This window comes from Mesorhizobium jarvisii (assembly GCF_003601985.1).
GTDB lineage: Bacteria > Pseudomonadota > Alphaproteobacteria > Rhizobiales > Rhizobiaceae > Mesorhizobium > Mesorhizobium jarvisii.
Map to the genome: position 1 here is coordinate 1 of NZ_QZXA01000016.1, position 54,766 is coordinate 54,766.

The 54,766-nt window shown below is 64.5% G+C and carries 57 protein-coding genes and 1 pseudogene (1 of these 58 cut by a window edge); 26 read left to right on the forward strand and 32 right to left on the reverse strand.

The genetic code is table 11. From position 1 onward, the window contains the following. The 3 genes from D3242_RS29500 to D3242_RS29510 all read left to right on the forward strand — a co-directional run. Positions 1-259: transposase (locus tag D3242_RS29500; protein WP_147377506.1), on the forward strand; the 259-nt coding region annotated here is incomplete at its 5' end. A 158-nt stretch (positions 260-417) separates the two neighbouring features. Beyond that, on the forward strand, positions 418-1,323 hold the full coding sequence (locus D3242_RS29505; RefSeq protein WP_019859505.1) for a S1C family serine protease: 906 nt from the start codon (positions 418-420) through the stop codon (positions 1,321-1,323). 19 nt (positions 1,324-1,342) lie between these two features. After that, positions 1,343-2,332 carry a LysR family transcriptional regulator gene (locus D3242_RS29510; protein WP_064981959.1) on the forward strand — a complete coding sequence of 330 codons (990 nt, stop codon included), beginning with the start codon at positions 1,343-1,345 and terminating at the stop codon, positions 2,330-2,332. On the opposite strand, the gene D3242_RS29515 is transcribed toward D3242_RS29510, so the two are convergent. Both D3242_RS29515 and D3242_RS29520 read right to left on the reverse strand, forming a co-directional pair. After that, positions 2,329-3,057, reverse strand: a complete 729-nt coding sequence (locus tag D3242_RS29515) for an SDR family oxidoreductase (RefSeq protein ID WP_064981988.1) — start codon at positions 3,055-3,057, stop codon at positions 2,329-2,331. The two genes, D3242_RS29510 and D3242_RS29515, sit on opposite strands and share 4 nt — an antisense overlap. Before the next feature lie 128 nt (positions 3,058-3,185). Next, complete coding sequence (locus D3242_RS29520) at positions 3,186-3,641, reverse strand: MarR family winged helix-turn-helix transcriptional regulator (protein WP_019859502.1); 456 nt, start codon at positions 3,639-3,641, stop codon at positions 3,186-3,188. A 65-nt stretch (positions 3,642-3,706) separates the two neighbouring features. Between D3242_RS29520 and D3242_RS29525 the strand changes: the two genes are divergently transcribed. Next, positions 3,707-4,180, forward strand: a complete 474-nt coding sequence (locus tag D3242_RS29525; RefSeq protein ID WP_064981958.1) for a cupin domain-containing protein — start codon at positions 3,707-3,709, stop codon at positions 4,178-4,180. 27 nt (positions 4,181-4,207) lie between these two features. Here D3242_RS29525 and D3242_RS29530 read toward each other — a convergent pair whose 3' ends face one another. Beyond that, the gene (locus D3242_RS29530) at positions 4,208-4,819 is read right to left on the reverse strand and encodes a hypothetical protein (RefSeq protein ID WP_064981956.1); all 612 of its coding nucleotides are present in this window, start codon (positions 4,817-4,819) and stop codon (positions 4,208-4,210) included. Positions 4,820-5,071: 252 nt separating this feature from the next. Here D3242_RS29530 and D3242_RS29535 point away from each other — a divergent pair, with 252 nt between their 5' ends. Then, positions 5,072-5,671 (forward strand): YdeI/OmpD-associated family protein, encoded by a 600-nt coding sequence (locus tag D3242_RS29535; RefSeq protein WP_019859500.1) that lies wholly within the window; start codon positions 5,072-5,074, stop codon positions 5,669-5,671. A 3-nt stretch (positions 5,672-5,674) separates the two neighbouring features. Here the strand turns inward: D3242_RS29535 and D3242_RS29540 are convergent, their stop codons facing one another. Beyond that, a complete protein-coding gene (locus D3242_RS29540; protein WP_064981954.1) occupies positions 5,675-6,304 on the reverse strand; it encodes a glutathione S-transferase family protein in 630 nt (209 codons plus the stop codon). A gap of 403 nt (positions 6,305-6,707) precedes the next feature. Between D3242_RS29540 and D3242_RS29550 the strand changes: the two genes are divergently transcribed. Both D3242_RS29550 and D3242_RS29555 read left to right on the forward strand, forming a co-directional pair. Next, a complete protein-coding gene (locus D3242_RS29550) occupies positions 6,708-7,406 on the forward strand; it encodes an SDR family NAD(P)-dependent oxidoreductase (protein WP_064981953.1) in 699 nt (232 codons plus the stop codon). A 17-nt stretch (positions 7,407-7,423) separates the two neighbouring features. Continuing rightward, the gene (locus D3242_RS29555; RefSeq protein WP_032921199.1) at positions 7,424-8,053 is read left to right on the forward strand and encodes an NADPH-dependent F420 reductase; all 630 of its coding nucleotides are present in this window, start codon (positions 7,424-7,426) and stop codon (positions 8,051-8,053) included. A gap of 158 nt (positions 8,054-8,211) precedes the next feature. Here D3242_RS29555 and D3242_RS29560 read toward each other — a convergent pair whose 3' ends face one another. Next, positions 8,212-8,559, reverse strand: coding sequence for a hypothetical protein (locus D3242_RS29560; protein ID WP_064981951.1), 348 nt, complete (start codon positions 8,557-8,559; stop codon positions 8,212-8,214). Positions 8,560-8,590: 31 nt separating this feature from the next. Next, on the reverse strand, positions 8,591-8,902 hold the full coding sequence (locus D3242_RS29565) for a hypothetical protein (RefSeq protein WP_027047092.1): 312 nt from the start codon (positions 8,900-8,902) through the stop codon (positions 8,591-8,593). 365 nt (positions 8,903-9,267) lie between these two features. Here D3242_RS29565 and D3242_RS29570 point away from each other — a divergent pair, with 365 nt between their 5' ends. Continuing rightward, positions 9,268-10,890 (forward strand): ABC-F family ATP-binding cassette domain-containing protein, encoded by a 1,623-nt coding sequence (locus D3242_RS29570; RefSeq protein WP_064981949.1) that lies wholly within the window; start codon positions 9,268-9,270, stop codon positions 10,888-10,890. A 59-nt stretch (positions 10,891-10,949) separates the two neighbouring features. Here the strand turns inward: D3242_RS29570 and D3242_RS29575 are convergent, their stop codons facing one another. Together D3242_RS29575 and D3242_RS29580 are read right to left on the reverse strand one after the other, a co-directional pair. Beyond that, positions 10,950-12,389, reverse strand: coding sequence for a winged helix-turn-helix domain-containing tetratricopeptide repeat protein (locus tag D3242_RS29575; RefSeq protein ID WP_167470470.1), 1,440 nt, complete (start codon positions 12,387-12,389; stop codon positions 10,950-10,952). A 388-nt stretch (positions 12,390-12,777) separates the two neighbouring features. Further along, a complete protein-coding gene (locus D3242_RS29580; RefSeq protein WP_064981986.1) occupies positions 12,778-13,911 on the reverse strand; it encodes an alpha-hydroxy acid oxidase in 1,134 nt (377 codons plus the stop codon). 137 nt (positions 13,912-14,048) lie between these two features. On the opposite strand from D3242_RS29580, the gene D3242_RS29585 reads away from it, so the two are divergent. After that, on the forward strand, positions 14,049-14,687 hold the full coding sequence (locus tag D3242_RS29585) for a TetR/AcrR family transcriptional regulator (RefSeq protein WP_080643780.1): 639 nt from the start codon (positions 14,049-14,051) through the stop codon (positions 14,685-14,687). A gap of 42 nt (positions 14,688-14,729) precedes the next feature. Here the strand turns inward: D3242_RS29585 and D3242_RS29590 are convergent, their stop codons facing one another. From D3242_RS29590 to D3242_RS29600, 3 genes are all read right to left on the reverse strand, one after another. After that, positions 14,730-15,557, reverse strand: a complete 828-nt coding sequence (locus D3242_RS29590) for a class II aldolase/adducin family protein (protein WP_196774179.1) — start codon at positions 15,555-15,557, stop codon at positions 14,730-14,732. A 251-nt stretch (positions 15,558-15,808) separates the two neighbouring features. Beyond that, on the reverse strand, positions 15,809-16,246 hold the full coding sequence (locus D3242_RS29595) for a VOC family protein (protein ID WP_064981945.1): 438 nt from the start codon (positions 16,244-16,246) through the stop codon (positions 15,809-15,811). A gap of 118 nt (positions 16,247-16,364) precedes the next feature. Further along, positions 16,365-16,805, reverse strand: coding sequence for a lipid-binding SYLF domain-containing protein (locus tag D3242_RS29600; RefSeq protein WP_064981943.1), 441 nt, complete (start codon positions 16,803-16,805; stop codon positions 16,365-16,367). Between the two features lie 251 nt (positions 16,806-17,056). Between D3242_RS29600 and D3242_RS29605 the strand changes: the two genes are divergently transcribed. Then, positions 17,057-17,407 carry a hypothetical protein gene (locus tag D3242_RS29605; RefSeq protein WP_064981942.1) on the forward strand — a complete coding sequence of 117 codons (351 nt, stop codon included), beginning with the start codon at positions 17,057-17,059 and terminating at the stop codon, positions 17,405-17,407. Positions 17,408-17,517: 110 nt separating this feature from the next. Beyond that, positions 17,518-17,688, forward strand: a complete 171-nt coding sequence (locus D3242_RS33720; protein WP_019859486.1) for a hypothetical protein — start codon at positions 17,518-17,520, stop codon at positions 17,686-17,688. 94 nt (positions 17,689-17,782) lie between these two features. On the opposite strand, the gene D3242_RS29610 is transcribed toward D3242_RS33720, so the two are convergent. The 4 genes and pseudogenes from D3242_RS29610 to D3242_RS29625 all read right to left on the reverse strand — a co-directional run bounded on the left by D3242_RS29610 (position 17,783) and on the right by D3242_RS29625 (position 22,090). Next, a complete protein-coding gene (locus D3242_RS29610) occupies positions 17,783-18,424 on the reverse strand; it encodes a glutathione S-transferase family protein (protein ID WP_064981940.1) in 642 nt (213 codons plus the stop codon). A gap of 88 nt (positions 18,425-18,512) precedes the next feature. Further along, complete coding sequence (locus D3242_RS29615; protein ID WP_081295944.1) at positions 18,513-19,223, reverse strand: hypothetical protein; 711 nt, start codon at positions 19,221-19,223, stop codon at positions 18,513-18,515. A 68-nt stretch (positions 19,224-19,291) separates the two neighbouring features. Next, positions 19,292-19,491, reverse strand: a pseudogene (locus D3242_RS34180) (aromatic-ring hydroxylase C-terminal domain-containing protein); the annotation flags it as partial. Beyond that, the gene (locus D3242_RS29625) at positions 19,487-22,090 is read right to left on the reverse strand and encodes a bifunctional diguanylate cyclase/phosphodiesterase (RefSeq protein WP_171880371.1); all 2,604 of its coding nucleotides are present in this window, start codon (positions 22,088-22,090) and stop codon (positions 19,487-19,489) included. The pseudogene D3242_RS34180 and the gene D3242_RS29625, both read right to left, overlap by 5 nt. Positions 22,091-22,251: 161 nt before the next feature. Here D3242_RS29625 and D3242_RS29630 point away from each other — a divergent pair, with 161 nt between their 5' ends. Continuing rightward, positions 22,252-23,232: a GlxA family transcriptional regulator gene (locus D3242_RS29630; protein ID WP_064981938.1), complete on the forward strand. Its 981-nt coding sequence runs from the start codon at positions 22,252-22,254 to the stop codon at positions 23,230-23,232. A 181-nt stretch (positions 23,233-23,413) separates the two neighbouring features. Here the strand turns inward: D3242_RS29630 and D3242_RS33400 are convergent, their stop codons facing one another. The 7 genes from D3242_RS33400 to D3242_RS29665 form a co-directional block, all read right to left on the reverse strand. Then, positions 23,414-23,842, reverse strand: a complete 429-nt coding sequence (locus tag D3242_RS33400; protein WP_147377507.1) for a hypothetical protein — start codon at positions 23,840-23,842, stop codon at positions 23,414-23,416. Between the two features lie 45 nt (positions 23,843-23,887). Further along, complete coding sequence (locus D3242_RS29640; protein ID WP_196774178.1) at positions 23,888-25,069, reverse strand: ABC transporter ATP-binding protein; 1,182 nt, start codon at positions 25,067-25,069, stop codon at positions 23,888-23,890. Then, positions 25,062-26,204 (reverse strand): ABC transporter substrate-binding protein, encoded by a 1,143-nt coding sequence (locus tag D3242_RS29645; protein ID WP_010910608.1) that lies wholly within the window; start codon positions 26,202-26,204, stop codon positions 25,062-25,064. Before D3242_RS29645 ends, D3242_RS29640 begins: the two co-directional genes overlap by 8 nt. Then, the gene (locus D3242_RS29650; RefSeq protein ID WP_064981935.1) at positions 26,201-27,040 is read right to left on the reverse strand and encodes an ABC transporter permease; all 840 of its coding nucleotides are present in this window, start codon (positions 27,038-27,040) and stop codon (positions 26,201-26,203) included. The genes D3242_RS29645 and D3242_RS29650 overlap by 4 nt, the downstream gene beginning before the upstream one ends. Then, positions 27,037-27,915 (reverse strand): ABC transporter permease, encoded by an 879-nt coding sequence (locus tag D3242_RS29655; RefSeq protein ID WP_064981933.1) that lies wholly within the window; start codon positions 27,913-27,915, stop codon positions 27,037-27,039. Before D3242_RS29655 ends, D3242_RS29650 begins: the two co-directional genes overlap by 4 nt. Positions 27,916-28,095: 180 nt before the next feature. Continuing rightward, entirely contained in the window at positions 28,096-29,982 is a 1,887-nt protein-coding gene (htpG, locus tag D3242_RS29660; protein ID WP_064981932.1) for a molecular chaperone HtpG, read from the reverse strand. Between the two features lie 375 nt (positions 29,983-30,357). Continuing rightward, a complete protein-coding gene (locus D3242_RS29665) occupies positions 30,358-31,221 on the reverse strand; it encodes a hypothetical protein (protein ID WP_223217903.1) in 864 nt (287 codons plus the stop codon). On the opposite strand from D3242_RS29665, the gene D3242_RS33725 reads away from it, so the two are divergent. Continuing rightward, positions 31,220-31,381, forward strand: coding sequence for a hypothetical protein (locus D3242_RS33725; protein ID WP_167470471.1), 162 nt, complete (start codon positions 31,220-31,222; stop codon positions 31,379-31,381). The genes D3242_RS29665 and D3242_RS33725 overlap by 2 nt on opposite strands. A gap of 201 nt (positions 31,382-31,582) precedes the next feature. After that, complete coding sequence (locus D3242_RS29670; protein WP_223217904.1) at positions 31,583-31,864, forward strand: hypothetical protein; 282 nt, start codon at positions 31,583-31,585, stop codon at positions 31,862-31,864. Between the two features lie 41 nt (positions 31,865-31,905). On the opposite strand, the gene D3242_RS29675 is transcribed toward D3242_RS29670, so the two are convergent. Further along, positions 31,906-32,880: a nucleoside hydrolase gene (locus D3242_RS29675; protein ID WP_064981928.1), complete on the reverse strand. Its 975-nt coding sequence runs from the start codon at positions 32,878-32,880 to the stop codon at positions 31,906-31,908. A 341-nt stretch (positions 32,881-33,221) separates the two neighbouring features. Between D3242_RS29675 and D3242_RS29680 the strand changes: the two genes are divergently transcribed. Together D3242_RS29680 and D3242_RS29685 are read left to right on the forward strand one after the other, a co-directional pair. Beyond that, positions 33,222-34,451, forward strand: a complete 1,230-nt coding sequence (locus D3242_RS29680; protein ID WP_147377508.1) for a hypothetical protein — start codon at positions 33,222-33,224, stop codon at positions 34,449-34,451. A 40-nt stretch (positions 34,452-34,491) separates the two neighbouring features. Next, complete coding sequence (locus D3242_RS29685) at positions 34,492-35,301, forward strand: hypothetical protein (protein ID WP_064981981.1); 810 nt, start codon at positions 34,492-34,494, stop codon at positions 35,299-35,301. Positions 35,302-35,371: 70 nt separating this feature from the next. Here the strand turns inward: D3242_RS29685 and D3242_RS29690 are convergent, their stop codons facing one another. Continuing rightward, positions 35,372-37,018, reverse strand: coding sequence for an acyl-CoA synthetase (locus D3242_RS29690; protein ID WP_064981925.1), 1,647 nt, complete (start codon positions 37,016-37,018; stop codon positions 35,372-35,374). A 175-nt stretch (positions 37,019-37,193) separates the two neighbouring features. Here D3242_RS29690 and D3242_RS29695 point away from each other — a divergent pair, with 175 nt between their 5' ends. After that, on the forward strand, positions 37,194-38,750 hold the full coding sequence (locus D3242_RS29695; protein ID WP_064981924.1) for a serine hydrolase: 1,557 nt from the start codon (positions 37,194-37,196) through the stop codon (positions 38,748-38,750). 60 nt (positions 38,751-38,810) lie between these two features. Here D3242_RS29695 and D3242_RS29700 read toward each other — a convergent pair whose 3' ends face one another. Next, positions 38,811-39,305 (reverse strand): LysR substrate-binding domain-containing protein, encoded by a 495-nt coding sequence (locus D3242_RS29700; protein WP_081295941.1) that lies wholly within the window; start codon positions 39,303-39,305, stop codon positions 38,811-38,813. Positions 39,306-39,812: 507 nt separating this feature from the next. Here D3242_RS29700 and D3242_RS29710 point away from each other — a divergent pair. The 3 genes from D3242_RS29710 (at position 39,813) to D3242_RS29720 (ending at position 42,960) form a co-directional block, all read left to right on the forward strand. Beyond that, positions 39,813-41,390: an HD domain-containing phosphohydrolase gene (locus D3242_RS29710; RefSeq protein ID WP_064981922.1), complete on the forward strand. Its 1,578-nt coding sequence runs from the start codon at positions 39,813-39,815 to the stop codon at positions 41,388-41,390. A gap of 90 nt (positions 41,391-41,480) precedes the next feature. Beyond that, positions 41,481-41,753 (forward strand): hypothetical protein, encoded by a 273-nt coding sequence (locus tag D3242_RS29715; RefSeq protein WP_010910579.1) that lies wholly within the window; start codon positions 41,481-41,483, stop codon positions 41,751-41,753. A gap of 73 nt (positions 41,754-41,826) precedes the next feature. After that, entirely contained in the window at positions 41,827-42,960 is a 1,134-nt protein-coding gene (locus tag D3242_RS29720; protein WP_064981920.1) for a substrate-binding protein, read from the forward strand. A gap of 104 nt (positions 42,961-43,064) precedes the next feature. Here D3242_RS29720 and D3242_RS29725 read toward each other — a convergent pair whose 3' ends face one another. Together D3242_RS29725 and D3242_RS29730 are read right to left on the reverse strand one after the other, a co-directional pair. Next, a complete protein-coding gene (locus tag D3242_RS29725) occupies positions 43,065-44,000 on the reverse strand; it encodes a hypothetical protein (protein ID WP_064981918.1) in 936 nt (311 codons plus the stop codon). 94 nt (positions 44,001-44,094) lie between these two features. Continuing rightward, positions 44,095-44,988 carry a LysR family transcriptional regulator gene (locus D3242_RS29730; protein WP_064981916.1) on the reverse strand — a complete coding sequence of 298 codons (894 nt, stop codon included), beginning with the start codon at positions 44,986-44,988 and terminating at the stop codon, positions 44,095-44,097. A gap of 103 nt (positions 44,989-45,091) precedes the next feature. On the opposite strand from D3242_RS29730, the gene D3242_RS29735 reads away from it, so the two are divergent. Further along, complete coding sequence (locus D3242_RS29735) at positions 45,092-45,832, forward strand: SDR family oxidoreductase (RefSeq protein ID WP_064981915.1); 741 nt, start codon at positions 45,092-45,094, stop codon at positions 45,830-45,832. Between the two features lie 79 nt (positions 45,833-45,911). Further along, positions 45,912-46,124, forward strand: a complete 213-nt coding sequence (locus tag D3242_RS29740; RefSeq protein WP_064981914.1) for a tautomerase family protein — start codon at positions 45,912-45,914, stop codon at positions 46,122-46,124. Between the two features lie 198 nt (positions 46,125-46,322). Here D3242_RS29740 and D3242_RS29745 read toward each other — a convergent pair whose 3' ends face one another. Then, entirely contained in the window at positions 46,323-47,318 is a 996-nt protein-coding gene (locus D3242_RS29745; RefSeq protein WP_064981913.1) for an AraC family transcriptional regulator, read from the reverse strand. 55 nt (positions 47,319-47,373) lie between these two features. Between D3242_RS29745 and D3242_RS29750 the strand changes: the two genes are divergently transcribed. After that, on the forward strand, positions 47,374-48,414 hold the full coding sequence (locus D3242_RS29750) for an SDR family oxidoreductase (RefSeq protein ID WP_223217905.1): 1,041 nt from the start codon (positions 47,374-47,376) through the stop codon (positions 48,412-48,414). A 14-nt stretch (positions 48,415-48,428) separates the two neighbouring features. Here the strand turns inward: D3242_RS29750 and gcvA are convergent, their stop codons facing one another. Continuing rightward, on the reverse strand, positions 48,429-49,340 hold the full coding sequence (gene gcvA, locus D3242_RS29755) for a transcriptional regulator GcvA (RefSeq protein WP_019859451.1): 912 nt from the start codon (positions 49,338-49,340) through the stop codon (positions 48,429-48,431). A 215-nt stretch (positions 49,341-49,555) separates the two neighbouring features. Between gcvA and D3242_RS29760 the strand changes: the two genes are divergently transcribed. From D3242_RS29760 to D3242_RS29770, 3 genes are all read left to right on the forward strand, one after another. Next, a complete protein-coding gene (locus D3242_RS29760; RefSeq protein WP_019859450.1) occupies positions 49,556-49,738 on the forward strand; it encodes a YjiS-like domain-containing protein in 183 nt (60 codons plus the stop codon). Continuing rightward, positions 49,735-50,631 (forward strand): NmrA family NAD(P)-binding protein, encoded by an 897-nt coding sequence (locus D3242_RS29765; RefSeq protein WP_064981909.1) that lies wholly within the window; start codon positions 49,735-49,737, stop codon positions 50,629-50,631. Before D3242_RS29760 ends, D3242_RS29765 begins: the two co-directional genes overlap by 4 nt. 163 nt (positions 50,632-50,794) lie before the next feature. Next, positions 50,795-51,889 carry a KamA family radical SAM protein gene (locus tag D3242_RS29770; RefSeq protein ID WP_064981907.1) on the forward strand — a complete coding sequence of 365 codons (1,095 nt, stop codon included), beginning with the start codon at positions 50,795-50,797 and terminating at the stop codon, positions 51,887-51,889. A 7-nt stretch (positions 51,890-51,896) separates the two neighbouring features. Here D3242_RS29770 and D3242_RS29775 read toward each other — a convergent pair whose 3' ends face one another. The 3 genes in view from D3242_RS29775 to D3242_RS29785 are tightly spaced (at most 4 nt apart) and all read right to left on the reverse strand, a layout consistent with a single transcriptional unit that may run on beyond the window. Further along, a complete protein-coding gene (locus D3242_RS29775; protein WP_064981905.1) occupies positions 51,897-52,535 on the reverse strand; it encodes a 4'-phosphopantetheinyl transferase family protein in 639 nt (212 codons plus the stop codon). A 4-nt stretch (positions 52,536-52,539) separates the two neighbouring features. Further along, positions 52,540-52,995 carry a GNAT family N-acetyltransferase gene (locus D3242_RS29780; RefSeq protein ID WP_064981904.1) on the reverse strand — a complete coding sequence of 152 codons (456 nt, stop codon included), beginning with the start codon at positions 52,993-52,995 and terminating at the stop codon, positions 52,540-52,542. After that, positions 52,992-54,766, reverse strand: the 3' portion of a protein-coding gene (locus D3242_RS29785) for a Pls/PosA family non-ribosomal peptide synthetase (RefSeq protein ID WP_223217906.1). It continues 2,356 nt past the right edge of the window; the window shows 1,775 of its 4,131 coding nt (coding positions 2,357-4,131); the start codon falls outside the window, past its right edge — the gene reads right to left on this strand; its stop codon occupies positions 52,992-52,994. Before D3242_RS29785 ends, D3242_RS29780 begins: the two co-directional genes overlap by 4 nt.

The window sequence follows — 54,766 nt, forward strand, 5'->3', positions numbered from 1 at the left end:
CGCCAAGTTGGCCGGCCTGGCGCCGATCGCCAATGACAGTGGCAAGCGCAGCGGTCGAAGACCAGTGCGCGGCGGTCGGGCAGGGCCGCGCGGCGTCCTCTTTCTCGTTGCCAGCATCGTTGCCAAAGCTTTCAAGCAACGGTTGCAGACTGCCGGAAAGGAGAAAATGGTCATCCGCATTGCGCTCGCCCGCAAGCCGCTCGTCATTCTCAATGCAAAAGCACGCGACGCGCGTAACGAATTCGCAAATGCAACTTGACACCTCAGATAGTCGCTCATCCGTCTCGGCGCTACGCGCCGATCCACCTTCTCCCGCAACGGGAGAAGGCAAGAACTATCGATGCGCACCTTGCACCATCCCCTCCGAGGCATACCTATAAGAGAAGCCGCCAAGCATTTGCATCGCAGGACAAAATCATGGCCATCAATCCCAATCCGCGTTCCGTCGTTGCCGTGCGCGCGACCGTTCCCGAAGATGCCTTCACGGCCGGTGCGCTGGGCACGCTCAGGGAAGGCAGCGGCGTCGTCATCCGCAATGACGGGCTGGTGCTGACCATCGGCTATCTCATCACCGAGGCCGAGGAGGTCTGGCTGACCGCGCATGATGGCCGTGTCATCCCGGCGCATGCGCTGGCCTATGATCAGGAATCCGGCTTCGGCCTGGTCCAGGCACTGGCGCCAACCGGTCTGCCGGCGGTGGCGCTGGGCGATGCCGGCAAGGCCAGGATCGGCGACGCGGTGGTGCTTGCCGACGGCATCGGCCGGGCGGTCGAGGCCAAGATCGTCACCAAGCAGGAATTCGCCGGCTATTGGGAGTATCTGCTCGACGAGGCGATCTTCATCGCGCCGGCGCATCCGTCCTGGGGCGGGGCGCCGCTGTTCGGCGCCGATGGCGCGCTGCTCGGCATCGGTTCGCTGCGCCTGCAGATGAGCCGCGCCGGCGAGGTCGCCGATATCAACATGGTGGTGCCGATCGACCTGTTGCCGCCGATCCTCGATGATCTGCTGACGCGCGGCCAGGTGGCCAAGCCGCCGCGTCCGTGGCTCGGCGCCCTGTCGGCCGAAAGCGACGGCAAGGTGGTGGTGATGAGCGTGACGGAGGGCGGCCCGGCGGCCAAGGCCGGACTGCGCCAGGGCGACGTTATCTCCGAGGTGCGCGACGGCGCGGTCGACGGTCTCGCCGATTTCTATCGCAAGCTGTGGGACAGCGGCTCGGCCGGCGCCGAGATCCCGATGCGCGTGGTGCGCGACGGCCGCGAAACCTGGCTGCGCGTCAAATCCGCCGACCGCGGCAGTTTCTTGAAGAAGCCGCAGCTGCAATAGGCCTGATGTCGGCCGGGCGATGCATCCCAGACTGCTCAAGACCTTTCTCGCTGTGGCACGCAGCCGCAACATCACGCGCGCCGCCGAGGCGGTTCACCTCGCGCAATCGAGCGTCAGCGACCAGATCCAGTCTCTCGAGGCCGAACTGGGCGCTGCCCTGTTCACACGCTCGAAGTCCGGCTTGGAGCTGACGCCGGCGGGGCTGGCGCTGAAGCCTATCGCCGAAGAGCTGCTGCGGCTCGACGGCGAGGCGCGCGCGGCGGTGCTGGCGGCTGCCGGGCGCACTAGCGGGGCACTGACCATCGGTGCGCTGGAGACGATCGCCTCGGCCCGTCTGGCGCCCTGGCTGCCAGGGTTCCAGGCCGGCCATCCCGATATCACCGTGCGGATGAAGGTGGCCGACAGCGGCACGCTGCGACATTTGCTGGAGGACGGCGACATCGACGTCGCTTTCTGCTTCGAGCGTCAGGACGGTGCGAAGGGCGCGGCCGACGGACGCCTGGCCAGGCGCGCGATAGGGGCCGAACCGCTGGTTCTGGTCGCGGCTCCGGGACAAGGCACCGCGCCGCGCGACCTGGCAGACCTTGCCGCGCTGCGCTTCGTGGCGACGGAGCCCGGATGCGTCTACCGGCATATGTTCGACACCGCCTTTGCCGAGGCGGATATGGCGCCGCCCAAACCAGCGGCCGAAGTCGGCAGCATCGGCGCCATTGCCCGGCTGGTGGCGACGGGTGCCGGGCTCGGCCTCATTCCCCGTCTCGCCGTCAGCGATGCGCTGGCGCGCGGCGACCTCAGGGAATTGCGATGGCCCGGCCGAATGCAGGCGGCACCGCTGACGATGATCTGGCGACGCCGGCGCGTCCAGCCGCCGGCGCTCAGGCAATTGCTCGCCGCCGCGCTGGACACGCTGGCGCCGGAACGTCTCGAGACGGGTTCAGAACTTGAATCGGCGGATAGCTCCAAAGCACTGTTTCCAAACAACACCCTGGCGAAGACTGCCGCCAGCTAAACCAGCCGGTGCCCGCCTTCGACATGCAGCGTCGTGCCGGTGGTAAATCCGTTGCCGATGAGGAAGAAAATGGCGTCGGCGATGTCTTCGGGCTGGCCGACCCTGCCGACCGGCAGCCGCTCGGCCATCGCCGCCAGCATCTCGGCCTTGCGGTCGCCGGCGACCTGAGCCCAGATCGTGGTGTCGATCCAGCCGGGCGAAACGGCGTTGACGCGGATCGGCGCGAGTTCGACGGCAAGCGCCCGCACCAGCCCTTCGAGCGCGGCGTTGACGGCGGCGACGACCGAGCCGCGCGCGGCCGGCCGATACGCGGCGATGCCGGAGATGAAGGTCATAGAGCCGTTCGCGGCAAGCCGTGGCGCGCCGTGCTTGGCAAGCAGCAGCGGGCCGAAGAGCTTGCTGTCGACCATGCGTTGCGCCGCCTTCAGGTCAAGCTCCGGCAGCAGCCTGTAGGCGCCCTCGATGTCGGCCGCCGTGCTGACGATGTGGTCGAGCCCACCGATCTCGGCGAACAACGCCGCGACCTGGTCTTCCCGGGCGATGTCGACGACGGCTACCTCCAGGCCGGAGGGATTGCCAAACGCCTCGCGTGCCTGTCGCAGCCTTGCTTCGCTGCGCCCGGCGATGATGACTGTGGCACCAGCCTCGACGCAACGCCTGGCAAGCGCCAGGCCCATGCCGGAGCCGCCGCCGACGATCAGGATTTTCTGGTTTGAAAGGTTCATTTCGCTCTGCCTTTGCTTTGACGGGACAAGGGCAGGGAATTGGCAGGTCGGTGTGCCGAGAAGGAAACGGAAGAAACCGATAGCGCCATCGGAAATGCCGATGATGCCGCACATGAATGCGGTTCCGGTCAGCGCACCAGTGGGCTGTCCCAGACGGCGAACAGCAGCGCTTTGAGCTGGTCGAAGCGCTCCGGCCCAAGCTCGGTGCGCCACTCCTCCTCGATGTCGCGCAAAATGTCGACCATCTTCCAGAAAGCAGCGTGGCCGCGTTCGGTGGCGTGCACCACGCGCGCGCTGCCTTCGCCGTCGGAGCGGACAATATAGCCGTAGCCTTCGAGGCTGCTGAGCAGCTGGTTGATCGCCTGTTTGCTCATGCCGGCACGTTCGGCGATGGTGCCGGGGCGCGCGCCGTCCGGGCCGGGAAACTGCAGCACGGCCATGTGCGGCAGACGCAATTCGTCGAAACCGGCAGCGTTGAGCTCCTTGATCAACCGGCGCTGGATGGCCTGCGCCGGCACGCGCAGCAGGGCGCCGATCAAAAGGTCGGTGGTCTTGGTCTGCAGGACTTCGGCTGAGGTGGCCATTGACGATCCGGTAAATTGAGTTTACAGATAACTAGTAAATGTAATTTACCGGAGGGGTTTGCGCAATGTCAGCCATGGATCTTCAGGTCAACCCGGCCAACGAGACCATCGGCACCAAGGGGTTGTCGGTCCGTTTCCTGGTGTCGGGCGAAAATTCGAACGGCAGCGTCGCCACCTTCGAACTGATGGTGCCGGGCGCGCAGCGCCTGCCCGCGCCGGCGCACAGCCACGATCATTACGAGGAAACGATCTACGGCATTGACGGGGTTTTGACCTGGACCGTGAACGGCAAGCCAATCGAGGTTGGGCCGGGGGAGGCGCTGTGCATCCCACGCGGCGCCGTCCATCGCTTCGACAATAATGGCACAAGGGATGCCAAGGCGCTGTGCGTCATCACGCCGGCGGCAATTGGTCCCGACTATTTCCGCGAGGCATTCGGTTTGCTCAACGCCGCTGCCGGCGGGCCGCCTGACAAGGCTGGGATGATGGAGATCATGCGCCGCCACGGGCTGACACCGGCAATGCCGCCACCGGCCTGAAGCCGGCCGAGGGACAGGGCGCGCCCCTTATTCCTGGCAAGCGGCGAAAGCGTCGCCCGCGTTCCAGTCCCGGAATGCGACGGTCCGGCCTTCAGTCGACACGGTCTCGTGCTTGGTGCTGCCGTCCGGCTGCTGCTTCGAGCTGGTGCCCTTGCCGGTCAGCACATTGTAGTCGCAGGTGCTGGCGGCATTCTCCTGCAGGTAATCATCGGAATCGTAGGCGAAGCCGGCAACGATGAAGGCGCCGTCGCGGTAGGCGATGGTCAGCGTCTGGTTGGTGCGCTCGCTGCCGATCTCCGGCGCCGGCAGATAGAATTTGATCGAGCCGTTGGGCAGCATCGTCAGTTCCGGCTCGGTGTCGGAGTTCTCGTAGCCCGGCTGGTCGTAACCGTTCCACTCGCCACCGATCTGTTCGCGCACGATTTCGACGGGCTTGAGGTAATTGTGCTCCTTGTCCCCGAGGAAGAAATGGATGTCCATCGGGTCGGTCGGCCCGGTCTCGACCACCATGTCAAGGTCGGGAGCGCCGTCGCCGTTGAAGTCGCCGGTCAGCGCGGTGATGATCTTGCGGGTTTCGACCGGTTCGGCCAGCGCCACGCCCGGCAGCAGCAAGGCAAGGCCGAAGAGCAGAGATTTCATTGTGGCATGTCCCCCAAGCCTGGCATTTGTGGTCCTATAGCACGGTGGCGACGTGTCGCGCTCCTCCATCTGGTCGGTTGCGCTCCAGCGGCAACACGGCGATGTATGGTGCGTTCCCTATTTCGCGGCACCGTGCCTCACTGCTGACGGGAATTGACGGTGGGCGATGCCATGATGCCGGGAATCGCAGGATGACGGAGGCAAGATGACAGGGACGCCAGCGACAATGATTCTGAACCGGCAGGCCCGCTGATGGCGCCGGTCAAGGTCGATCCGGACAAGGTCCGGGAATTCCCCGACGCGGCGAGTTTTTATGCCTGGCTCGGCCAGCACCACGCCACCGAAAGCGAAGTGTGGATCAAGGTGCACAAGGTCGGGTCGGGACTGAAGTCGATCACGCCGAAGGAGGCCATCGACGTCGTGCTGTGCTTCGGCTGGATCGACGCGGTGCGCAAGGGGCTGGACGAGAACAGTTTTCTCCAGCGCTACACGCCGCGCGGCAAGAAGAGCATCTGGAGCAAGATCAACATCGACAATGTCGCGCGGCTGGTCGAGGAGGGCCGCATGACCGGGCATGGGCTGAAACAGGTCGAAGCCGCCAAGGCCGACGGGCGCTGGGCGCGCGCCTATGGCGGCAGCAAGGAGATGAAAATCCCCGACGATTTGCAGGCGGCCATCGATGCCGAACCGGCGGCGAAGGCGATGCTGGAAAAACTCAGCGCGCAGAACCGCTTCTCGCTCGCCTTCCGCACCCACAACATGAAGACCGAGGCCGGCCGCAAGAAGAAGATCGAGACCTTCGTGGCGATGCTGAAGCGTGGCGAGACGATCTATCCGCAGGGCAAAAAGTAGTTCTCAACCGCCTGAATGCGGGTCGATGCTGTAGGGATGGATCGGATAGCCTTGGCCGACGGCGTCGCGCACGCGGCCGGTCCAGGCGAGGAATGCCGGGTAGTCCGCCGGCGAGAAGCCGCAATCGCCGGCACGATGGCTGTAGGCATAGATGGCGATGTCGGCGATGGTGAGGTCGTTTCCGGTGAGGAACGGCGTCTCGCCAAGGCTGCGATCCAGGGCGGCCAGCGTGCGGGCGCCGGCCTCGCGCTTGCCGGCAACCATGGCGTGGTTGCGTTCGAGCCGTCCGGTCAAGGTCCAGAAGCGCAGTGAGCCGATGACGGGCTCGACATTGTACTGTTCGAAGAACAGCCACTGCATCACCTTGGCGCGCCGGAAGCGGTCCGACGGCAGCAGAGGCGTGCCTTCGGCGAGATAGGTGAGGATCGCATTGGACTCGGCGATGGCGCTGCCATTTTCGAGCTGGAGCACAGGAACCGCGCCGGCCGGGTTGAGGGCAAGGAAGGCATCGGTGTGGCTCTCGCCCTCAAAAATCGAGACGAGGCGGGTCTCGCAAGGGATCTTCAGCAGGCCGAGCAGGACCCGGACTTTCCAGCCATTTTGCGATGGCAGATAATCGTGAAGCGTGAGCATGGCCGATCCTCGTGATGGGTGGACGATCGCATGGCGAGACGTCTGGCGACACCCGATTCCTGCTCGGGCATGAGGTTTGGGAAGGGCAAATTGCGGAAACCTCGGCGCTTGAACACCCCCTCTGTCCTGCCGGACATCTCCCCCGCAAGGGGGGAGATCGGCAGCTTCAATCGCGCTGCTCTATCCTGCAACGTCGATGATTGGCGAAGGCGGAGCCAACATCCAATCTCCCCCCTTGCGGGGGAGATGTCCGGCAGGACAGAGGGGGGCGTGACGGAACGCGACGTCGGACAGCTCGATCACTCATGCGCTTGATCGCACAATGACTGCGATCTCCGCTGCCTAACAAACCAATTCGGCCTGTGCCATCTTTCCCCGAGACGACAAACAGAGGCATCCGAGAATGACCACACACCCCAACAAAGTCGCCATCGTCACCGGCGCCAATCGCGGCATCGGGTTGGAGACCGGCCGCCAGTTGGCGAAACTTGGCTTCACCGTGCTGCTCGGCGTGCGCGATCTGGCCAAGGGCGAGGCCGCGGCGAAAGGGCTCGACGGCCACGTCGAGGCCATCGCGCTCGATGTCGCGGCACCCGACGCGGCTGCAAGGGCAGCCGATGAGGTCGAGCGCCGGTTCGGCCGGCTCGACGTGCTGATCAACAATGCCGCCATCCACTACGATACCGGCTCGCGCGCCTTGCGGCCGGACTGGACTGTCATCCGCGAGGCGTTCGAGACCAATGTCTTCGGCGCCTGGCGGGTGGCGGCCGCCTTCGCGCCGCTGCTCAAGGCGAGCGGTCATGGAAGACTGGTCAATGTGTCGTCCGAAGGTGGATCGCTGGCCTCGATGGGGGCGGGCGCGCCGGCCTATTCGACATCGAAGGCGACGCTCAATGCGCTGACCCGTGTGCTGGCGGCGGACCTGCGCGGCTCCGGCGTGCTGGTCAATGCCATCTGCCCCGGTTGGGTCGCCACCGAAATGGGCGGGCCGGGCGGACGCCCGGTGGCGCAAGGGGCGGCCGGCATCGTCTGGGCCGCGACCTTGCCGGACGACGGCCCGACCGGCGGCTTCTTCCGCGACGGCAAAGGACTGCCGTGGTGAGCGAACAGGAGGCGAAGATGAGAATCGGAGTGCTGGGCGCCGGCATGATCGGCGGCACGGTCGGACGGCTGTGGGCGCAGGCCGGACATGAGGTGAGCTTTGGCGTGCGGCATCCCGAGCGGCTGCGCTCGATGCTTTCCGGCCTTGGCGGCAAGGCCACGGCCGGCTCGGCGCTCGATGCCGTTGCCGGCGCGGATGTCGTGCTGGCCGCCATCCCGTTTCGGGCCTGGCCCGGTGTCGCGGCCGAAATCGGTGCAGCGCTCGGCGACAAGGTGCTGCTCGACGCCACGGTGCCCGACCCGCCGCGCGACGGCGCTTTCGGCGACGCCGCACTTGCCCGCAAGGACGGCGTGGCTTTCGCCGTCGCGCTGCTGCTGCCGCGCGCGAAGCTGGTTCGCGCCTTCAGCACGGTCATGTGGACAACGCTGCAATCGCAGGCGCACCGCGCCGGCGACAGGATCGGCATTCCGCTCGCCGGCGATGACGAAGAGGCCGTTGCCCTTGCCGTGCGGCTGGCGAGCGACGCCGGTTTTGACCCGGTCGTGGTCGGACCGCTGTCGCAAGCCCGGCGCTTCGATCCCGGCACGGCCGTCTTCGATAGCGGCATGAGCGGACCGCAGGTTCGGGCCGCACTCGGGGTGGCTTGAGGCGGTTCACGATCTGAATCGTGGAATTGCCGTAAGCGCCTGTTTAGACGCACTTTCAGCGGATCTGACTTGCCTTGTTGCGCACAAGAAAAAGCCGCCCTCGCTTTTCAGCGAATGGCGGCCTTTTCCCGGGAGGAAGTCAGAAAGAAAGCTGGCGATCAAGCCGCCTTGGCGTGGCCGTGCTTCTTGTGGGTACGCTTGTGGGTGTGCTTCTTGGCGACGTGCTTGTGGCCGTGCTTCCTCACATGCCGGTGGTGCTTCTTGCCGTGCCTGACATGCTTCTTGAGGTGCTTGTGCGCGGCAGCCTGGGCCGGCTTGGCCGTGGCAGCGGGAGCCGTAGTCGACGCAGCGGCGGCGGGAGCCGTGGTCGACGTGGCGGGAGCCGGAGCCGTGGTCGGCGCAGCGGCGGTGGTGGCGGCCGCGTTGGCCGTGCTGGTGCCGACAACCGGCATGGCCAGGCCGAGCGCGATGGCGAGACCCAGGGCGGAGAGGAGGGGCTTGTTCATGATAGGCTTTCCTTCGGATTGATGGTTGCTGTCACTGGTCGAGGTTGACCGGTGTCACTCCAAGAAGTTTCAGGGCGTTGGCGTAGGTCCGGATGCCTTGCGCCTCCTTACGCTCGGCACAAAACCGGTTGGCCTTGTCCTGGAGTGCCTCTGCCGTGGCGATCTGGCTGGCGCTGGCACCGGGTTCGGCTTTGGTCCGGATGGCTCCGTCGAGTTGAGAACCGAGCCGGCTGCAATATTCGCTCCGGGTAACCGCCGCCTGCGCACCCGATTGCGCGACCGCAAGCATGGCGAGCGAAATGCCTGCGAGGGCACCCATCCATCCGGTCGAACGTCGTTGCATTGTCGGGACCATCCCTTTGCGTTGTGTGGCGACCGCTGTCCGGTTGCTACGAGGGTGGTTATGACAGGTGATGTTTTCCTCAGTTTTTCCCGCATGTTGAATCTTGTTTCTGAAGTGTGTCTGGCTCTCACCCTCCCCCTCGTGGGGAGGGTCGCTCCGCGCAGCGGAGCGGGGTGGGGGTCTTTTTAAGTCGGCGCCGCACCCCCACCCCGTCCCACCGACCTTGCTTCGCAATGCCGGTGTGCCGACCCTCCCCACAAGGGGGAGGGTGAAGCGCTGCGGCGCTTGCGCCTCTTCCTTTGCCGCCGTCCTTCGCGTAAGGCGCCGGGCAAATCCTTTCAGCGCAGGCATAGTCCGGAAACCGCATGATCAGACTTGAAAGCATCAGCAAGCAGAACGGCCGTCAGCTTGTCTTCATAGAGGCGTCGGCTTCCCTGCAGAAGGGCGAGAAAATTGGCCTTGTCGGGCCGAATGGCGCCGGCAAGACGACCCTGTTCCGCATGATCACCGGCCAGGAGCAGCCGGATGAGGGCCAGGTGCAGGTCGATCGCGGCGTCACCATCGGCTATTTCAGCCAGGATGTCGGCGACATGGAAGGCCATAGCGCCGTCGCCGAAGTGATGAATGGCGCCGGGCCGGTGAGCGATGTCGCGGCCGAGATGGCGGAACTGGAAGCGGCGATGGCCGACTCGGACCAGGCCGACCGGATGGACGAGATCATCGAGAAGTATGGCGAGGCGCAGCATCGCTTCGAGGAGCTCGACGGCTATGCGCTGGACGGCCGCGCCCGTGAGGTGCTCGACGGTCTGGGCTTTTCGCAGGAGATGATGGACGGCGATGTCGGCAAGCTGTCGGGCGGCTGGAAGATGCGCGTGGCGCTGGCGCGCATCCTTCTGATGCGGCCCGATGTCATGCTGCTCGACGAACCGTCCAACCATCTGGACCTGGAAAGCCTGATCTGGCTAGAGCAATTCCTGAAGGGCTATGACGGCGCGCTGCTGATGACATCGCACGACCGCGAGTTCATGAACCGCATCGTCAACAAGATCGTCGAGATCGATGCCGGCTCGCTCACCGCCTACTCTGGCAATTACGAATTCTACCAGCAGCAGCGGGCGATCGCCGACAAGCAGCAGCAGGCGCAGTTCGAGCGCCAGCAGGCGATGCTGGCCAAGGAGATCGCCTTCATCGAGCGCTTCAAGGCGCGCGCGTCGCATGCCGCGCAGGTGCAGAGCCGGGTGAAGAAGCTCGACAAGATCGACCGCGTCGAGCCGCCCAAGCGCCGCCAGATCGTCAATTTCGAATTCCAGCCGGCACCGCGCTGCGGCGAGGATGTCGTCACCTTGAAGAACGTCCACAAGGCCTATGGCAGCCGCAGCATCTATGAGGGGCTCGACTTCCAGGTCCGCCGCCGCGAGCGCTGGTGCATCATGGGCGTCAACGGCGCCGGCAAGTCGACGCTGCTCAAGCTGGTGGCAGGCGCTTCCGACCCCGACACCGGCACGGTGGCGCGCGGGCCGAGCGTGAAAATGGGCTATTTCGCCCAGCACGCCATGGAGCTGCTCGAAGGCGAGCGCACCGTGTTCCAGACGCTGGAAGACAATTTCCCGCAGGCCGGCCAGGCGCCGCTTCGCGCGCTCGCCGGCTGCTTCGGCTTTTCCGGCGACGAGATCGAGAAGAAATGCCGCGTGCTGTCAGGCGGCGAGAAGGCGCGGCTGGTGATGGCGCTGATGCTGTTCGACCCGCCCAATCTGCTGGTGCTGGACGAGCCGACCAACCACCTCGACATCGCCACCAAGCAGATGCTGATCGAGGCGCTATCGCAATATGAGGGCACCATGCTGTTCGTCTCGCACGACCGGCATTTTCTGGCAGCACTTTCGAACCGCGTGCTGGAACTGACGCCCGAAGGCGTCCACACCTATGGTGGCGGCTATACCGAATATGTCGAGCGCACGGGGCAGGAAGCGCCAGGATTGAGAAGTTGAGGGCGAGCCCAGATCACTGGGTGCCATGCCGCTTCGATCTGTGTTGATCGCTCAGCCGGTCAGTCTAATCCGGCGATGCGCAGCCCCTCGATATAGCGCGCGCGATCCTTTTCGTGGACGATCGGGTGGTACCTCTCGACCCAATCCACGGACACGGATGGATGCAGGCGCCGCGTCTGCGCCAGCGCATGGGCGGCGGCGGCGCGATCGCCCGCCATGCCTGCCGAGGCGGCGTATGTGCGCCAGGCCGTTCCAAAATTCTGCCTGAGATCGACCGCACGCCGTTCGAACTCGGCAGCCTCGGCATAACGCCCGGCCATGAAATGACAGAGGCCAATGACGGAAAGGCTGCCCGCCTGCGTGAAGTCGCGCGGGCTCAGCCGGTCGGCCAGCGCGACATGGTGCAGGCCGTCGTCGGGCATGCCCGCATAGGCATAGGTCGACCCAAGGATCATATGCGCATAGGCCAGGCTTGGATTGAGAGTAATCGCCTCGGACAAAGCTCTCACGGCTGGATCGAAACGGCGTGAGGCCATGTGCACGAAGCCCGTTGCGAAGTGCGTCCAGGGGTCCTCCGGGTCGCTGCGGATCGCCCGTTGCGCCATGTCGTGTGCGGTCGGCAAGGCCGCTTCCGCATCGGCCAGTCCAAGCATCGCCTTTGCCGCTAGGCCCCAGGCGATCAGGCAATTGGCGCGCGGATAATCGGGATCGATGTCGATGGCTTTCTTGAGCAGCCGCTCTGCGATCTCGAAATCCGGCAGCGAGGCCCAGGTCCAGACATAGGGCATTGCCTTCATCACGAAGCCCCATGCGTCGAGACTGCCCGGCGACCGGCTCTGGAAACGCTCCTGCTCGGCCACGTAGAGCCTGGGCTCGATGGCGCCGATGACGCTCTCGGCTATCTCGTCCTGAAGCGCGAAGAAATCGGCGATTTGGGCATCATAGCGTTCCGCCCAGATCTGGCGACCGGTGTCGGCGTCGCTGACTCTGGCGTTGATCCGCAAACGCTGTCCGGAGCGGCGCACGCTCCCGTCGAGCACATAGCGCACGCCAAGCTCGCGCCCGATCTGCTTCACGTCGACCGCCTTGCCGCCATAGGTGAAAGACGAGTTGCGGGCCGAGACAAAGAGCCAGCGCAGCCGCGCCAGGCGGGTGATGATGTCTTCCGCGAGGCCATCGCCGAAATATTGCTGCTCGGCGTCGTCGCTGAGGTTGGCAAAGGGCAGCACGGCGATCGAGGGTCCGGCCTCGGCGCTATCGGCAACGGCCGCGGCCGCGTCGAGGCAATCAACCGTACCACCGAAGCGATAGCCGATCCGGGGGATGGTCGCGATCCATTCGGCGTTGTCAGGCCCCGGCCCAAGCAGTTTGCGGAGCAAGGCGATCTGGACGGACAGGTTGCTTTCCTCGACCGCCGCGTGCGGCCATGCCGCGTCCATCAGCGTCGCCTTGGATAGGACTTCGCCCGGCCGTTCCACCAGTGCCGCCAAGAGCAGCACGCCGCGATATCCAACCGGAACGGGAACGCCCTGCCGGAGCAGTGTTCCCGCCTCCGGATTAAGCTCGAACGGACCGAATGCGAACCGTTTCCCCACCATAGCGCAAAAATAGCATCTTTTCGGAGCTTTTCGGAACTATTCGGTCGTGTGACCCGGACGAAATCCGCCCGCAGGGTCATCCTGTCACCATGTTTCGTGACAGGAGAGCCGAAAATGACCGCACTTGTTTTTGACCGTATCGGGTTTGAGACCGAGGCCAGCCAAACGGTTCCAACGAGCAGCAAGTGTCCGCGCGAGGAAGAATTCCGCGCCGCTCTCGACCGCTATATGGCGGACTACATCGCCTGTCAGAAGCGCCGCGAATGCCAAGGCGCCCGGACCGACCTGACTAGTTCAGCACCCGCTCGTCGACTTCGTCGATGCTTGTCGTGCCTGTCAGCGCCATGGTGACGGACAATTCCTTGCGAAGGATGTCGATGGCGGTCGCCACGCCGGCCTCTCCGCCGGCACCGAGGCCGTAAATATAGGCTCGACCGACCAGGCAGCCTCTGGCGCCAAGAGCGAGCGCGCGCATGACATCCTGGCCTGACCGCACGCCGCCATCGAACAGCACCTCGGTTTGTGATCCCACCGCTTCAACAATCTTCGGCAGCCTGGAGATCGTCGATGGCGCGCCATCCAGCTGCCGGCCGCCATGATTGGAAACGACGATGGCGGTTGCACCGGCCTTGCTGGCGATGCGCGCATCCTCCACGTCGAGAATACCCTTGATGATCAGCTTGCCCGGCCAGATGCTCCTGACCCACTCGATGTCATTCCAGTTCAGCGCGGGATCGAACTGATGCGACACCCAGTCCGCGACTTCCCTGACGCCTTGCTGGCCTTTTACATGGCCGGCGAGATTACCGAACGTCCAGCGTTTGGCAGCCAGCATTCGCCGGGTCCAGCCGGGCTTGGTCGCCATGTCGAGTAGATTTCGCAGTTTCAGCGCCGGCGGAACCGAAAGCCCATTTTTGACGTCGACGTGCCGCTGTCCCAGCACCTGCAGGTCGACGGTGAGCACCAGCGCGCTGCAACGGGCAGCGAGCGCCCGCTCGACGAGCGAGCGCACGAAGCCACGGTCTTTCATCACATAGAGCTGGAACCAGAACGGCTTCTCGACCGCCTCGGCAACGTCCTCGATCGAGCAGATCGCCATCGTTGCAAGCGTATAGGGGACGCCGGCCGCCTGCGCGGCGCGACACGCATGGATCTCGCCGTTGGCCCATTGCATCCCGCCAAGGCCGATCGGCGCCAGCGCTATTGGCAATGAAACCTTCTCGCCAAGGATCGTTGTTGCGGTATCCCGTTGCGAAACGTCGACCAGCACGCGCTGGCGAAAAGTGAGGCGCTCCAGGTCGGCTCTGTTGGCGCGCAAGGTTTGTTCCGAGTAGGCGCCTGCCTCGACGTAGTCGAAAAAGGCCCGGGGAACGCGGCGGCGGGCAGCCTGCCGCAGATCCTCGATGCAGGTCATGGTCTTCAGCGGCAAGGCGGCCGGTCGCGCCTTGGACCGGTCGCGAAGCGCTGCAGCTTCACTGATTTGTCCTAGATCAGGGACTGCCGTGATCAGCCTGTCCATCGTCGCCTCCCATTGAATATTAGGTATATCTGATGCATTGAATGCCGGGTGCACGCGGATGTAAACTCACTAGCGAGTATACATTCATCGGCTTCAGCCCCGTGCCCAGATCGTCCGACCAAACCCGACCAGACATATTGCAGGCGGCTTACAAGCTCTTTCGCCGCCGGGGATTCTTTCGCGTCGGCATGGACGAGATCGCGCGCACCGCTGGCGTCACCAAGCGCACGCTCTACTATCATTTCGACAGCAAGGACGCGTTGCTGACCGCGGTGCTTGCATCACAGCACGAGCGGGCGTTCGGCGCGTTCCAGACCTATGGCATCGACCTGTCGGGCGGTCCGGAGCAACTGATCGACAAGCTGTTCGGCGGACTGGCGAGGTGGTCGGCCAAACCGCGCTGGGCGGGATCGGGATTTACCCGGCTGGCAATCGAACTTGCCGATCTCTCGGGGCATCCCGCACGCTCGATGGCACACCAGCACAAGGCCTTGATGGAACAGCAACTGGCAACCCTTCTCGCCAAAGCGAACGTGGCAGCGCCGCGCGAGCGGGCGCGTGAGCTGGTCCTGCTGGTAGAGGGTGCGATGGTCATGCTGCTGATCCATGGCGACCGAGACTATTGCACCGCCGCGGTCGAGGCAGCCAAACGGCTGGTCGTGGATAGACCGGCTGTTTGAAGCGGATGTTCGGTCTTCGTCGGCCAAGTGCCGCCTTCTGCTCTAGCCAAGCAGTTCAGGCTGCTGCCTGAGGATGCGGTCGTGCAGCGGTTGGCATTGAAACCAGCCGGCATGGGGCGTGCCGTTCACCGCCCGGGCGGCTTTGGCGTTTTCCGGGTCGACCTGCAGGGGTATCCCCACACTTTCGGCGAGGAATTGTGCCTGGCAACACCGTTCCATCGAGATGAACCACCAGACGGCCTCGTCGACGGTCTGGCCAACCGCCAGCAAGCCATGGTTGCGCAGGATTGCCGCCTTGTGTCCGCCGAGGCACTCGGCAATCCGCGCCGCCTCGCTCGCCTCGGTGACCAGCACCCGCGTGTCGTCGAAGAAGACGTGATCCTCATAGAAGGCGCAGGCGTCCTGCGTAATGGGATCGAGCAACCGGCCGACCGCCGACCAGGCCTTGCCATAGATGGAATGGGCGTGCGCTGCCGCCACCACATCCGGCCGTGCCGCGTGGATCTGGTGATGAATGGCGAATGCGGCGACATTGACCGGCATCGTGCCCTCGACCACGGCGCCGGCGCCGTCGACCCGAATAAGATCCGAGACGGTAATGTGCGCAAAATGCATGCCGAACGGATTGACCCAGAATGTATCGGTAAATTCCGGGTCGCGGGCCGTGATATGCCCGGCAACGCCTTCACTGAAGCCCAATGCTGCGAATATACGGAAGCCGGCGGCAAGCCTTTCCTTTCGGTGCTGCCGCTCCTGTTCGAGGTTCTCGAAGCTGGGTGGCCCGCGCAGCTTGAAAAGCGGCCCATAGGCTGCCCGCTTGCTTGCGGCCAGATCGCTTTCGGTGTCTGGAATTGATGTGACGATGTCCATGACGCTCTCCCTGGGGCTGCACCGTCGGCATGACGGCTGGCCTCAGATTGGCGAAGCTTGGGATCGGCGTATCAAGGTCTCCGTAAATTGTTCCGAATTCTTCCGAATAGGCGCAAACTATTCGTTGTCGTGCAATGATCGGCCCAACCTGTTGGTGCTGGGCGAGCGGACCAACCACTTCGACATCGCCAGGACGTTTTGTGACCGCCCGCCGGCATTGGTCGCTCTTGGCCATTGTCGTCTTGGTGCGCTCAGCCGAGTTCCTGGGCGAGGCCGATGAGAAGGTCTCCGGGTCCGCGAATGTAGCAGAGCCGGTACACGTCCTTGTACTGAACGACCTCGCCTGCGAGCCGCGCACCGTGCTTGCGAAGCCTTTCAAGCGTATCGTCGATGTCGTCCACGGTGAACATGACGCGCAGGTAGCCCAGAGCGTTGACCGGGGCGTTGCGGTGATCCGCGACGACGGGCGGCGTGAGGAAACGGGACAGTTCGAGCCGGCTGTGGCCGTCCGGCGTGCGCATCATGGCAATCTCGACGTGCTGATCGCCCAGTCCGGTGACGCGTCCGGCCCATTCGCCTTCGATCGTGGCCCGCCCTTCGAGCTCGAGGCCGAGCTCGCGAAAGAAATCGATCGTCTCTTCGAGGTCATCGACGACGATTCCGACATTGTCCATCCGTTTGAGCGCCATGTGTCCAACCTCGTGTCTGGATCAAAAGCGTGTCCGTCTCAGGGAAAAGGCGGCTGTCGGGCCGACGCCGCCTTCTGGATTTTCCGTCCGACCTCTTAGCGTCGAAGGAATGGGTCCCTTACCTCAACGAGATAGCCAAGCCGCTGAGATCGGCGTTGACCTGCAGCCCGACCTGCTTGCCGGAGAGTTCGAGCTGGGCACCCCTGTCATTGGTCATGACGATCACCTGGGCGCCTTTGCCGAGCGTGCCGCCGCCGCCCGCCGCACCGTAGACCCCCGTCACATCGCGGACGCGCCTGATGTGCCGCACGGTGCCGCGGAAATAGGTCTTTGAAACGCCAAAGGCCAGGCCGCCCGAGACGCCGCCGATCGAGATGGGATAGGTTTTGCCGTGGAAGGTGAACGTGCCTTCGCCGCCGGAGCCGCCGACGAAGAAGGCCGCCTTGTAGACGGCAAAGCGGATCGTGCCGCTATCGGCATGCGCGGAGCTGGCAAAGCCGATGCCCGCGGTGGCGATGGCGGCAACCGCGATTCTACGAAATCCGGACGAAATTTTCATGATGAAAGCTCCTCAAAGTCGCCGCTTGCCCAACCGGCCGGGCGCGCCAGCGCTGTGTTAAAGTTACAACGGAACAGTCTCGCCCGTCATTTGGTTCCAGGCACGCGGCCTGAATCTGGCCGCGGGAAGATCGACATGAAGCGAGGCCTATGGCAAGCGCTGCGGCGAGACATCGCGTACACGTGATTGGCGCGGACGCGACGCCTGCGAGTTCTGCGGAAAGCGAGAAAGGCTTCGGGATGAGAATTGCGATGCGAATTGCAGTGTCCGTCGCAATGGCCGCGACGGTGGCCGGATGTGCGACCTCTCCGGTCGACTATGGCGCGTCGCTTTCGCCGCAGGATCCGAAATGGGCCTCGCCGGATTGCCAGCAGGCGCGGGCGGCGGCGGCGGCCTACGAGGTTCGCGAAAAACAGCACCCGGGCTGGGAATTCGCGGCCCTTGGCCCGTACGGCTTAGGCATCATCGCGGCCACAAAGGAGGCCGAGCAGAAGCAACGGAAGCTTCACGCCCGCGACGTGCACCTGCAATGCTCGAGCCTGCCCTTGCCGAAGGAATTGCAGGGCGATCTAGGCCCGGGCGCAAAGGCGAAATATCCGTAGCCGTCGTGAGTCCTCGAAGCGCTGGACTCGAGCTTTATGTCACCAGCCTTTGGAACGTAAATTCATTCGCCAAGTTCTTAGCGTCAGGACAAGCGAAGGGACATCGACACATGCTGACCGCCGTTCGAGCCATGATTGGCCAAGCCCGCTTCACCACCGCGAAGAGCGAACCCGAAGCGCAGAGCACCCGGCACACGCCGATCTCGAAGGAACTCGAGACCCTGGCCGCGATCCGCTTGACTGACATGGCGGGCCTGGGAGCCTGGTCTCCGGACCGCTGATTGGTTTCGACACGGGTCGGACCGCATCGCGACGGTTTGCTGTGGTCGAACGCTCGGTGATATTCCGACTTCCAGCCTGCTGCCGGCTGAGGCTTTATGATGCGGCGTTGATCGCAAGTTGCGCAGCGAAGGCCCTGGCATAAGCGGGCCGGGCTTCCCCGCGCGCCACATAGGCATCCAGGTTTTGATATTCGTCCAGAATGCCTGACATGCGTAGCCGAAGCAGCACCGACACCATCAGCAGATCGCCAGCGCTGAACGCACCATCGAGCCACTCGGCGGCGCCCAGATAGACCGAGAGCTGGTCCAGCCGCGCGCGAACACGGTCCTTGACCAGCGGCAGGCGCTCCTCGCTCCAGGACCTGTCGGCTTCGAATATTCTTGCTGTCACCAATTCGAGGATGGGCGGCTCGACGGTGTTGAGGGCGGCAAACATCCAGGTGATCGCACGGGCGCGGGCATCGCGATCCCTGGGCAGCAGGCCCGCATGCCGTTCGGCAAGATGAAAGACGATCGAGCCGGTCTCGAACAGACGCAGAGATCCTTCCTCATAGGTGGGGATCTGGCCGAACGGATGGATGGCCAGATGGCCCGGCGCCTTCATCCCGGCGAAGGAAACGAGACGAACCTCATAGGGCTGCCCCACTTCTTCGAGCGCCCAGCGCACGCGCGTATCGCGCGCCAGTCCCTTGCCGCCATCGGGCGATCGTTCAAAGGCGGTGATGGTGGGGATCATGAGAGGCTCCGAAGGGTTAGTGTCCAGGTCTTGCGCTTGCACACAGAGGACGAACGACCGGGGCTGTTCCCGACAAGCTGCCTCGTTTTTAGCGCAGCAGGCCTTCCGCCTCGAATGTGTCCCAGCCCTCGAGCTTTGGCGGTGGAGCGTCGTCCTTTCCCAAACTCCTGGCGCTGCGAGCCTTGGGCTCCCGGTTTCCCGCGCGCGTCAGTGCGGCCTTGCCGGCGCCGCGCCGCCTGTTCTCGGTGACTTCCCGCGCATCTTCCTCCCGCCAGGCGCTCGCCAAGTCGCGATCGAGAATGTCCTCGATGTGGCGTGGATCGAAGACGTGGAAGGTGACGGCCTTGGACCGCCCGCGCATCTTGACGGTGCGGGTGCCGATGCTCTTCAGGCGGCCGTCCTTCAGCCACTTGTGACGCTCGCGGGCCGAGATGGCGAGAATGTCTTCTGCCTCGCGCGGAAGCACGGGCAGGGCTTCGATCCCCTCCAGTGTCCTGGAGATGGTTGCCGAGGCCGCCGGGAACGCATCCGCGTCGGTTTTCAACATGCGCAAGACGATGCGGCCCGTCTCGGCCTTGGCAAACTTCCTCACCACCCACGGCAGGCGGGCTCGAACTTCACGTTCGATTCCCTTGAGGCGCATGGAGGAGCCAAGCGTTGCCGATGGCGGCAGCGGCCATTCGGCGACCACTGACTCTTTAGGGGTGTCGCGCTCGGATGTGCGATCAGGAGCGGTGGCAATTGCGGCAACGATGCCGCTCACGATCTTTCGCAGGGAACCACGCTTCTTGTCTGTCATGTTTCATGTTCGCTCATCAGCTGCCTTCGTGGAACGGTAGTTCGTACAGCAGACAACCGAAATCAGGCTCAAACAGTTCCTTCAGGATACGCAGCCACCTGTCCGGGTTCGCCGAACCATCGCGACGCGGCCTGAGCGGCGCCCTCCAGATCAGGCTCACCATCAGCGGCCCAGGCGACAAAGCCACCGGGCGCGCGAGCACGGCGCTCAGGCCCAGGCGCTCCGTGGCATCCCCGGCGACATAGGCGATCCGCCTGCTCCATCTAGCCCGCGGCCAGCCATTTGCGCGACTGGGCGAAGGCCTTGAAGGCCTTGGCCTCCATCGGGCGGCCAAAAAGGTAGCCCTGCAGGATGTCGCAGCCTAGTTCCTTGAGGATGCGCGCATGCTCCATCGTCTCGACGCCCTCGGCGACCACTTCGATGCCGAGCGATTTGCCGATCTCAATGATCGACGCCACAAGGTGCCGTTGCGCCACTGAGCCGGTGATGGGTGTGATCAGTTGGCGGTCGATCTTGAGGCGGCGCGGACGCAATTTGAGCAGCGAGACGATCGAGGCGTGGCCAGTGCCGAAATCGTCGATCTCGATGTCTATGCCGAGCTCCTTGATGTGGTCGATATTCCACGTGACCAGGTCGTCGTTTTCATCGAGGAAAATCGACTCCACCAGTTCGAACGACACCGTTCCCGCCTTGATGGCGAGCTTGCGCAGACCCTCGATCAGGTCCCTGTCCTCCAGCCGCCTGGCCGAGACGTTGACCGACACGCGCGGGATGTTGAGATGGCTGCGCGACCAACGCTCGAAATTCTCCAGCGCGTGTTTGAGGACGATGCGGTCGATCAGCGCCACGACATTGAGTTCTTCGGCCACCTTGAGATAGGCGTCCGGGGCCAGGATGCCGCGTCGCGGGTGCTTCCATCGCGACAACGCCTCGACGCCGACGATCTCGAGCGTGCTGGCGTCGAACTGCGGCTGATAGTAGGCGACGAATTCGTTCCGCTCCAACCCGCCCAGGATCTCGTCGGCGATCTGCTTGGTCCGCACGATCTCGCTCTGCAGCTCCTCGTTGAAGAACTCGTAACGGTTGCGGCCACGGCTTTTGGCCCGATAGAGCGCGAGATCGGCGTTGACCAGCAACTGTTTCACGTCGACGCCGTCGTTGGCGGCAATGCCGATGCTTACCCCGAAACGGCACGGATGACCGCGATAATCGACAGGCTGGCGCATCTCCTCGATGATGCGGTGGGCAAGTGCCGACAGTCCGTCATCGTCAAGCCCATGGCTCACCACGACGAACTCGTCGCCGCCGATGCGCGCAACGAAATCGTCACCGCCCGCATTGGCCTGGATGACCTTGGAGGCATGCACCAGCATGGCATCGCCCGCAGCGTGGCCGAGCGTATCGTTGATCTGCTTGAAGCGGTCGAGGTCGAGATGCAGCAGTGCCGTGCGCCGGTCCGGTTCGCCGATCTCGGCCAGAAGTTCATCGAGATAGCGGCGGTTGGGAAGGCCGGTCAGCGAATCGTGCAGCGCCGCATACTCGATATGTGCCTTGGCGAGATTGAGCTCGGCGTTCTTCGATTCCGTCAACTGGCGTTCGCGAATGAGGTTTTCGTTGAGCAGCACGTCGCTGGTCACGTCCCATTCGGCGCCGATCAGCTTGGGCGTTCCGCCGATGTCCTGGAAGTAGGTCGCGCGCGTGCGCACATGGCGGACGGTGCCGTCGGGGCGCAGCAGCCGGTATTGTGAGGAATAGGGGCCTTGTTTGGCCGCGGCGAGATCGAAGTCCTGTCTCGCCCGCGCGAGATCTTCAGGATGGATCGCCTGCGCCCAGTCATCATAGCCGCGCGGCCTGCCGTCGGCTGACTTGCCGTAGATCTCGTTGACGCGGTCATCCCACACCATTTCGTTGGTGGTGAGATCGTGTTCCCAAACGCCGATACCAGAGGCTTCCAGCGCCAGCTCCAGGCGCCCGGACAGGCGCCTCAACTCGGCGTAGTTTTTCTGCCTTTCGCCGAACAGCCGACCGGCCACCATGATCGGCAGCACCACCAGCGCTCCGGCGAGCAACATGAGCGACCGCAAGGCCCACTCGTTTTTCGGAGCCGCCGGCCAGCCGGCCTTGGGTATGGCGGAAATCTGCCAGGAGCCCGACGGCAGCTGCACATCGGCCGATACGGGATTTCCGGCTATGACATTGCCGCCGCCGAAAAAACGTTCGCCGCCACCGCCCAGCGCATCCTTACCGGTGAGCGCGACATCGATGTCGAGATCCGGATCGGTCAACCCACTCGCCGCGTAGAGTCGGTCGACATCGACGACCGCCGAGACGATGCCCCAGAAACGGTCGCCGCCGCCCGCCGTCGGCACGAACACCGGAATGCGGCCGATGAAGCCGCGCCCGCCCTGGGCGAGGTCGACCGGACCGGCAAACACCAGGACCCGCTGGTCGCGCGCCCGCAGCGCCGCCATGCGCTGCGCTTCGTTCTTGCGGTAATCGAGCCCAATGGCCTTCTCGTTGCCTTCCATCGGGTACATCAGCGAGATGACCAGGTCGGGCGCGCCGGCAATGTTGCGCAATTGCGATTTCTGCTGGAACAGATTTCCGGCAAGCGAGGCAAATCTCTGCTGGCCCATATAAGGTTCGGTATTGATGGCCGAGACCAACCCCTGAACAAGCTGAAGATTGCCGTTAATGTTGCCTTCGAGCTTGGCGCGGATGATGTTGACCTTGGCCAGCACATCGGCGCGCGCCAGTTGGTCGGAGACCCTCCTGTTCTGCTGGTCGGCAACGATTGAGCAGACCAGAAGCACGACAAAAGCTATCGCCGCCGGCAAGTTGGCGGAAGAAAAGACGGCCCGTCTCACGCGGCCGAGGCTGAATCCAGTGATGGCCAATTCGACCCGGATACCTTTCCTGAACTGTAGCTCATCGAACGACTGTAGTAGAAAACGCTTAAATTTGCCCTTCCAGGCTGGTGGTAAGTTGCGGCATCGGCTAAGGCGGGCGAACGAGTTGCGGAAGTATAATGGCAAGGCGGTTTGCGTTTCTCCTGGTGCGCGACTTCACGCTGTCGCCGCTGTCGCTGTTCATCGACACGCTGCGGCTGGCGGGCGATGAGGGCGACCGCAGCCGCAGGATCGAGTTCGACTGGGAGATCGTCGGCGAACGCGGCCTGCCGATCCGGGCAAGCTGCGGCGTCGAATTGCTGCCGACAAAGGGGATCGGCAATCCGGAGGATTTCGACAATATCGTCGTGGTCGGCGGTCTGCTCGACACCAACCGCAGCCTGAGTTCCGACAAGGAAGCGTTCCTGTTGCGGGCGGCCGAGAAGGGGGTGCCGCTGACGGCGCTCTGCACCGGAAGCTTCGTGCTGGCGCGCTACGGCCTACTCGACGGCTACGCCGCCGCCGTCAGCTGGTTCCACATCAAGGATTTCCGCAACCAGTTCCCCGATGTCAACGCCCATGCCGACAGCCTGTTTTCCGTCGACCGTGGCCGCTCGACTTGCGCCGGCGGCACGGGGGCGGCCGACCTCGCCGGCTATTTCGTGTCGCAGTTCATCGGCCAGAAGGCGGCGGAAAAGGCCGCCAAGATCCTGGTGCTCGACCGCATCAGGAGCAGCCGGGACGTGCAGCCCGTCGGCGACCTGTTTCCGGCGGCGTCGAGCCGGGCGGTCAAGCGCGCTTTGCTGTTGATGGAGAGCAACCTGCAGGAGACGCTGTCCATCGGCGAGATCGCAACCCGGCTGAATTGCTCACGGCGCCAGCTCGAACGACTTTTCGGCACCGAACTCGGCATCGGTCCGATGGCGGCCTATCTGGCACTCAGGGTGCATCATGCGAAGTCGCTGCTGGAAGGCAGCGACCTGCAGATCGGCGACATCGCCTATCGCTGCGGCTTCACCAATGCCGGCCATTTCAGCCGCGTCTTCCGCCAGCAGACAGGCATTTCGCCGACCCATCTCAGGCATCCCAACCGCCTGGCGAGCGTCGCGGCGGGGCAATGAGGCCGGCCGCGTAGCGCCACCTCAGCTGCGCCTGAACCACTCTCGCTTTCGCGCATGCCAAGGCAAGCCGCTTCAAAGGCGAGCTGGGGTGCACCAAGACAAAGGCCAGGCCTTTCGAGACCGAGACGACTTGGCTTACAAAGCCCAGGATCGGAAGCGGAACCGCAGGTTTAGTCTAGGCTTACACAAACACGATCGGGTTACGCTCCTGCCGCGCCGCGCCGATCAGTGCGCGCAATGCACCGACAAATCCCCTGAGGTGTTCGTCGGGACTGATTTCAAGGAGATCCAGTTCCTCCTCGATCTCGCCGAATCCCGTTTCCTCAATTACGTCTCCGGCATGGCTGCCAGAGTAGAGAACAAGCCGCTCAAGCGCCGATGCCTTGCCGAGATGTCGAGCAATCCTGCCCCGAAGGACGCCGATATGAGAGATGTTGCCGAGGAGTCGCTCACACGCTTTGGCGGCATCCCAGGAGACGCGCGCGCTATCTGGATAAACGACCTCGCATTCTCCCGAGATCGGCTCACGCTCAAAGCGATATCCGGGAAACTCCTGTTCCAGGGCCAACATAGCTTTGTAAACGACCGCTGAAAGGCTCATCTCAATCAATTTGCAAGTCAGAAGTGTTCAAGGCCTTCCTGCCAACTATCCGCATCACGAAATGCGCTGACCGTCCTCGTCGAGCAGAACGCAGCCTTCGGGATCGAAGCCGAGGTCGATCGCCTCGCCTTCGCTAAGGACGCGGCCGGTGATCGGCGCGTTGGCGCGGATGCTGGTCTTGCCGCCGATGTCGATCTCGTAGATGGCGCTGCCGCCCAGATACGAGGCCGAGACGACACGGCCGGACAGCCTGTTGGCGCTTGCCGCCGCGCCGACCGACAGTTTCTGCGGCCGCAGCACGACAGTGACCTTGCTGCCCTGCGCAAGCGGCCTTGGACAGGCCACCTCGACCGTCTGGCCGGTGGCAAGCACCACCGCCATTGCCTGGCCGGACCGGCTCACGGTCCCGGCCAGCATGTTGGCCTTGCCGAGGAAGTCGGCGACGAAGGCCGTGGCGGGCGTTTCATAGACCTCCTGCGGGGTTCCGATCTGCTCCACCGCGCCGGCGTTCATCACCACGATGCGATCCGACATGGAGAGCGCTTCCTCCTGGTCGTGGGTGACGAAGATGGCGGTGATGCCGGTTTCCTTCTGGATCTTCTTGATCTCGACGCGCATCTCCTCGCGCATGTTCGCGTCCAGCGCCGACAGCGGCTCGTCGAGCAGCAGCACCTGCGGCTCGAAGACGATGGCGCGGGCGAGCGCGATGCGCTGCTGCTGCCCGCCCGACAGCTGCGACGGCAGCTTCTTCTCGCTGCCCGGCAGCCGCACCATTTCGAGCGCCTGGCCGACCTTGCGGGCGATCTCCGGCTTCGGCACGTTGCGGTACTTCAGGCCGAAGGCGACATTGTCGAAGACGTTCTTGTGCGGGAACAGCGCATAGCTCTGGAAGACCAGACCGATATTGCGTTTATAGATCGGCACGTCGTCGACCCGGCGCCCGTCGATCATGATCTGGCCGCCCGAAATGTCGACCAGGCCGGCGATGGAGCGCAGGATCGTGGTCTTGCCGCAGCCCGAAGGCCCGAGCAAGGTGACGAAGCTGCCCTTGGCGATCGACAGCGAGAAATCGCGCACGGCCACGAACTTGCCATAGGCAATGTCGATGTCGCGGAACTCGACCGCCGCCTGGCCGGCCCTGGCGCTGCCGCCCGGAGCGGGTGCGCCCGCGCCGGGCCTTGCCACCCCGGCCGCTTCCGGCCGGGGCACTTCTGAAAGGTCGTTTCTGTCAGGCACCTTTCGAGATCCTGTTCCACTGCTTGGTCCAGGCGTCCTCGTTAGTCGCCCAGTAGACCGGGTCGGCGAAGGTCAGCGACTTCATCGTGCCGGTCTTGTCGAAGGCCGGCAGCTTCTCGATCTTCTCGGTGAGCTTGACCTTCGTCGGATCGAGCGACGGCGGATAGCTCTGGCCTTCGGCCACCGCGATGGCGGTCGCCGGGTCGAGCATGAAGTTGATCAACTCCTCGCACTCGGCCATTGGCGAGCCTTTCAGGATCAGCATGTCCTCCATCCAGGCATAGGAACCGGCCGGGTCGAGATAGCCGATCGGATGCCCCTGATCCTGCAAGGCTGCAACGCGGCCGGACCAGGCGTCGGTCACCACGATCTCACCCTTGGAAAGCAGGTCCATCAGCTCCGCGCCGGAACTCCAGAATTTCTTGGCGAGGTCGCGCGTCTCGCGCACCTTGGCCCAGATCGCATCCATGTCCTTGAGGTTGTTGGGATCCTGTCCGGTGGCGAGCGCGGCGTACCAGACGCGCGTGGTCATGTCGGAATAGCCGCCGACCTTGCCGGCATATTTCTTGTCGAGCAAAAGGGCGGCGCCCTTTTCCTTGGCTTCCTCGGGCGAGATCACCTTGGTGTTGTAGGCGATGCCGGTCGTGCCGTAGTCGTAAGGCACGGCCGAGAGTTTCGGCGTCAGCTTGCGGAACGGATCGATCATCGGCTGCAACACATTGGCCATGTTGGGAATGTTGGCCTCGTTGATCTCCGAGGTCAGGCCGCCGTTCACATATTTGATGTAGTAGTTGACGCCGGAGGAATGGATGACCTGGTAGTCGCCGGGCTTGGCGGTCTTGATCTTGGTGATGATCTCGTCCTCGTCGCCGAACGTGCCCTGGACCACCTTGATCTTGGTCTTGGCCGTGTAGGGCTTGAAGGCATATTTGTCGATCGCGTCCTGCACCGTGCCGCCCCAGCCGTCGAAGCGAACCTCCTCGACCGCGGCGAGCGCCTGCCGCATCCAGGGCATGTCGAGACCGACCGCGGCCGCTGCGGCGGCGGTCAGCGTCAGGAAAGTGCGGCGGCTGAGATCGCCGTTTTGATACCTATCGTGCAGCCGTTCAAGCCGCTTGCCGTTGGACAATTTCATCGTGCTTCCTCCTTTGGTTCGTCGCGTCGTTTCAATCTGGTCAGGCTTTGCAGGATCAGGCCGCCGAGCAGCGGGATGCCGACGGTCACCAGGATCATCACGGTGCCGAGCGCATTGATTTCCGGGCTGATCGAGATCTTGAGCATCGACAGGATCTGGGTGGGCATGGTCTCGACGCCCGCCGGCCGCCAGAACAGGCTGGCCGAGGTGTTGTCGAACGAGATGGTGAAGGCGAGCAGCGCGCCGCCGACGACGGCAGGGATAAGCAGCGGCAGCGTGATCTCGCGGAAGGACGAGAAGCGCGAGGCGCCGAGCGAGAGCGCCGCCTCCTCATAGACGCGGCGGATGCCGACCATGCGCGCTTGGGTGATCAGCACCACATAGGGCACGGCGAGCAGGATGTGGCCGAGCACCAGCAGAAGCATGGTCCGCGGCTGGTCGACCGCCTTGATCAGCACCAGAAGGCCGACGCCGAGGATGGTCTCCGGCACCAGCGCCGGCAGGATCACCAGCGTGCTCAGCGCCTGCTTGCCGCGGAATTCGAAGCGCACCAGCGCAAACGAGGTGACGACGCCGATGGCCGTGGTGACGGCTGATGTGACCAGCGCGATCCACAGCGAGGTGCGGAAGGCGGCCAGCACCGGCTCGTTGGCCATCAGCTTGCCGTACCATTGCAGGCTGAAGCCGGTCATCGGGAAGCCGCCGAACATCGAGGCGTTGAACGACAGGATCACCGTCGCCACGATCGGCGCGAACATGAAGATGTAGACGCAGACCGTGACGAGGCCGGTCAACCGCCAGGCCCATCTGCCTTCCTCTTTGCGCCGCGCCTTCATCCGCCCAACCCTTTGACGATTTGCGACATGCCCATGAAGCGCGTGTAGATGGCGGCGAAGAAGCCGAGCACGAGGAACAGCACGATCGAAAGCGTGGCGCCCATCGGCCAGTTCAGCTCGCTCATGATGGTGTCGTAGATCAGATTGCCGAACAGTGCGTCGCGGCCGGAGCCGAGCAGCTGTGGCGTGACATAGCTGCCGGCGGCGAGCACGAAGCAGAGCAGCAGGCCCGCCGCGAGGCCCGGCAGCGAAAGCGGAAGCGTGACCTCGCGGAACGCCTGCGCGCTGGTGCAGCCCATCGAGCGGGCCGCCGAAATCAGGGTGCGGTCGATACCCTCGAGGCTGACATAGACGTTGAGGATCATGTAGGGCAGCAGGAAGTGCAGCATGCCGAGGATGACCGCGCCCTCATTGTAGAGCATCGGCAGCGGCTCGCTGATGATGCCCAGCTTCAGCAGCGCGACATTGATGACGCCCTGTTCGCCCAGGATGTTGATCCAGGAAAAGGTGCGGATGGTGAAGCTGATCCAGAACGGCACGATGAGCAAAAGCAGCAACAGCCACTTGTGCTTGAAGGTCGTCGCCCAGATGAAATAGGCCGGGAAATAACCCAGCACCCCGCAGAGCAGCGCCGTGATGGCGCCGACCCGCAGCGTCTTCAAGAGGAAGCCCGCATAATAGCTGTCGGTCAGGAATTCGTGCCAGTTCGCCGTCGTCAGTGCGCTGGTTTCCACGCCGGCGGTGACGAAAGTGAAGAAGGTGTAGGCCGCCATCACTGCGATCGGCAGCACCAGGAAGAAGATCAGCAGCAGCAGCACCGGCGCGACCAGAAGCCATGCCAGCCGTGGATCATACAATGTCCATCGTCGTTTCATGAGCACCCGGTGCGCTTTCTTTGAAGCGCCTGTCTTGTTCCCGGGCCAAGATTGGGTGATTGATGGCCCGATGTCTACACCAGGCGATTGAGCCAGCGGACATCGGGCGCGTCGCCGGCTGCGATCGCCGCCGGAAACACTGTCGGCGGACGGCATCGCAGCGGCTTCGGTAGGCGAAGCTCAGCCCTTCGCGATGCCGCGTGCGATCAGCCGTGCCAGGCGCTCGGAGAATGCCCTGGCGTCGGCCGGCTTGTCGCCGTCGAGCACGCGCGCCTCGTCGTAGAGAAGATGGGCCGCGTCGTCCTTGAAGGCCTGGTCCTCGTCGCCGAGGCCGGCCAGCGCCAGCACGCGCTCATGGCGTGGATTGATCTCCAGGATGGGCTTGGCCGCCTTGTCGAGGCGGCCGGCGGCGTTCATCAGCCGCTCGAACTGCCGGTCGGGACCATGCTCCGGAGCGACCAGGCAGACGGCGCTCTCGGTCAGGCGGTCGGAGGCCTTCACATCCGAGACGGCATCGCCAAGCGCCGATTTGACGAAGGCCAGGAAGCCGTCGACCTCGGGCGCTGCCGTCACATCCGGCTTCTTGGCGTCGTCGAGCAGCGGGATGTCGGACAGGTCGGCGACGCCTTGCGTCACCGACTTGAACGGCTTGCCGTCGAAGTCCGGCGCCATCGTCACCCAGAAACTGTCGACGGGGTCGGTCAAGAGCAGCACCTCGATGCCGCGCGCCTTGAACCCTTCGAGCTGCGGCGAGGCTTCGAGCCGGGCGCGGTCGTCGCCGGCCATGAAGAAGATCGCTTTCTGGCCTTCCTTCATCGCCGCGACATAGTCGGCAAGGCCGCGCCAGCCTTCGCCCGAGGCGGTCGAATGGAAGCGGGCGAGCTTCAGCAATTGCTCGCGCCGCTCGTAATCCTCGTAGAGCCCTTCCTTCAGGACGACGCCGAAATTCTCCCAAATCTTGGCATAGGCTTCGGCCTCGTTCTCGGCCAGCTTGGCGAGGTCGCCGAGCACGCGGTTGGTCAGGCCCTTGCGGATGGAGGCCAGCAGCGGGCTTTCCTGGATCATCTCGCGCGAGACGTTGAGCGGCAGGTCGGCGGAATCGACCAGCCCACGCACGAAGCGCAGATAGCGCGGCAGAAGGTCGGCATCGTCGGTGATGAAGACGCGGCGCACATAGAGCTTCATGCGGCCCTTGCGGTCCTGGTCGAACAGATCGAACGGCCGCGAGCCGGGCACGAAAGCGAGCACGGAGTATTCCTGCCGCCCCTCGGCGCGAAAATGGATGGTGGCGGCCGGCTCGTCATACTGGCCGGCGACGCTGCGGTAGAAATCGGTGTATTCCTCTGGCTTGATCTCGCTCTTCGGCCGCACCCAGAGAGCCGTGCCATCGGCGATGTCGCGCGCCTCGGCGCCTGGCTTTTCGACGAGCGTGATCGGCACCGGCACATGGCCCGATTGCGACTTGGCCAGCTGCTCCAGCCGGTAGGACCCGGTGTAGGATACGGCGTCGTCCATCAGATGCAGCACGACGCGGGTGCCTCGCTTCGGTGCGGCTTCAAGAGGGGCCGGCGCGATCTCATACGAACCCTTGCCGTCGGATGACCAGCGCCAGGCTTCCTCGCTTCCGGCGAGGCGGCTGATGACATCGACGCGATCGGCCACCATGAAGGCGGAATAGAAGCCGACGCCGAACTGGCCGATGAGTTGCGTGTCCTCCGTGCCTGAGCCGACGCGCTCGATGAAGGCGCGCGTGCCCGAGCGGGCGATCGTGCCCAGCGCCTCGGCCATGTCGTCGCGGCTCATGCCGATGCCATTGTCCTCGACGGTGATCTCTTTGTTGTCCGGATCGGCCGAAATTGAAATGCGCGGCTTGGGATCGTCGCCCAGCAATTCGGGGTGGCTGACGGCCTCGAAACGCAGCTTCTCGCAAGCGTCGGCGGCGTTGGAGATCAGCTCGCGCAGGAACACGTCCTTATCGGAATAGACCGAATGCACCATCATGTGCAGCAGCCGCGAAACATCCGCCTCGAATGCCCTGGTTTCCGTCGCTTTCGTGTCCGTCGTCATCTAGATTTTCCCATGCTGTTCATCCGCACGCCGCGCCGGGCGCGTTCGGGACTTTCCTTTCAACCATTTTTTGCGGTGCTGGCAACTGCGTTCAGTGTGCCAGCGCGCCGACGATATGGTGGTGGGATGCGAAGGCGACAAGAGGGCGCCTGCGGGCGAGACTATCGATCTCCCCCCTCGTGGGGGAGATGGCCGGCAGGCCAGAGGGGGGCGTGAAGGAACTCGGCCTTGCCTATTTGCTGGGCTCAGCGGTGACCGCTTCTTCCAAAGGGTACAGCAATCCAACGCTATGAGACGTCGGCGGGTCAGCGCCCCCCTCTGCCCCGCCGGTCATCTCCCCCACGAGGGGGGAGATCGGCAGCGTCAGCGTCGCGCCTACTTCCCCGCCATGTGATCCGCCAGCGCCTGCGCCTGGGCGAGCAGGGCGGGGTAGGCCGGGGTATCCGGCAGGCTCTTGCCCATGCAGGCGCGGAAGTCGTTGTCGCCTTTCGTCCAGGCGGCGTTGGCGGCGTCGGATGTGTTTTCGTCGCTGTCGTCGGTGGCCTGCTTGGCGAGTTTTTGGGCGGCGGCGTCGGCGGCGGTCCACGCCGCGTCGCAGGTTGCGATCTTGGGGACGGGCGGTGTCGCGGGCGCTTCGGCGATCAGGACGCTGTTGCCCTTGACGACTGTGACGACGACCTCCTGGTCGGAGTTCGGTCCGATATCCTGTGCCCAGCCGCCGAGGCGGGCGATCGCCATGTCGGCGCCGTCAGGCTTCTTGAGCGCGAAGTCGAGCGTGCCGGTGAAGGCGGCGTCGCTGCCGATGGCTTGGGTGTAGAAGGCATCGAGCTTCAGCGCCGCGTCGAAGCTGGTGGGCAGTTTGAGATCGGCGTCCGTCTCGGCGGCGCGCGACTTAAGCCAGTGCTCGACCAGCCCGCGCGTCGAGGCCACGATGCTGGGACCATCCTCGGTGCCGTGGCGCAGCCCGTCCAGCATGCCGAAGCCGACATCGGAGGAACTGAGGCTTTCGATGTTGATCTTGCCGGCGGCCGGAAAATCCTTGACTGTGAAAGGCCCGAGCAGGGCGGAAAGCCGCTTTTCGAGATCGGCGCGGGCCTTTTCATTGGCCGCATCGAGCGTCTCCACCGGTGCGTTCGTGCTCTCCATCGCCGCGATGTCGGCAATCGCCTTGTCGCGCGCGGCTATATAATCGTCCTCGGGCGAGGCGGCGAAGGCAGCACTGCTCGCAAGGGCAAACATGACCGTCCAGACCAACCGCATGACAGAACCTTTCTTCGTGGCGGATCAACAGGCCAGGCAGCCATCGGGCAGCTTTGCGGCTATTGCGCGGCAGAAAACGCCGAGGCGAAACATCCTGATCGGGGAGGCATGGCAAGCGCTGCCATTAACCATCGATTAACTATCCGGTCGCCTTTGATTCAAATTTGATGGATACTGTTTTTAGGCCAAACGAGCCTGCTCAAGAGGCCGGGGAAGACAGTAGTTGCAAGCTTGGCGCGCCACTCTCGGTCGTGCGGCAGGCTGAAATCAAAGAAGAAGCGACGGACCACCGTCGCCTTGCGGGGAGGCGTCAGCATCATTCTTGATGAGGATCGCCAGAATGAAGATCGAAGACGCAGTGACCGCTGTAACAGCCGAGGCCAACGCGCTCATGTCCTGCCTCGGCCAGCCCGTGGTCGCCTATCACGTGACGGAAATCATGCGAGAGGCCAATCTGGAACACGCCAGGCGGATGCAACTCGCCCTGATGCAGCGAAGCATCGAGGCGCTGGTCGATGACGGGCTGGAGGATATCGCCGCGGAGCGGTATGTTTCGCAGTTCCACGGTCATCTAGGCTCGACGTGGAGGCTGCTGCACGCTTCGGATGGCGTGGCGCATTGAAGGAATGGCTTACGGACCAGATCGTAGGGATACGGCTTGGCTCACGCCTTCTGCCTGGTCAGCCGCTCCAGCGCATCCACGATCAGGTCGCAAAACTTCGCGTGGTCCAGCTTCATCGCCACGGTGTGGCGGAAGTCGGTCTGCTCGCTCGCCGTGCCGCCGAAATGGCGCATGCCGCCCATTTTCTCGAAATTGCAGACCGTCATGCCCTTGGTCCAGCGGCCGGCGATTTCGACGCGGATGTCGGCCCTCTCGGTGATGAAGATGGTCGGGTCGATCATGGCCGCGACGCAGCAGGCGTCATGGATGGCGGGATACTCGATCTGCAGCAGGCCGCCATGCGTGGTCGCTATGAACGCCCAGATATCGAGGATGAACCTTGCCATCGGGCCGCCTATGGCGCGCACGCGGTCCTGCAGGTCCGGTGTGGCCAGTGCCTGGTGCGTGAGGTCGAGCCCCACCATGGTGACGTCCCAATCGGCGCGAAACACCACGTCGGCCGCCTCAGGATCGGCATAGACGTTGAACTCCGCCGCGGGCGTGATGTTGCCCCGCGTAAAACTGCCGCCCATCGCGACGACCCGCTTCACCCGCTCGACGATGCGCGGGTCCTTGCGCACGGCGAGCGCGATGTTGGTGTAGGGACCGACCGGCACCAGCGTCACCGTCTTCGGCTCATGCGCCATGACCGTGTCGATGATGAAGTCGACGGCATGCCGCTTGTCGAGCGCGAACGAGGCGGGCGGCAGCACGGGGCCGTCGAGCCCGGTATCTCCGTGGATCTCGACGGCCAGCACCTGATCGATGATGAGCGGGCCGGGAGAGCCCTTCGCCACAGGCACTTTGATGCCATAGGCGGTGCACACGGAAAGCGCGTTACGCGTGGTGTTGTCGACATTGTGGTTGCCCGAAACGGTGGTGATGCCGAGGAGATCGATCTTGGGGTTTCCGGCCGCGAGCAGGATGGCGATCGCGTCATCATGCCCGGGGTCGCAGTCCAGGATGATCTTTTCCATGGTGGGCACCTCCCTTGTCGGCCGAACCTGTGGGCACAAGAGGCTGGCGCGCGCGCGCAGTCAAGGTTTTGCGCTCGACCACTCCAGAGCTCGTTTGCTCCCCGCTCGGGTCCGGACGGCCAAGCCTCTTATGGAGACCGCCCGCCGGTGCATCGCCGTTGCTGATTCAAACAGAACCGTCTTTGCCGCATGGAGCAGGGGAAAGCTTCATTCGTTCGTTCGAATGACAACAAGCAGGGAAATAGGAGGTAGCGTCCAGGTGACGCGGCATCCCAGCGCCGTGGCTCGAACTAAGTGGAGAATACGATCGCGGTGAGGGTCGCGCCAGGTGGAGTCAAGTGATGAATCATTTGCAGGGTACCAGGTCCAAATGTCTGCGCTTTGACTTCACCTTTACCGAACGACCGCCTTCGATTTTGCTTTACGGGATATGTGGCAGCGGGCGTAACGCCGTGCTGCCCCTCGTTTCGTCACTCCTCATTCTGCTGTTTGCGTCCCCGGCAAACAGCCAGCTGGCGCCCGATGCGTCCGCAACTGCCGCGGCCAATGGCCGTTCGCCGGTCGCGGTTTCGAACCGCACCGATATCGCGAAAGACGAGGGTGAGCAGGCCTTGCGCCGCGAACTGGCCGCGGCACGGGCCGAGTTGGCCAGGCAAGCGCAGGCCTTGAAAGCGCAACAGCAGACGGACGCAGCGCTCACGCTCAATCTGGAGACGGCGCAGCGTGCCATCGAAGATTTCAGGGCGGAAGCCAGCCTCTGGGACAGCAAGAAAGCCGCTATGCCTGAAGCGCCTCCCTCCGTGGATGGCTCCCAGGCTGCCACGAAGCAGGCGCTTGATGAGCAGAGCCATAAGATCGGGCTGCTGGAACAGGAACTCGCCACGGCTCGTCAGACGATCGATGCTCTCAAGACAGCGGCAAATCTGTCTGTGGCGCAGCAGGCCGAGGCCGTGAAGGACCGGCAACAGGCCGACGCCGCCGCGAAGCAGGCGCTGGATGAGGAGCGCCATAAGGTCGGGCGCATGGAACAGGAACTCGCCACGGCTCGTCAAACGATCGATGCGCTCAAGGCAGGCGCAAATCTGGCCGTCGTGGACCAGGCCAAGGCCGTGAAGGACCGACAACAGGCCGATGCCTCTTCAAACCAGGCTCGCAAAGCGCTCGAACTGGAACGTCAGCGAGCAGATTCAGCCATGCGTGACCTCGACATCGCCCGCAAGGAACGCGACGCCCTGAAGCAGAGCTCGATGGATTTGAGCGCGGCACTCGAACAGGAGCGCGAAAGAGCCAACGGCCTGGCACGCAGTCTCAGCGCCGCGCGCGAGGAAATCGACAGCGCCAAGATCGACAGTATGAAGGAAAAACGTCGGACCGCGGCCGCGGTGCGTGCGCCTAAAGCAGGTGCCTCCAAGACCGCGCTCGCAAGTTCACCGTCGCGCCCGGTTGCAGCCCGTAAGCCGGGCGTGCTGAAAAAACGCAAGGTGAAGGGTCCAAAGCCGCCGCAGCCTGTCATGATGGCAACCTTCGCTCTTCCCCCCGCATTGCTGCCAACCCGACCACTTTCGCAGTGAAAGACAGGTGAGCGAAATGCACGGCGCAGGGAGGATGACATTGAAAAAATACTTCGTGGCCGCGTTGACGATCGGCATCGCGATCGGGCCTGCCTCGGCTCTCGATGCGGGTTTAGGCGGTAAAGTCGGCGGCGTCGGGATAGGCGCCGGAGTGAGCGCCGGTTCGCAAGGCGCATCCGTAGGGGTGGGCGCGAGCGTAGGCGGTGTCGGCGGAGCAAATGTCGGCGCTTCGGTCGGCGCAGGCAACGTAGGCGTCAGTGCCAGCGGTAACGTTGGCTCCGCAAGCGTCAGTGCCGGCGGTAACGTTGGCTCCACAGGCGGAGGCCTTTCGACAGGTGTCGGCCTGGGCGCCGATCCATCCGCCGAAAACGGATCGGCGGCCGCTGCCAGCGGTTCGGCCGCCACGGCAGCCAGTGGTTCTGCCGCGACGGGCACGGGTTCTGCCGCGACGGGCACTGGATCTGCCGCGACGGCCACTGCCACGACCGCCACTGCCAGGACCTCCAGGCCATCGATCGCCCTGCCGCCCGTCCTCAGGCCTTCCAGAGCCGGCCAGGGCGACCTCACCAGGGGATATCCCTTTGCACCCCTGGAAGCACTGAAAGCGAAACCCGGCACGCCAGTCGCGGTCGTGCAAGCCTGTCGCGCGGCGATCCTGTCCGCCGCCAAGCCGCTTGGCGCCGTCCGTGTCCGCGCGGTCAGCGCAGGTGCCTTGCGTCGACGTGGGGGTGCGCTGACGGCGCCGATCCAAGTGCGAATAGACTATGCGGGACGCGGTGGCATCGAAATCCGGCAAGCGCAAGTCGGCTGTCGCCTCGATGCGGCGGGCAGGGTGATAGCGGTAAAATAGAACCGATCTGCAACAGGGCACGCGGCGCTCCGCCGACGTCGCCCGAGTTGGGCCGGCATATGCGGCCCCGCTACCCCTTCCGCTTCTCCACCTCCGCCTTCCGCAGCAGGAACCGCTGGATCTTGCCGCTCGGCGTCTTCGGCAATTCCGCGACGAAATCGATTTCGCGCGGATAGGCGTGGGCCGAAAGCCGCTTGCGGACGTGTTGCGCCAGTTCCTCGGCCAGTTCCGGGCTACCCTGATAGGCGGGCGCCAGGATGACGAAGGCCTTGACGATCTCGGTGCGCTGCGGGTCGGGCACGCCGACCACCGCCGCCTCGTTGACCGCGGGATGTTCGATGAGCGCGCTTTCGACATCGAAGGGGCCGATGCGGTACCCCGACGAGGTGATGACATCGTCGGCGCGGCCGATGAAGGAGACCGAGCCGTCCGGCTCGTATTCCACCGTGTCGCCGGTGCGGTAATAGCCGCCCGCGATCGCCGGCGTCTCGGCCTGGTGGTAGCCGTCGAACCAGCGCAGCGGCGAGTTGGCGATGTCGACGGCGAGGATGCCGGGCTGGTTGGGGCCGAGCTCGTTGCCTTCGTCGTCCAGCACCACCATGCGATAGCCCGGCATGGCAAAGCCGGCAGAGCCCGCGCGCACGGGATGCGAAAGCCCATGGTGGTTGTTGACCATCATGCCGTTTTCGGTCTGGCCGTAATGGTCGTGGATAGGGGCGGCGAGATGGGCGTCGAACCAGCGGATCACTTCCGGGTTGAGCGGCTCGCCGGCGCTGCTCACCACCCGCAGCCGTCCCTTGATGGGGGCGGCAGCTACAGGCCCTTCGGCGAGCAGCAGGCGGAAGGCGGTGGGCGAGCCGGCAAGGCTGGTGACGCCGAGCCGCTCGATGATTTCATAGGTGCTTCCGGCGGCGAAGGCGCCTTCATTGAAGGTTGTGGCGATGCCGAGCAGCAGCGGGCCTGTGATGGCGTAGTAAAGGCCATAGGCCCAGCCGGGATCGGCGATGTTCCAGAAGACGTCGTCGGGGCGCAGTCCGATCGCATCGCGCATGTAGGCGCCGAAGGCCAGCAGCGCGCTGAGCGGCACCGGCACGCCCTTGGGCAGGCCCGTCGTGCCTGAAGTCGACATCATCATGAACAGGTCGTCGCCCTTGCGCATGACGGGTTCGCAATCGGGGGAGGCAGAGGCAAGCGCGGCGCGGAAGTCGATGTCGCCCTGGGGCAAGGCATCGCCAGCACCAAGAATGGTGGCGATCGGCGGGCAGTTCTCGATCTCGTCGAGCTTGCCGCGATTGGCCGGATTGGTCACCACCAGCTTGGCGCCGCTGTAGCCGAGGCGGTGCTCGATCGCCTTCGGGCCGAAGGCGGTGAACAGCGGCTGGTAGACAGCGCCGATGCGCCAGGTGGCTAGGATGAGCGCGACGAGTTCGGGAATGCGCGGCAGCATGCCGGCGACGACATCGCCGGGACCCACGCCTGCATCCTTGAGCAGGTTGGCGACGCGGCCCGACATATCGGCGAGGTCGTCGAAGCTGAACAGCCGGAGTTCGCCGCCGGCCGAGATCGCGCGCAGCGCCAGCCGGTTCTCACCGGTATGGCGGCCGCAGCATTCGACATAGGCGTTGATGCCAGTCGCCGGGTCGCCGTCAAGCCTGGCGATCTCATCCTCGATGCGAAAGGCCGCGACGGCGTCCTCGTAGCGTGGCAAGCCGGTCATGTCAGTCCTCCCTGGCGGCGCTCCATCTCCCCATGGCGCGCCTTCATCAGTCAGATTGCCTGAAATCGTGGTGATGGTCGATTGCGACGAAGGTGGACCGTGAGGCGGCAGGCATTGGCCTCGGTTGCACCGGCCTGTATCATAGCCAGGTTAATGCAGGAGAGGAGGCTCGGACGTGCGGCTGGAACGGAACCTCTGCCACTGGCGAATCTGGCTCTGCATCGCCGTGCTGGCGCTTTGGCCGCGTGCTGCGTCGGCCGACGCCATTACGCCGGAGCGCATCGCTGTCGCCTTGTCGAAGCTCGAAGCGCTCGCCCAAGGCGCCGTCGCGGGCGGCGGGGTGCCCGGTCTCGCCATCGCGGTGGTGCACGACGATGACGTGATCTTCCTGAAGGGTTTCGGCCATCGCCAGGCCGGCAAGCCGGAGGCGGTCGACGCCGACACGGTGTTCCAGATCGCCTCGCTTTCCAAGCCGGTCTCCGCCACCGTCGTGGCGGCGCTGGTCAGCGACGGGATCGTGTCCTGGGATTCGAAGATCGCCGACCTCGATCCGGCCTTCCGGCTGGCCGATCCCTATCCGACCAGCCAACTCACCGTCCGCGACCTGTTTTCGCACCGCAGTGGACTGCCCGGAACCGCCGGAGACGACCTCGAGGACATAGGCTACGACCGCGCCGAAATCCTGCATCGCCTGCGGTTCGTGCCGCCATCGTCGAGCTTCCGTGCCGGCTACTCCTACAGCAATTTCGGATTGACCGAGGGCGCCGTCGCGGCCGCCATGCCGACAGGCAAGTCCTGGGAGGAGGTCGCCGAGGAGAAGCTCTACCGACCGCTTGGCATGGCCTCGACCAGTTCCCGTCATTCGGACTTCGTCAAGCACGCCGATCGTGCCGCGCTGCACATCAAGGTCGATGGCGCCTGGGCCGCCAAGATAGAGCGCAATCCGGATGCGCAGGCGCCCGCGGGCGGCGTCAGCTCGACCGCGCGCGATCTTTCGCAATGGGTGCGCCTCATCCTCGGCAACGGGGTCTATGCCGGCAAGACGCTGATAGCGGCCGATGCGCTCGATCAGACGCATGTGCCCCTGATGACGCGCGGCAAGAACCCTGTCTCCGGTGGCGCGTCCTTCTACGGCCTCGGCTGGAATGTCGAATTCGGCCGGCATGGCTTGAGCTGGGGCCATGCGGGTGCCTTCAGCGTCGGCGCACGCACGCTGGTGACGATCTTCCCGCAGGAGAAGCTTGGCATCGTCATCGTCGCCAACGCCTTCCCGACAGGCGTGCCGGAAGGGCTGTCCGACAGTTTTGCCGACCTGGTCTTCGAGGGTTCGGTCCAGAAGGACTGGGTCAAGGCATGGGACGATATCTATGCCGGAATGTTCGGCCCGGCGGTCGCGGCGGCCAAGGCCACCTATGCCGCGCCGCCATCTCCGGCAAGGCCAGCCAGGCCGGCAAGTGCCTATGCCGGCCGCTACGCCAACGACTTCTTCGGCAATGCTGTCGTGGCGAGTGCCGGAGACGGCCTTGTGCTCAAGGTCGGCCCGGCCGGCGCCCGGTCCTATTCCCTGGCGCATTACGACGGTGATCTTTTTCTCACCTTCCCCGATGCCGAGACACCGGACAGGCCAACCAGCGTGAGCTTCGTCCTCGGCCCCGACGGCAAGGCGTCGGCCATCACTATAGGCTTCCTCGACGACAATCATCTGGGCACGCTGCGGCGTGTGGGTGACTAGGGGGAACGGGCGGCGTCGACGTTCACGCGGTCGGGCTCATCACCGGAAAGCTGCGTCTTTCTATTCCAGATACGGTGTCAGCACATCTTCGATCCATTTCATGAATGCGCGGACTCGACGCGACAGGTTGCTGCGATGTGCCACGACGAGGGACACGGCGAGCGCTCGGCGACGAAAATCGGGTATGATCTCCACCAGCGCTCCACTCTCCAAGTATTGGCCAACCCCCAAGAGTGGAGCCTGAATCAGGCCAAGGCCGGCGAGGGCGGCGGCTTCGTAGGTCTGAGCGCTGTTGACGTGTAGCGCACCTGGCAACTGAAGCGTCGCGTAGCTGTCGCCGTCCGGATACTCCCATCCATGGGGTCTTGCGCCCAGCATCGTCGAAAAATGAATTGTCCGATGTTCCTGACGCTGGAGATCCTCCAGCGATCGAGGGACGCCATAGCGCGCCAGATAGGCGGGACTGGCAGCGTTGACCATGCGCAACAGGCCCAGTGGGCGGGCAATCAGCGTCTCGTCCCGTATAGGGCCGGAAGCGTTCGAGCAATTCGGCATCCCGAAGGGCCGCTCCGGACCTGCCGAAGAAATGTTTGAGGCCGTGAATGCAGGTTGGATGGACCTCGGCATTGCGGGTACGGAGCACGCAGCGGGGACGACCTCTGCGCGCGATGTATTCGAGGCTGCACGGAACGCCGCGAAGGCGTAAGCCCGGGATGGATCAGGCATGACACGGAGACTTCCCGCGCCTGCGTCGGACGCGTCGCGGGAAGCGCTCAACAGTCAAGCTAGCGCGAGGCGGCTTCCATTCCCGCCTGCCGACCACAATGCGCCGCATTTCGCGGCCCTCAAGAATGCCTAGCGATCGGGGTTTCTCTCGTCCGCTTCGCACAATCGATGTAGTCAGGATGCCTAAACGTCCACTTCTGACTATTCCCAGCGTAAAGCTGCCAGACCGCATCCGGTCCAAACAGAACGCTCTGTTTCTTCTACATCGGGCTTGAGATTTTTCCCCTAGGTATCGACGGCGCACGGGGCTAGCATAGGGATCACTGGGGGTGTGCGATGACAGCTGTCTCGATACGCCGGGCGGACTTCATGATGGTCCTGGCTTATGCCTCGGACCTCGCCACTGGCCATTCTCGCGACTTCGCGCTGAAATCCTGCGTGCTTGCAATGCGGATCGCCGACCTTGCGGGTGTTTCCGATGAGGTTCGGCGCAACGCCTACCATCAGTCGATGCTGCGCTATGTCGGCTGCAATGCCGACACGGACCTTCTGTCGGCCACGTTCGGCGACGAGATCGCCCTGCGCCAGGATCTTGTCGGTCTCGACATGGGCAATCGTGCGGAACTGGGCAGGGTCTTCGTGCAGGCCTTCAAGCGGTTCTACTACGATCTCGAGCCTGACGCGCAGGGCAGGGCGATCGAGGCCGCGATGTCGCAGGCGCTCGCGGTGGCGCGCCCGGTGCTCACCGCGCATTGCGAGGTCGCGCAACGGATCGGCGAGCGGCTCGGCCTGTCCGACGAGATCCGGCGCAATCTCGGGCAGATCTACGAACGCTGGGACGGCAAGGGCCTGCCGCGCGGGCTGAGTGGCGAGGATGTCCTGCCCGCCGTGCGCCTAATCACATTGGCGCAGGATGCGATTGCGCTCAGCGATGCCGTCGGCATCGACGGGATGGCCGAAACCGTCGCCAGCCGCGGCGATGGTCCATACGAAGCGGATCTGGCCCGGCTCGTCTCGGCCAACGCGGCGGTCCTGATGGAGGGCATCGGCGCGACGGTCGACCGCGAAACCATCCTGGCGCTCGAGCCGGATCCGCCGGTGACGCTGGACGAGGCGGCTTGCGATGAGGCGTTCCTGGCCATAGCCGACATGATCGACATGCGCATGCCGTTTACGCAGGGCCATTCGAGGATGGTGTCGGAACTGGCCATGGGTGCGGGCAAACGGATCGGGCTGCCCGACCCTGATGTTCGCGCGCTGCGCTGGTCGGGCTGCATCCACGACATTGGCGAACTGGTGGTGCCGGTGGCGACCTGGATGCGCAACGGTCCGCTGTCGGTGCGCGAACGCGACGCCGCACAGCTGCACGCCTATTACGGCGAGCGGGCCCTGGCCTCGTTCGGTCGCGAGGGCGAGGCGATGGCCGCGCTCGTGCTTCGCCATCACGAGCGCCTGGATGGCTCCGGCTATCACCGCAAGGTCGGCGGCTCGGACCTGTCCCCGGCGGCAAGGATCCTGGCCGCTGCCGAAGCCTTCCAGACGTCGCGAGAAGAACGTCCGCACCGCAAGGCGCTGTCCAGCGAGGCGGCCGCCGCCCAGCTGCGCGCCGCCGTGCGTGACGGCTGTATCTGCCCCGACGCCGCCGAGGCCGTATTGTCCTTCGCCGGGCAGCCATCGCGGCGAGCCGTGCCGCAAGCGCTGGCCGGCATGACGCCGCGCGAGATCGAGGTGCTGCGCCTGATCGCCGCCGGGCTCACGGCGAAGGAAGTGGCCAAAAAGTTGGATATCTCGCCCAAGACCGCGGACCACCATATTCAAAGCGTCTATTCCAAGATCGGCGTGACCACCCGTGCCGCGGCCGCGCTCTACGCGGTCGAGCACGGCCTTGTCCGACCAGGCGAAACGCAGGCATAGGGAATCCACCCCATGTGCGCCCGCTCCGGGGCGCGCATCGTAGTCCTGTCGACGGTTCAATGGTGACCGCGACCGACAGGAGGAACTCAGATGCTTCTCGCAACGACCAAAGTGGCTGATATCGACCACTTTATCCGTATCTTTTCGACCAAGGGCGCAGACAAGCGCCGGCTGCACGGCTCGAACGGCGCGACCGTCTTCCGCGACCCCAGCGAGCCCGACCGCGTCTGGGCGATCTTCGACTGGGACGCCGAGGGCTGGAAGAATTTCGTGTCCGATCCGGAGGTGCCAGCGATCCTGCAGGAAGCCGGCCATGTCGGCAAGCCGCAGGCGGCGCTGCTGCTCGGCCACTACGAGGCCTGAAGCCCCGCATTGAGCGCCGCCTGCCGCTCGGCGGCGGCGCGTGCCCGACGAACCCCAGATTTGGAGAAATCAAATGGATCCGAAACCCATCAAGATCGGTCTTATCGCCGAACTCACCGGCCCATTGTCTTTCATGGGCGTTGCAAATGCGAACCTCACCACCATGCTTGTCGACGACATCAACGCCAAAGGCGGCCTCCTCGGCCGGCCAGTGGAACTCGTCATCGAGGATGGCGAGACCACAGACAGCGTTGCCAAGGCAAAGGCCGCGAAACTCGTCGACGTCGACAAGGTCGACGTGGTCGTCGGCGGCATCTACAGTTCGACCCGCCTGGCCATCAAGAGCGAGGCGGTCACCCGGGGCAGGACGCTCTACATCTACACCGAGCAGTATGAGGGACAGGAAAACGATCCCCTGATCTTCTGCACCGGGCCCGTACCCGCCCAGCAGGTCGAGCCGCTGATACCATGGCTCATGAACAGCACCGGCGCGAAACGGTTCTATTTGCCGTCGGCCGATTACATCTGGCCCCATTTGCTGAACAAGGCGGCGAGCCGGGCGGTGCGCGCCAATGGCGGCGAGATCGTCGGCGAGGAGTATTTTCCGCTGGACACCGTCGATTTCCGGCGGACGGTGCAGCAGATCATGGCGAGCGGCACCGACGTGGTCTTCAACACCATCGTCCCGCCGGGCCTGACGCCGTTCCTCGAAGAACTGCACAAGGCCGGTTTCGGCAAACGCGGCGGCAAGATCGTCTGCACCTACTTCGACGAGAACTTCTTCAATCTGGTGCCGTCCGATCAGATCGAAGGCCTCTACAGCTGCCTCGACTACTACCAGGAACTCGACGAACCGTTCGGTCGCGCGCTGTTGCGCCGCTACGGTGAGCGGTACCCTGGTGGGGCTACCCTGACCGCGGGCAGCGGATGCACCGGGCACTACCGGGCGATCAAGATGTGGGAAGCGGCGGTGAAGGAAGCGGGCAGTGCCGAGCGGGACGGGGTCATCCGGGCTCTCGATCACGCCCGCATCAGCCAGGGACCGGGTGGTCCGGCCGAAATGGTCCCCGGCCAGCATCATGTTCGCATGAACATGTACATCGCGCAGGCGCAGGGCGGTCGATTCCGGGTTGTGAAGAATTTGGGTTCGATCGATCCCAACGAGCGCGCGCTTAGCGACGAATTCCAACTTAGCAACGCGGGGTAACCGGCGGCGTCGGAAACGGACAGTCCGCTTCCGGCGCCAACCCAGTCTTTGAAAGTGTTTGGCGCTGTCACCAGAGCAGCGGACCTTGCCCGCTCGTTCACACCTCACGACCCCTGGCCGTAGCGGAGCAGTTTGAAGCAGTCGCCGCTGCCCGACTTCGACTGTGATAGCACCGATCTTGAGCGGTCGAGCCATTCCTGGTGCGACCTGGCATCGGCCTCGATCGCATTGACGGGGGCCGCGCCGACGAAGCCGCGCCCTTGGCTGAACAGCCAGCACGCGCGAGCCAGATGCTGCCTGGAGCGCTGGCGCAGCAGATCGGCATCGTAGAAGATGTCGAGCACCTCCTGCTTGACCCGGCGCTCCTTTTCCGGGTCGGCGACCGCTGCCTCCGCCGGATCGCCGCCGATCGTGTCCCGCAGGTCCTTGTAGTCGAGGGCGAGCTGGGTGGTGGCGTATTTGATCTCGCTCTCGTCGCGCACGATGTCGAACCACAGCCTGGAATCGAGCTCGTTGACGACAAAAGAGGATTCGAAATCGCGCGACAGGTTCAGCACCTCGAAGTCCGCGAGATCGACGTCGCGCTCGACCAGCAGGATCCTGGCCGCCTGTTTGCCGAGCTCTGTCCCGTGAAGACTGACCGCGGTGTTGTTGCCGCCGAGTTGAGGGCTGAGATAAGGCCCGCCTTCATCCAGCAACTCGTCGAATTCCTCCAGCGACTGCATGACCGGCGCGCCGCGGGCAATGCGCGCGGCGAGTTTGGCGAGAACCTGCTGCAGTTCCGTCTCGCGTCGGCGCTGGTCCTGATAGTTCTGCTGGAAGAAGAAGATGAACAGCGACACGCCGATACCGATCAGGATCACGCCCAGCTGTGAAAAGATGTTGCGATAATATTCGAGCAGCTTTTCGCGATGGCGCACGTCGTGGCGCACGCTGTGGGCAACGCGAAGATTGACGATCAGCGACAGGATGAGCAGCCCGGCGCCGACCAGGATAAGGCCGCCGATGAGGAGGTAGCCATGGCCCGTGCTGAAATCCATCCCTTTGCCCCGAGACCCCAGACTGCGCAGAATACTGCCATTTTGCTTCAATACCTACGGTTTCGTCGCGATGGGGTCGATGGCGGCGAGATTCCTACAGGTTCGCCTCGGCGAAGATGCGCGCCGCCCAATCGAGGAAGACGCGCAGGCGCGGCGAGAGCTGGCGGTTCTGCGGGTAGAGCGCCGACAGCGGCGTCGGCGAGGGCGGGTAGTCGGCCAGCACTTCGACCAGCATGCCCTGAGCAAGATCCTTCTCGAAGCGATAGCGCGGCGCCTGGATGAGGCCGAGGCCGAGCCGCGCCAGGTCGGCGGCGGTGTCGGAATTGTTGGCGGCGACGCGGCCCGGCAGCCTGATCTCGTGGGTCTTGCCGTTGACGGTGAATTCGAAGGGCAGCACCTCGCCGGTACGCGACGAGACGAAGCCAATCGCCTGATGGCCGTCGAGCGCCTCGGGGGAGGCGGGTATGCCGTGGCGAGAGAGATAGGCGGGACTGGCGCAGGTCATCTCGCGGATCATCCCCAGTCGCCGCATGATCATGCCGCTGTCGGGCGGCTCGCCCACACGGATGACGCAATCGACGCCTTCGCGCACGAGGTCGACCAGCCGGTCGCTCTGGCCGATCTGCAGGTCGATGCGGGGGTAGCGTGCAAGAAACTCCGGCAGGCGCGGCAACAGGAAGGTGCGGGTGAGCAGCGTGCTGGCGTCGATGCGCAGCAGGCCGAAGGGTTCGGCCTTGCGGAAGGCGGCTTCCGCGTCCTCGATCTCGGCCAGGATCGACAGGCAGCGCCGGTAATAGGCCCCGCCGTCCTGCGTGGCGTTCACCTGCCGCGTCGTCCGCTCCAATAGCCGTGCGCCGAGATGTTCTTCGAGCCGGCGGATCGCTTCCGTCGCGGTTGAGCGCGGCAGGCCGAGATCGGCGGCGGCAGCGGTGAAACTGCGCCGCTCAAGCACGCGAACGAAGAGCCGCATCGTGTCCAGGCGATCCATGCTCTTTGTTCGCAATTTCCGAATAGTGATGTCAAGAGACGGCTGATTATCCGGCAGATGGCTGCGTCTATATCCGTGTCACCAGCAATACGGAGAGACTTCCATGACATCTAATCCAATCAGAACCGCGATCGTGACTGGCGCGTCCAAGGGCATTGGTGCGGCGATCGCGCGGCGGCTTGCCCGCGACGGTTTCGCCGTCGTTGTCAATTATGCACGGGGCCGTGCCGAGGCCGAAGCGGTCGTCGGCACGATCGAAGCCGAAGGCGGCAAGGCGATCGCCGTGCAGGCCGATATCGCCGATCCCACGGGCATCGCCACCCTTTTCGATGCCGGCGAGAGGGTGTTCGGCGGCGTCGATATCCTTGTCAACAATGCCGGCATCATGAAGCTGTCGCCGATCGCGCAGACCGACGATGCGTCCTTCGACGCGCAGATCACGGTCAATCTCGGCGGCGTGTTCCGGGGCATGCGCGAGGGCGCGAAACGCCTTCGCGACGGTGGCCGCATCGTCAATTTCTCCAGCAGCGTCGTCGGCCTCTACCAGCCGGGCTACGGCGTCTATGCCGCCACCAAAGCGGCGGTCGAAGCGATGACGCATATCCTGGCCAAGGAGCTCGGCGCTCGGCGCATCACCGTCAACGCCGTGGCGCCCGGCCCGGTCGAGACCGCGCTGTTCATGGACGGCAAGAGCGCGGCGCAGATCGAGGCCACGGCCAAGATGATCCCGCTCGGCCGGCTCGGCCAGCCCGACGACATTGCCGGCGTCGTGTCGTTCCTGGCCGGGCCGGACAGTGGCTGGGTCAACGGGCAAATCATCCGCGCCAATGGCGGCGTGATCTGAGGGGCAGTCGCCGGTGTCTTCAGCGACCCGCTCCACCCCAAAGCCTGAAACCCAATCCGCACCAGAAAAGGAAACCATCATGCCATTCGCCAACATCAAGATCCCGCAGGCCGCGCTCTCCAGAGCGCAGAAGAAAGACCTCATCCACCGGACCACCGCCATGTTCGTCGACTTTTTCGGCGAAGGCGTGCGGCCCACCACGATGGTGCTGGTCGAGGAGGTCGCCGATGGCGGCTATGGCCGGGCCGACGAGGTGTTCGTCATACCGGAAGCCTATCGCGCCAAGGAGTAGGGGCGGCCCTGGTCGGCAGGCCTCATATGACGACTGGTTGCCGCTGATACCAACGTCCGCTCTGTGCGCGGGGGCCTTCAATGCATGTCGGTTCCCTGAAAATCGATGCCCCCCTTTCGGGCGGCATGCATCAGGCCCGAGCCAGGTGGACAGTCCCGAGCTGTCCACCTGTCCTGGGCCCCTGCCTCTCCTGATTTTTCAAGATACCAGGCTCAGCGACCGCGCTTCGGCGTCACCCGACCGTTCGGCTTGCCCCGCGGTTCGATACCGCTTGGGCGCGGTGCCGGTGGCGCGCTTGAAGGCATTGCTGAAGGCGCTTTCCGAGGTGTAGCCAAGGGAGCGGGCAAGCACCGCCACCGGGGTATCTTCCTCGCGCAAGGCGCGCTCGGCCAAATGCATGCGCCATTGCGTCAGGTAGGTCAGCGGCGCGACACCGGCGGTCTGCCTGAAATGGAAGGCAAAACTGGTGCGCGACATGGCGGCGGCCCTGGCGAGTTCCTCCAGATGCCAGTCGAGACCGGGGTCGCCATGCATCAGCCGCAGCGCTGGCGCCAGGCGCGGATCGGCGAGTGCGCGCAGCCAGCCGGCGGGCATCAGGCTCGACGTCTGCAGATGCGCCGGCAGCACCTGGATGAACAGAAGTTGCGCCAGCTGCGCCGAGGCAAGGCTGGCGCCCGGCTGGCCATCCGCCTGCTCGCGCACCAGCTGGTCAAGGATCCAGCGCAGGATTGTCGCTTGCGGCGACGAGGCGTGGATGTGGATCCACGGCGGCAAGACGTCGGCCAGCAGCCGCCCGCTCGCCTGGTCGAGCAGCACATGGCCGCCAATATGCGTAAAATCCTTGCCGTCGCCGAGTTGGGCGATCTTGCAACCGGAGAACACCGCCATGGCGTCGAGCGGCGGCACGGACAGGTCGCTGGCGAGGATGAAGGAGCGCCGCGATGCCAAAAGCAGCACGTCTCCTGTTTGCGCATGCACCGGCTCGTCCTCGCCCTCGAGGCGGATCCAGCAACTGCCCTTCACCACGGCGAAGAATTTGATTTTTTCGGGCGCCGGAAAGCGTAGCGCCCATCGCCCGCCGGCGGTGAAGCCGCCTGTCACCATGGTTTGCGCGCTGGTGAATTTGAGGATGTCGGAGAAGGGGTCACCGGTCATTTTCGTACTTTCGCGCAATTTATGCGGATTTTCAAGCATTCACAATCCGATCCGGTGCGCCTAGCTGATGGCCAATGAACATCAGGAGACTGACATGAACGACGAACTGGTGCTGGTGACCGGGGGCTCTGGCTTCATTGCATCGCACTGCATGCTGAAGCTGCTCGACGCCGGTTATCGCGTGCGCACGACGGTGCGTTCGCTCGAGCGCGAAGCCGAGGTGCGCGCGATGCTCAGGGAAGGCGGCGCCGAGCCCGGCGATCGGCTGTCCTTCGTCGCCGCCGACCTGACCGGGGACGCTGGCTGGGCTGAGGCCGTCGCCGGCTGCGCCTATGTAATGCATGGCGCATCGCCGACGCCCTCCGGCAGCCAGACTCGCGAGGAGGATTGGGTGAGGCCCGCCGTCGACGGCGTGCTGCGGGTGCTCAATGCCGCGCGCGATGCCGGCATAAAACGCGTGGTGCTGACCTCGGCCATCGGTGCTGTCGCCATGGGCCATGCGCCGCAGACACGGCCGTTCAACGAGACCGACTGGTCCGACCTCAGCGGCGCCGTCGCGCCCTACCAGAGATCGAAGACGCTGTCGGAGCGCGCCGCCTGGGATTTCATCGCTCGCGAGGGCGGCGGCCTCGAACTCTCCGTCGTCAATCCGGTCGCTGTGCTCGGCCCGGTGCTCGCCGCCGATTTCTCGCATTCGATCGGGCTGATCAAGCGGCTGATGGACGGCATGCCCGGTTGTCCTAGGGTCAACTCAGGCTATGTCGACGTGCGCGACCTGGCCGATCTGCATCTGCTGGCGATGACCAGTCCTGCGGCCAAGGGCGAGCGCTTCATCGGTATTTCGGGCCACAGCCTTTGGATGGCGGATGTTGCGAAAGTGCTGCGGCGCAGGATGGGCGCGGCAGCAGCCAAGGTGCCGACCAGGGAGATTCCCAATTGGATGATCCGCCTGCTGGCGCTGCGTGGCGATCCCACGACGAAGATGCTGGCCAGGCATCTCGGGGTGATGATGGACGCCACCAGCGAAAAGGCGACGCGCCTGCTTGGCTGGACGCCGCGTCCGGCCGAGGAGGCGATCGTCGCCACGGCCGAGAGTTTGTTGCGGCTGGGGTTGGTGGGTGGGTCAAAAGCGTAGGCGGGTCTTTCGCCTCAATCCCTCCGAGACATCCCGACCCAGTCAGCCGCCACCTCGGCAAACAGCCAGTCGCGGAACGCCTTGATCTTCTTCTGCCGCAGCGCGCCGTCGGGATAGACAAGGTAGTAGCTGGCCGCCGATTTCAGCGCGAGGTCGAAGGGCCGCACCAGCCGCCCTGCCGCGAGGTCGGCCGAGACCAGCGCGCTGCGGCCGAGCAGCACGCCTTCGCCATGCACGGCAGCCTCGACGGCGAAGGTGGCGGAATCGAAGCGCACGCCGCGCTTGGGGTCGATGCCATCGACTCCGGCCTGCTGTAGCCATGTCGCCCAGTCGATGCGAAAGGCGTCATGGATCAATTTGTGGTGCCTGAGGTCCTCGGGCCGGCGCAGCGGATGTTCGCCTTGCAGCAATTCCGGGCTGCAGACCGGGAAGACCTCTTCGTCAGCGAGAAATTCCGCCGTCACGCCGGTGTAGCCGCCCTTGCCGTAGCGGATGGCGACGTCGATGCCGTCGCTGACGAAATCGGCCAGCACGCCCGAGGTCGCCAGCCGCACGTCGATATCGGCATTGGCGCGGTGGAAGCGATGCAGCCTCGGCACCAGCCAGCGGCCGGCGAAGCCGTCCGACGTCGAGACGTTCAGGATGCGCGTCGAGCGGTCGGGCGTGGCGGCGATGGTGGCGGCGGCGATCTGGTCGAGCGCCTTGCCGACCTCGACCGCATAGGCCGCACCGACGGCGGTCAGGCGTACGGATCGCGTTCCCCGATCGAAAAGCTGGATGCCGAGCCTGTCCTCGATGTTGCGGATGGCGCGGCTGACCGCGCCATGGGTGAGGTTGAGCTCTTCCGCCGCCCTGGAGAAGCTCAGATGCCTTGCCGCGGCGTCGAAAGCGGGCAGGGCGGTGAGGGGCGGCAATCTGCGCGGCATGGCCTCGACCTGTGAGTGTTGCTCACAAATCCTGCACAAAGAGTCGTTTGTCGTCCAGCCCGAAAATGCACATTATCGCTGCGTACCGCGCATCGATATCGACCTCTCCGGTTCTCCGATGCGTTGAAGACCAACTAAATGTGTGAGCGATCGTCATGCTCGCCCGATGGGCGGCACGAGCACGCTTGCGCCCTGACGAACGTAGGAGACAGACAATGACCTTGACCCTTGGATCCATTGGCGCCGCGATGAGCGGCCTCGCCATGCGCAGCACGGCAGCCTTCGAGCGCCGCCGCGTGCGACGCCGGATTTCCCGGTTTTCCGACCGCCGCTTGCGCGACATTGGCCTGGAGCGCGACTGGGACGGTTCCATCCTGCGCAATGGGAGGGGGATATGACCAGCACCCTGATCATCGGCGCGACGGGGCTCCTGGGCAGCGAAATGGCCAAGGCCAGCGCGCGCAATGGCGACAGCCTGCATGTCCTGGTTCGGCCAGCAACGTCAGCCAATGAAGAGCGGATGCGGCCGCTCAAGGCGTTGGGCGCCACGGTGCATGTCGGCGATCTCGACAATTATGACAGCCTCGTGCGCGCTGTCGGCAAGGTCGACCGCGTCATCAGCTCGGTGCATGTGGGTTCGGCCAGCGAGATGACGCTGGTGCGCGCAGTGAAAGATGTCGGGGTCTCCCGCTTCGTGCCCTCCGCCGGCTTCGGCCTCGACTTTGCCGCCGCCGCCCCCGGCACGATCGCACCGCTCGACACCAAGAGGGCCGTGTTCGACGCGGTCAGGGAAGCTGATCTGCCCTATACGATCATCTATACCAACGGCTTCTTCTCGACCTGGGTGGCGACGCTGGGCGATTTGACGCGCTTCGGTTCGGCAGTGCTGCCGCCGGATGAGGTGACGCTCTATGGCGACGGCACCGTTCCGGCGACCTTCGTCAGCGAGAAGGATATCGCCGCCGTCACCATGCGGGCGCTGGAGGATCCCGCCGCAGTCCGCACGGAAATCCGCATCGCGCGGAACAGGATCACGCAGGGCCAGATGATCGACCTCTGGCGCCGCGTCAGCGGCCGCTCGCCGCGCGTCGTGAATATGAGCGCTGAGGAGCTGGAGGCGTTGATCGCCGCTGTGCCCGGCCTTGGTCTGTTGCGGGCGTTCTGGATCCGCGGCGAGACCGCGCTGGAGACGGATACTGTGGAGGCGGGTGTGCTTTATCCGGAGCTGAGGTTTGAGAGCATTGAGAGTGCATTTGTGGCGATGGCCGAGAGGGGTGGAAGGACTGGGTGAAGGGGGCGCTGAGCGGCAAGGGCCGGCGTTCTGTCGCGCCCCCTCTGTCCTGCCGGACAGAAGGGGCGCCGTAGAGTGTGACGGGCATGGTTGGCGTTGCGACAGTGGTTGACCGAACCGTCCATCCGGCCGATAGGTCCGCGCGACCACTCCGAGACCTGCTATGACCGACCTCAAAGATGTAACCCGCCCCCCCGACTGGCAGGACGATGTCCGCCAGGGCGTGCGCCACGTGCGCGACCTTGCCGCCCTGCCGCTGTCGCCGGCCGAGCGCGCCGCCGCGCAGGAGGCCGCCAGCCGCCACAAGGTGCGTGCGCCGAAAGCCTATCTCGACCTGATCGACTGGAACGACCCGGCCGATCCGATCCGCGCGCAAGTCATCCCGTCACTGGGCGAACTGGAGGAGACGGAGGGCGAGCTTGGCGATCCGATCGCCGACCATGAGTTCAGCCCGGTGCCGCGACTGACGCACCGTCATGCCGACCGGGTGCTGCTGTTCCCGACCTATCAATGCGCGGTCTATTGCCGGTTCTGCTTCCGCAAGGAATCGCTGACCTCGATCGGCCGCGGCTATACGCGCGAGGCGCTGGAGCCGGCGCTGGCCTATATCGCGGATCATTCCGAAATCCGCGAAGTGATCCTGACCGGCGGCGATCCGCTGTCGCTGCCCGACAAGGCCCTGGCAGAAATCTTCGCGCGCATCGAGGCGATCCCGCATGTGCGGCTGCTGCGCATCCACACGCGCGTGCCGGTGGCGCTGCCATCGCGCATTACATCAGGGCTGGTCGCTGCGCTGCAGGGCCGGCTGATGATCACCGTCGTCACGCATTTCAACCACGCGCGCGAGATCACGCCCGCGACCGAAATGGCATGCCGCACGATGCGGCAGGCCGGCTTCGTGCTGCTCAACCAGAGCGTTCTTCTCAAAGGCGTCAACGATACGGTCGAGGCGCTGGAGGAGCTCTGCCGCGAACTGATGTACCGGCTGGGGGTAAAACCCTATTACCTGCACCATGGTGACCTGGCGCGCGGCATGGCGCACCGACGCACCACGATCGCGCAGGGCCAGGCGCTGGTGGAAGCGCTGCGGGCGCGCCTGTCGGGCATCTGCAATCCCGTCTATGTGCTGGACCTGCCGGAAGGCGGCGGCAAGGTGCCGCTCGGGCCATGTCCTATCGAGGGCCGCGACGGGGAGAGCTGGCGGATACGCGGCCAGGACGGCGCGATGAGGACCTATCGGGAGATCGTGGGCGAATAGGGCGGCGCTATTCCCCGACAAACGCCAAAACGACCACGCGCGGGACGACGCAGTAGGCGAGGCTGACCATACGGCCGGTCTTCGTCGTCGCGCGGCCGGCATCGAGGTCCACGGCGATATCCTCGTAGCCCAGCACATCGCGATCGAGCGGATAGGCCGCCTTGTAGACCGCCTCCTTGGCGGCAAACAGGATGCGGCCGGCAAGGCGCGGGTCCGCCGCGCCTGTGCGATCCGCGCCGGTTGCAACGATCGCGAAAATGTCGTCCGGCAAGGGTTCGGCGGGCTCGACGTCAATGCCGAGCGAGACGATACCGCCGACAGGCGCGACCGCCGCCACGGCCATGTCGTCGTCGTGGGCGAGCGAGCCAATTATTCCGTCCGGCCAGACCGGGGCACCGGATGGCGCGCGCATGATGGCGACATCCGTGATGCCGATATCGGCCAGCAGCCGGTGCGCGATCCAGCGGGCGGCACCGCTGGCGCGCCGCATGGCCGGCTGCCGCGCGGGGATGGAACGCGCTTCCTCGGGCAGCAAGTGGGCCTCATCCGCGTCGCCTATCAGCCGGCATCCGGTCCGGACATTTCGGGGCGCGATTGCCGCCATCGCCTCGGCCAACGCGGCTTCAGGGGAGGGTGGCCGCGTCAAAGGGTCATCCCCTCGGCAGGACGAGATCGGCGATCATTTCTCCATCCTCGTCGAGCCCTTCTTCCACGAAACCGGCGGTGCGATAGAGCTGGCGCGCCGCTTCATTCTCGGGTTCGTAACAGATCGAGACGTGCCTGACGTGATCGAGCCCGCCGATCTCGTGCAGCGCCGCGCGCAACGCGGCCTTGCCGTAGCCTCTGCCCTGGCTGGCGCGGTCGATCATGAAGCGGTAGATGCGCGCCTCGTCGTCATCTTCCGGCGCGTCGTACATCAGGAAACCGACGATGCGATCCCCGGCCATGATTGCGCGGGGTCGCGCGTCCTCGTCGGTTTCGGCCTCTTCCAGCGACGCCGCGTTGCCAGCGACAAGATCCATCTGCTCCGGCGCCAGTTCCAGCGACGCGACCAAGGCCCGATTGGCCTTGGTCACCGCGGCGAGGCGGATGTCTCCGGCCTTCAAGCCGACGCCTTGGCGCCGTCGTTCGTGACCGGGATCACGAAGCGATGCAGCTTGGCCGGGTTGCCGCGCCAGATCGAGTAGGGCTCAAGCTCCTCGCCCTTCATCACGAAGGAATCGGTGTCGGCCACCGATCCTTCGCCCATCACGACGCCGTAATGGACAAAAGCGGACGGTCCGAGCGTGCAGCCCTTGCCGATGCGGATATAGTCGGACTTGAACGCGCCTTCCTCCAGCGAGTGAGCCTGGATGACGCAGCCTTCGTTGAGTGTGACGTCATCGCCGATCTCGACCAGGGAACGTTCGGTGAGGTTGGCTCCGCCATCATAGACGCGACTGCCGACCTTTACCCCCAGCATGCGCAGGAGCATCGGCCGGAACGGCGTGCCGGCGAACAGGCGCACGATCGGAGAATCGGCAAGCTTCCAGTGGCGTTCGTGGCGCCAGAAGGCGACGTCGTAGATGGTCGTCATCTGCGGCTTCAGCCGGCCGAAGCCAAGGCTTGCCCGTTCGACAAAAATGTAGAACGGAATGGTAATCGCCGAGGTCAGGAGCACGGCGACGAAGAGAGCCACTTCAGCCCATTCGGTGTAGTAGTTCAGCGCCCGGTCCCAGATCGCCAGCGTGGCGAACAGCATGACCCATTGCGTGGCCATGAACAGAAGGATCGTCACCGCGTTGTGCAGGTTCTTGTGCGGGATGCGCTGGCGTCGGTCCGCCTCGTCGACGCCGGCGATGAGTTCCTTGTCGCGATTGACCATGCGCGGGATTTCAAAGGCAGGCGAACCGAGGAGCCCGACATTCTCGCGCACCGGCCCATCGATGGGGATCATCACCTTGGTGCCAAGCAGGACGTTGTCGCCCGTGCGTCCATCCGGCGGGTAATAGATGTTGTTGCCGAGATAGTTGCGTTCGCCGATGCGCGTCCGCTCGAGCCGGAACGCCGAGGCGGATTTGTGCATGTTGATCATGAACAGGCCGTCCGACACCATGGTCTCGGTGCCGATCTCGCACAGAAGCGGGTTCTCGTGCTGCTGGTTGGAGCCGAAATTGGAGCCGGTCTGCACCACCTTGTTGAGTTTCCAGCCGATGGCGCGCATGTAATAGACGATCGCCGAACTGTCGCCGAACAGCAGTCCCAGCACGCGGGAATTGCTGGTGAACTCGGTGGCGGTCTGCAGCCAGTAGCGGAAGCCGTAAAGCGTGTAGGTGCGGCCGGGTTTCAGGATCACGCTGAGCAGGCGCGGCAGCACCGTCGCGGCGAGAAAAGCCGCGGCGATATAGCCGAAAAGCGTGACCGTGGTGCCGACGGCGACCACGCCGATCGTCTCCTGATAGTCGTCGCCGACATTTTCCCAATAGCTGTGGAACAGCAGCGGCAGTGGGATGACAATGGCAAACAGCCCGATCAACTGGACCGCTTCGAAGAGGAAGCGCCGGATGTCGGAAGGGTTCTCGTTGCGCACCTTGCAATAGTCCGCCGTGGTCGGCACGGCCGGCGAGCCATGCCAGTGTTCGCCATCCGGGATGCTTTGCCCGCGCTGCAGCGAGGACGAATGGCCGAGCTGGGCGCCGTCGCCGATCGAGGTGTCGATGTCGAGCGTCGAACCCACGCCGACGAAGGCATCGCGGCCGATGGTCAGCGGTCCCATGTGGATGTAGCCGGACTGCGCCCGAAAGCCGAGGATCAGCGATTCCTTGCGCAGGATGGTGTTGGCGCCGATCGAGATCAGGTCCGTACAGACCGGCACGGATTTGGATTCGATGACCGCGT

Excerpts from the sequence above, each read along its gene's own strand:
- D3242_RS29505 (WP_019859505.1), top strand. The coding sequence starts at position 418 with ATGGCCATCAATCCCAATCCGCGTTCCGTCGTTGCCGTGCGCGCGACC.
- D3242_RS29510 (WP_064981959.1), top strand. The coding sequence starts at position 1,343 with ATGCATCCCAGACTGCTCAAGACCTTTCTCGCTGTGGCACGCAGCCGC.
- D3242_RS29515 (WP_064981988.1), bottom strand. The coding sequence starts at position 3,057 with ATGAACCTTTCAAACCAGAAAATCCTGATCGTCGGCGGCGGCTCCGGC.
- D3242_RS29520 (WP_019859502.1), bottom strand. The coding sequence starts at position 3,641 with ATGGCCACCTCAGCCGAAGTCCTGCAGACCAAGACCACCGACCTTTTG.
- D3242_RS29525 (WP_064981958.1), top strand. The coding sequence starts at position 3,707 with ATGTCAGCCATGGATCTTCAGGTCAACCCGGCCAACGAGACCATCGGC.
- D3242_RS29530 (WP_064981956.1), bottom strand. The coding sequence starts at position 4,819 with ATGAAATCTCTGCTCTTCGGCCTTGCCTTGCTGCTGCCGGGCGTGGCG.
- D3242_RS29535 (WP_019859500.1), top strand. The coding sequence starts at position 5,072 with ATGGCGCCGGTCAAGGTCGATCCGGACAAGGTCCGGGAATTCCCCGAC.
- D3242_RS29540 (WP_064981954.1), bottom strand. The coding sequence starts at position 6,304 with ATGCTCACGCTTCACGATTATCTGCCATCGCAAAATGGCTGGAAAGTC.
- D3242_RS29550 (WP_064981953.1), top strand. The coding sequence starts at position 6,708 with ATGACCACACACCCCAACAAAGTCGCCATCGTCACCGGCGCCAATCGC.
- D3242_RS29555 (WP_032921199.1), top strand. The coding sequence starts at position 7,424 with ATGAGAATCGGAGTGCTGGGCGCCGGCATGATCGGCGGCACGGTCGGA.
- D3242_RS29560 (WP_064981951.1), bottom strand. The coding sequence starts at position 8,559 with ATGAACAAGCCCCTCCTCTCCGCCCTGGGTCTCGCCATCGCGCTCGGC.
- D3242_RS29565 (WP_027047092.1), bottom strand. The coding sequence starts at position 8,902 with ATGCAACGACGTTCGACCGGATGGATGGGTGCCCTCGCAGGCATTTCG.
- D3242_RS29570 (WP_064981949.1), top strand. The coding sequence starts at position 9,268 with ATGATCAGACTTGAAAGCATCAGCAAGCAGAACGGCCGTCAGCTTGTC.
- D3242_RS29585 (WP_080643780.1), top strand. The coding sequence starts at position 14,049 with ATGCCGGGTGCACGCGGATGTAAACTCACTAGCGAGTATACATTCATC.
- D3242_RS29590 (WP_196774179.1), bottom strand. The coding sequence starts at position 15,557 with ATGGACATCGTCACATCAATTCCAGACACCGAAAGCGATCTGGCCGCA.
- D3242_RS29595 (WP_064981945.1), bottom strand. The coding sequence starts at position 16,246 with ATGGCGCTCAAACGGATGGACAATGTCGGAATCGTCGTCGATGACCTC.
- D3242_RS29600 (WP_064981943.1), bottom strand. The coding sequence starts at position 16,805 with ATGAAAATTTCGTCCGGATTTCGTAGAATCGCGGTTGCCGCCATCGCC.
- D3242_RS29605 (WP_064981942.1), top strand. The coding sequence starts at position 17,057 with ATGCGAATTGCAGTGTCCGTCGCAATGGCCGCGACGGTGGCCGGATGT.
- D3242_RS33720 (WP_019859486.1), top strand. The coding sequence starts at position 17,518 with ATGCTGACCGCCGTTCGAGCCATGATTGGCCAAGCCCGCTTCACCACC.
- D3242_RS29610 (WP_064981940.1), bottom strand. The coding sequence starts at position 18,424 with ATGATCCCCACCATCACCGCCTTTGAACGATCGCCCGATGGCGGCAAG.
- D3242_RS29615 (WP_081295944.1), bottom strand. The coding sequence starts at position 19,223 with ATGACAGACAAGAAGCGTGGTTCCCTGCGAAAGATCGTGAGCGGCATC.
- D3242_RS29630 (WP_064981938.1), top strand. The coding sequence starts at position 22,252 with ATGGCAAGGCGGTTTGCGTTTCTCCTGGTGCGCGACTTCACGCTGTCG.
- D3242_RS29645 (WP_010910608.1), bottom strand. The coding sequence starts at position 26,204 with ATGAAATTGTCCAACGGCAAGCGGCTTGAACGGCTGCACGATAGGTAT.
- D3242_RS29650 (WP_064981935.1), bottom strand. The coding sequence starts at position 27,040 with ATGAAGGCGCGGCGCAAAGAGGAAGGCAGATGGGCCTGGCGGTTGACC.
- D3242_RS29655 (WP_064981933.1), bottom strand. The coding sequence starts at position 27,915 with ATGAAACGACGATGGACATTGTATGATCCACGGCTGGCATGGCTTCTG.
- htpG (WP_064981932.1), bottom strand. The coding sequence starts at position 29,982 with ATGACGACGGACACGAAAGCGACGGAAACCAGGGCATTCGAGGCGGAT.
- D3242_RS33725 (WP_167470471.1), top strand. The coding sequence starts at position 31,220 with ATGACCGTCCAGACCAACCGCATGACAGAACCTTTCTTCGTGGCGGAT.
- D3242_RS29665 (WP_223217903.1), bottom strand. The coding sequence starts at position 31,221 with ATGTTTGCCCTTGCGAGCAGTGCTGCCTTCGCCGCCTCGCCCGAGGAC.
- D3242_RS29670 (WP_223217904.1), top strand. The coding sequence starts at position 31,583 with ATGAAGATCGAAGACGCAGTGACCGCTGTAACAGCCGAGGCCAACGCG.
- D3242_RS29675 (WP_064981928.1), bottom strand. The coding sequence starts at position 32,880 with ATGGAAAAGATCATCCTGGACTGCGACCCCGGGCATGATGACGCGATC.
- D3242_RS29680 (WP_147377508.1), top strand. The coding sequence starts at position 33,222 with ATGAATCATTTGCAGGGTACCAGGTCCAAATGTCTGCGCTTTGACTTC.
- D3242_RS29690 (WP_064981925.1), bottom strand. The coding sequence starts at position 37,018 with ATGACCGGCTTGCCACGCTACGAGGACGCCGTCGCGGCCTTTCGCATC.
- D3242_RS29700 (WP_081295941.1), bottom strand. The coding sequence starts at position 39,305 with ATGCCGAATTGCTCGAACGCTTCCGGCCCTATACGGGACGAGACGCTG.
- D3242_RS29710 (WP_064981922.1), top strand. The coding sequence starts at position 39,813 with ATGACAGCTGTCTCGATACGCCGGGCGGACTTCATGATGGTCCTGGCT.
- D3242_RS29715 (WP_010910579.1), top strand. The coding sequence starts at position 41,481 with ATGCTTCTCGCAACGACCAAAGTGGCTGATATCGACCACTTTATCCGT.
- D3242_RS29720 (WP_064981920.1), top strand. The coding sequence starts at position 41,827 with ATGGATCCGAAACCCATCAAGATCGGTCTTATCGCCGAACTCACCGGC.
- D3242_RS29725 (WP_064981918.1), bottom strand. The coding sequence starts at position 44,000 with ATGGATTTCAGCACGGGCCATGGCTACCTCCTCATCGGCGGCCTTATC.
- D3242_RS29730 (WP_064981916.1), bottom strand. The coding sequence starts at position 44,988 with ATGGATCGCCTGGACACGATGCGGCTCTTCGTTCGCGTGCTTGAGCGG.
- D3242_RS29735 (WP_064981915.1), top strand. The coding sequence starts at position 45,092 with ATGACATCTAATCCAATCAGAACCGCGATCGTGACTGGCGCGTCCAAG.
- D3242_RS29740 (WP_064981914.1), top strand. The coding sequence starts at position 45,912 with ATGCCATTCGCCAACATCAAGATCCCGCAGGCCGCGCTCTCCAGAGCG.
- D3242_RS29745 (WP_064981913.1), bottom strand. The coding sequence starts at position 47,318 with ATGCTTGAAAATCCGCATAAATTGCGCGAAAGTACGAAAATGACCGGT.
- D3242_RS29750 (WP_223217905.1), top strand. The coding sequence starts at position 47,374 with ATGAACGACGAACTGGTGCTGGTGACCGGGGGCTCTGGCTTCATTGCA.
- gcvA (WP_019859451.1), bottom strand. The coding sequence starts at position 49,340 with ATGCCGCGCAGATTGCCGCCCCTCACCGCCCTGCCCGCTTTCGACGCC.
- D3242_RS29760 (WP_019859450.1), top strand. The coding sequence starts at position 49,556 with ATGACCTTGACCCTTGGATCCATTGGCGCCGCGATGAGCGGCCTCGCC.
- D3242_RS29765 (WP_064981909.1), top strand. The coding sequence starts at position 49,735 with ATGACCAGCACCCTGATCATCGGCGCGACGGGGCTCCTGGGCAGCGAA.
- D3242_RS29770 (WP_064981907.1), top strand. The coding sequence starts at position 50,795 with ATGACCGACCTCAAAGATGTAACCCGCCCCCCCGACTGGCAGGACGAT.